We start from the raw sequence: 56581 nt of genomic DNA, 5'->3' as shown, positions 1-56581 counted from the left end.
GCGGGCGATCGCGGCGCGGCGGCGTTCGCCACCCGACGCGCTGGCCGCGCTGCGCGACATGTCGATGCCGAGCTGGTCGGCGATCGCCGCCACTTCATGCTCCTCGGGCGGATGGTCGCCGCCGGTCGCATAGTCCATCAGCGTCGAATAGCCGGTGAAGTCGGGTTCCTGTTCGAGGAGCACGACATGGGTGCCCGGGACGATCGTGCGTTTGCCCTTGTCGGGGTCGATCCGCCCGGCAAGCAGTTTGAGCAGGGTCGTCTTGCCCGCGCCGTTGCGGCCAATCAGCGCTAGCCGGTCGCGCGCGCCGATATAGATGTCGAGATCCTGGAACAGCCAGCCGCTGCCCTGGACCAGGCCGAGGCCTTCATAAGAGAGAATGGGTGCTGCCATGATGAACGGCTCGCTACTGGCGCGTTCAGCATGATGCAAGCGCGATGGCGGCAAAGGCCGGAACGGGTCCGCTCCGTCTGCGTTACGGGGGCGGACAGGAGCAGTGGCCGCACCCCGGCTTTCAGGAGATAGATATGAAAACCCATTTGTTCACCGCCATGGCGACGGGTCTGGCGCTGGTTGCGGCCAGTCCGGCCATCGCGCAGCAAGGAGGATCGACGGTGGCGGCAACGGCAGGTCAGGGACCCATTCTGAGCTTCAGCGTCAGCGAGGAAGTGCGTGCGCGCCCCGATCAGGCAACGATCGGTGCCGGCGTCACCGCCCTCGCCCCCACGGCCGTCGAGGCCATACGAACCAATGCCGCCGCGATGGACAAGCTGATCGCCGCAGCGAAAAAGAGGGGCATCAAGGCCGAAGACATCCAGACGAGCGGTATCAGCCTGTCTCCGCAATATGATTATAACAATCGCGGCGACGGTCAGCCGCCCCGGTTCCTGGGGTATCAGGTGACGAACAGCGTTCGCGCGACGACGCCCAACATCGAAGACATCGGGCCGCTGCTCGATGCGTTGGTCGCGGCCGGCGGTACGAACATTGACGGCCCCTGGTTTGCGATGAAGGATCCCGACGCCATGCTGGTCGGTGCGCGTGGGACCGCGATCAAGGCGGCCGAGGCAAAAGCGGCGGACTATGCGCGCCTGGCCGGATATCGCGGCGCCGAGTTGGTGTCGATCACCGAGGGCGGCAGCTTTGGCGGCCCTCAGCCGATGCCGTTCGGGCGCGCGATGGACGCCCTGGAAGCCAAGGCCTCGACACCGGTCGAGCCGGGCCGGGTCGCAAACACGCTGACGCTGAATTTTCAGTACCGTCTGCTACGCTGAACCGATCCGGATGGTCGTCCCGGCGCAAGCCGGGGCGGCCAACAGTCGCCTTGTCAATCGAGTTCGCCGGGGCCCCACGGCCAGGGCCGCTCGCGAAACCATTTGGTGATGATATATTTGCGTCCCTTGCGCACCTTCATTCCGTGATGAAGCGTGTCGGGGTTGGGGGCGCCGTCGGCTCCCACATTGTTCCACGCCAGCAGACGCCCGGTTTCCGGCTGGTGTAACTTTCCCGTTGCCAGGAAACGGGTCGCACCGCCCGCCGCAGGCTGGTTGAGATAGATCATCAACGTCCAGCTGCGTTGACCCGGAATCGCGCAATAGGTTTCCCAGTCGGAACCGCCGGGATCGAAATAGTCGGTGTGCGCCTTGAACTCCTGCCCGACATCATAGCGTTGCCCCTGTAACGGTTCACCATAGGCAAGCGGGATGCCCGTCAGATCGTGCAAGCGGATGTTGACGGAGCGGACCAACGGGTCGCGGTGATCCAGGTCGCAGGTCGTGCTCGTCCGAAAGGCGTTGTCGCCATTGGGATCGGCAATGGTCGATGGGTGGACGTCGCGGTCGATGCGCTCGATCAGAGCGGCGCATGTGTCCGTATCGAGAAAGTCCGGCAGCATGAATTGCTCCAGGCGCTGGGTGGGCGCGCGGCGGATGCTGGGAACGGTGGCGAGCCGTTCAGCGGTCCGATCGGCGGACGAACTTGCCATGTCGACAAAATGGTTTGCGGCCATGACGTGTCTCTACGCGGCGATGGACGCGCGAACAATGCTTGACGAACGCGGGCGTGCCGCCTATCGCCCGCGCGCTGTCGGCGGCAAGTCCGCGCAGCATGTGGCGATCGTAGCTCAGTTGGTTAGAGCACCGGTTTGTGGTACCGGGGGTCGCGGGTTCAAGTCCCGTCGATCGCCCCATTTCTTCGTTCAGGCCTGATGGAAATGCCTGTGTCGGAAACGGCGTGACTTGCGCTTGTTATTTCATTATTGCGCCTCCACGTAATTTTTTGACGTGAAGGGTAGATATATGTCCGCAGTCTGGGATTTTGCCGATTTCGACGATCATGAACATGTGCACATGTTCCGCGATCGGGCGAGCGGCCTAACTGCCGTCATCGCCGTTCACTCGACGCATCTTGGTCCCGGTGCGGGCGGTGTGCGTTACTGGCATTATCCGCAGCGCGAGGCCGCGATCACCGACGCGCTGCGCCTGTCACGCGGCATGAGCTACAAGAATGCCATGGCCGGCTTGCCCATGGGCGGCGGCAAGGGTGTGGTGCTGGCCGAGGAGGGCGCCGAAAAATCCCCCGAACTGCTCGCTGCATTCGGCCGCGCGGTAGAATCGCTGGGCGGTGCCTATGTCACGGCTGAAGACGTCGGCATGACCGACGCGGATATGGTCGCGATCGCCAAGGAAACGAAGCATGTCAGCGGCCTGCCGGTCGCCAGCGGCGCCGCGGGTGGCGATCCGGGGCCGTTCACGGCGCTGGGCGTTTATCTGGGCATCAAGGCCGCGATCAAGGAAGGCCTGGGCACGGACGATGCCAAGGGCGTTCGGGTCGCGATCCAAGGCGTGGGCAGTGTCGGCGGCGGTGTCGCGCGGCGGTTGGCCGCCGAAGGCGCGAAGCTGACCCTGGCCGACGTCAATCTGACTCGCGCGAAGGCGCTGGCCGAGGAACTGGGCGCCGATCTCGTCGACTCGGCGGCGATCATGGAATTGGAAGCTGACGTGTTGAGCCCCAACGCTCTGGGCGCAATTCTGACCGAAGCCAGCATCGAAAAGCTGAAAGTTCCGATCGTCGCGGGCGGTGCCAACAACCAGTTGGCGACTGCCGCCGACGGGCAGCGCATCCACGACCGCGGTATCGTCTATGCCCCCGATTATGTCATCAACGCGGGCGGCATTATCAATGTGGCGCTGGAGTATCTGGGGCAGGGTAGCCGTGAAGAGGTGGAAAGCCGCATTCACCTGATCCCCGGCCGCCTTTCCGAAATTTGGACCGAGAGCAAGCGTAGCAGCAACCCGGCATCGGCGGTTGCCGACCGGATGGCGCAAAAGCTGATCGGTCGCGGCTGATTTGCCATTCGGGGTGGTCCGGGCGGCGTGATGCCGACCCCTTGGGGCACCCCTTGTGCTGCGACCGTGCCGCCAAATGGCGGCGGGGGCTGGCAGAGTGAATAAATTCGGCTAGATCAGCCGGTAATGAAGCGGCATTTTTATTTCGTCTGCGGCTGTCTGTCGCTCGCGCTGGGCGGAATTGGGGCCGTTCTGCCGTTGCTGCCGACGGTCCCCTTTATCATCCTCGCCGCCTTTTGCTTTGCGCGGTCGTCGCCAAAGCTGGAAGCCTGGCTGGTCCATCACCCAAGTTTCGGCCCGCATATCGTTGCGTGGCGCGACAAGGGAGCGATCAGCCGCAAGGGCAAGGTCGCCGGACTACTGGGCTTTGCGTTCAGTATCCTGATCTCGCTGGTACTGGCGCCCTGGCCGTGGATGCTGGTGCCTGTCGTGGCTGCCGTCATCGGCGGAAGCTGGATATGGACGCGGCCGGAGGAGTGATCCCCCGGCCGCACCCATTTCCGATGCGGTTTGTGATCAGAAATTGACCGATACGCGCCCATAAACGAAGCGACCGCTGAAACCGAAGGGCGATTGCGACGAATAGGGCAGGAAGCTGTTGTTCAAGCCGAAGTTCACCCCATTGACGGTGCCGAAGGGCAAGCGATCCGGATATTCGTCGAGCAAATTGTTCGCCCCGGCCGCGATTTCAATGAGCTCTGTCGGTTTGAACCGCACCTCTAGGTCGACGACCCATTTGGGTGACAGGGTGATGTCACCGGGGGCGTCGCCCTTGGCGATCCGGATATCGTCGCGGATCGCCGGATTGTCGGTTGTCACAGCTTCTCCGTTTGCTGCCGTGGCGGTGACGCCGTCGGGCAGGAACACGCTGCCATAGCGATTGGCGTTGAGCGTCATGCCGAATGCGCCAATATCCCATGTCAGCCCGGCGTTGAACTTGTTGCTGGGCTGTCCGTCGGTCAGACGGAAGGATTCCTGCCGCGCGAACAGTCGCTGGGCTGTGAACGCCGAGAAGATACGCCGGTCGGTAATCTTGGTGTCGTTGATATTGTAGCCGAAGTTCAGCCGTAACGTGCCGAGGCCGAAGTCGGGTACGCGATAGCTGCCGACGACGTCGAGCCCCTGGGTGCGCGTGTCGATGCCATTGATGAAGAAGCGCGCCGACGTGCCCTGCACCTGTGCCGCTTGCAGGATCGCACGAACATCTGCGCCTTGCAGATTTTCCGTGAGCGTGATGCGGTCCTTGATCTTGATGCGGTAGTAATCGACCGTCAGGCTGAGGCCGTCGACCATGTTAAAGGTGATGCCTCCGCCGAAATTGAGCGATTTTTCAGGTTTGAGCGGTTGCGCGCCCAAAGCGACAGCAATCGGCGATCCGACCGGGAAGGTTCCGATTTCGATCAGTGTCCCGCCGACATTATTCGTCGATGTTGTCGAAAAATACTGCTGCGCCATCCCCGGCGCTCGAAAGCCGGTCGAGACCGAACCGCGCAGTGCGAAACCTTCGACCGGTTCGATGCGCGCGGCCAGCTTGCCGTTGATCGTGTCGCCAAAGTCCGAAAAATGCTCGTAGCGTCCCGCTGCCTGGACATTGATCATCTCGCTGAGGTCGGCATCGAGTTCGAGATAGCCGGCGAAGCTGTCGCGCGATTTGTCGATCGCGGTGGTGGGAGAAAAGCCGGGGAAAACCTGTGCTCCCGGTGCGGCATTGTTCGTAAAGGCGTAGGGGCCGGCGATATAGCTTGCGGGCTCGCCGGCGACGATCTTGTAGTTTTCGTTGCGCCATTCGCCGCCAAAGGCCAGCGAGGTATCGCCCATGCCAATGTCGATATCGCGTTGGACATCGATGTTGACCGAGGTTTGGCCGGACCGCAGGCCGCCCGCATCGAACTTGCGCGGACTGCCGAGACTACCGAGCGAGGTGTTGACGCTATTTTCGACGCCATAATCGAGCTGGTTCGAGCCATAATTGATCGACAGGTCGAGGTTCCAGCCCCCGGTTTCTCCACGGAGCCCTCCCGCCACGGCGATGTCGCGGATGGTACTGGTGATCAGCGGAAGGAAGCCGTCGGGATAGATGGGCTGGCCACCATTGTCCCAATCGGCGTTGCGCGAGTCGAGGGCGCGGCGGTAAAAGCCCGCGCCATTGGCATCGCGCACGCCGTAGCTGCCGAAGCTATAGAGTTCCCAGCTGGCACCGACATCCATTCCTGCGTTGTAGAAGAAGTTCAGGTCCTGCGATTCGCCGTCGCCGAACCGATGCGCATAGCGGTTGAACGTCGTTTCGCGCGGATCGCCGAGACCGGCATAGTTGCGGCGCAGATCGGGGCCCGAACGATTGGTCGGCGAGCGATCCTTATATTCTGCGGTCAAGTTCAAATAGCCGCTGTCGCCGACCGGCAGGCCGATGTTGGTCGCCATGGTCAGCGTGCTGCCGTCGCGGCGCTTGCGGTCCTTGCCGGTGAAGGTGATGACCGGATTTTCATTGCTGCTGGCGGTTAGCGTCGGCGCGACGCTGGCGACCTGGGCGACATCCTGCATCGTCGTGATATATTTGCCGTAGCTGACCTGCGCGCGGCCGCCTTCGCGCTTCTTGAGCTGGATGTTGATCACCCCGGCGATGGCGTCGGAGCCATATTGCGACGAAGCGCCGTCGCGCAGCACCTCGATCCGGTCGATGGCGATCGGCGGAATGGTGTTCATGTCGACACCCGCCGAGCCGCGGCCGATCGAACCATTGAGGTTGAGCAGCGACGACAGGTGCCGGCGCTTGCCATTGACGAGCACCAGCACCTGATCGGGCGCGAGGCCGCGCAGCGTGGCGGGACGGAGTGAGTCGGTGCCGTCGGTCAGGGACGGTTGCGGAAAATTGAACGAAGGAACGAGGTTGTTGAGCAGCCGGTTGGTTTCGGTGGTGCCGCTGTTCTGAAGCGAGTCCGCCGAAATGACGTCGATTGGAACCGCGCTGTCGGCAACGGTTCGATCTGAACGGCGCGTACCGGTGACGATGATCGTCGCGCTGTCGACATTTTCGTCGGCCCCTTCCTGCGCGGCGGCTGGGACGGCCCAGCCTGCCGATGCAAGCGATGTGGTGACGGCCAGCAAACCGATATGGCGTGATGCTCGCATATGATTTCTCCCTGTCTTCGCGATTGCGCCCACACAGAGCTTTCATGCGAAGGGTGGTCGAGGCCAGATCAAAGGATCGTTTGCCAGGCGAAATGTTACGTTTTCTGGCTCATTGTGGCAATTCAGTCACAATGACTTTCCTTGTGCAGTAATATAATTCCAATATCTATGAGGTATCGATACCATTGTTGCTGATGCCGCATTCGTGCAACGGGCTGGACCAGAGGCGCGGGCTCGCCTAAGGCTGCGCGCGCGATGCATGCCTATGCGAATCCGACACGTTTTCTCAACATTGCCCGCCCGCTGACGCCGTGGTTGCTGGGCCTTGGCCTGTTGTTGCTGGCGGGCGGGGCTTGGGCCGGACTGACGCTGGTTCCCGGCGACTATAAGCAAGGCGAAACCGCCCGCATTCTATACGTCCATGTTCCGGCGGCCTGGCTTGGGATGGGCGGTTGGACATCGCTCGCGGTGGCGGGGCTCGCCCAATTGGTCTGGCGCCATCCGTTGGCGGGGGTCGCGGCACGCGCGATCGCGGTGCCGGGAATGCTGTTTACCGCGCTGTGCCTCGCCACCGGTTCGATCTGGGGCAAGCCGACGTGGGGAACCTGGTGGGAATGGGATGGACGGATGACCTCCATGCTGGTCTTGCTGTTCCTCTATGCTGGATTTATCGCGCTCACCAATGGAGACGATGCGCAGCGACAGGGCGGATCGCTGTCGCGCGGTGCTGCCGTTTATGCACTGGTCGGCGCGATCAACATTCCGATCATCAACCGCAGCGTGGTCTGGTGGAACAGCTTGCACCAGGGGCCGAGCATCACCCTGCGCGGATCGTCAATCGATACGACCCTCCTTTGGCCGTTGGGATTGACGCTGCTCGGCTTTTCGATGTTGTTCGGTGCGATCGTTCTGATGCGAATGCGGCGGATCATCGCCGACAATCGGGTGACGGCACGGCTGCGCCGGCTGGCCGACGAGGAAGGAAGCGAATAGTGACGGGGGTCATAAGCGGGGGCGGCCAATGGGCCTATGTCGCGGCAGCCTATGGGTTGACCGCGCTGCTGACCGGTGCGGTGTTGTGGCATAGCTGGCGCGCGATGGTGAAGGCCGAGCGGCGCAGCGAAACTTTGCGCGGGAATCGCGGATGAAAGCGAAGCATCAAAGATTGATCCTGGCTCTGGTCGCGGTGGCGGGGATCGCCGGAGCGGGGGTGTTGGGGGCGAGCGCGCTGCGCGACGAGGCGGCCTATTTTCGGACACCGGCCGAGGTGAAGGCAGGCCAGGCGACAACCGGCGAAGCGATGCGGCTGGGCGGTATGGTCGCCGCGGGCAGCATCGAGAAATTGAGCGACGGCGTGACAATCCGTTTTGTCGCGACCGACGGCAAGGCATCGGTCCCGGTGGAGTTCACCGGGATCGTACCAGACCTGTTCGCCGAAAATTCGGGCATGGTCGCTGACGGCCGGATGCGCGGGGACGGCACCTTCGTCGCCGACCGCATCCTGGCCAAGCACGACGAACGCTATATGCCGCCGCAGATGGGCGACATGCCCCAAGGCGTCGTGAAGGCGGCCCCCAACACATGATCGCAGAACTGGGGCTCGCTCTCCTGTGGATCGCGGCGGCGCTGGCGTGCCTGTCGCTGGTCGCGGGGGTCATTTTCCTGCGCGGCGGACAACGGGATCTGGCAGCGCTGGTCCGTCCGGCGAGCGTCACGCAGGGCGTGCTGACCGCGACCGCCTTTGCCCTGTTGATCGCACTGTTCGTGCGATCCGACATGTCGGTCGAACTGGTGGCGCGCAACAGCCACAGTCTGAAGCCGATGTTGTTCAAGGTGGCGGGCGCGTGGGGCAACCACGAAGGCTCGATGCTGTTGTGGCTGACCATCCTGTCGCTGTCGGGGGCATTGATCGCGCTGTTCGAAAAGCGGCTGCGCGAAGACACGCTGATCGCGACGCTGGCCGCACAGGCGGCGCTCAGCCTTGGCTTTTTTGCCTTTCTGCTGTTCTCGTCAAACCCATTCAACCGCTTGCCGATAGCACCGCCCGATGGGCAGGGGCTCAACCCGTTGCTGCAAGACATCGGGCTCGCCTTTCACCCGCCAACGCTTTACGTCGGCTATGTCGGCCTGTCGGTTGCGTTCAGCTTTGCCGTCGGCGCGCTGATCACCCGCGAAATCGGTCCCGCCTTTGCCCGCGCGATGCGGCCGTGGGTGCTGGGAAGCTGGATCTTCCTGACGATCGGCATCACGGCGGGCAGCTATTGGGCCTATTATGAGCTGGGCTGGGGCGGCTGGTGGTTCTGGGACCCCGTCGAGAATGTGTCGCTTGTCCCCTGGCTCGCGGGTGCGGCACTGCTCCATTCGGTGGCGGTCACGGCGACGCGCAATGCGCTGCGGGCCTGGACGGTGATGCTGGCTGTCGTCGGCTTTTCGATGTCGATGGTCGGCACTTTCATCGTCCGGTCGGGTCTGCTGACCAGCGTTCACAGCTTTGCGGTCGACCCCGAGCGCGGAACATTCCTGCTCGTGCTGATGGCGATCTATATCGGCGGGGCGCTGACCCTGTTCGCCATTCGCGCCGGTGCAGTTGCCGAGGGGAAGAAATTTGCGCTGTTGAGCCGCGAAGGGTCGCTGGTCATCAACAATCTGTTGCTGACGACCATCCTCGCGCTCGTCCTGCTCGGTACCCTTTATCCGATCGTTGCCGAGGCGATGGGAGAAAAAATCTCGGTCGGGCCGCCATATTATAACCGCGTTGCGGGACCGCTCGCGTTGATCCTGTGTCTTGTCATGGTCGCGGGGCCGCTGTTGTCGTGGCGCAAGGATGACGGCCGCAAACTGTGGGCGCGATTGCCCCTGGCGCTCCTTGCCGGAGGGGGCGTGCTGTTCGGGCTCGTGCTGTTCGGCGGCAAGGTCGGGCTGTTGCCGCTGCTCGGCATGACCGTCGCTGGGGTCGTCGGGGTTGCAAGCCTGGCGCCGCTGTGGGGCCGCAATCTGCGCCGCACGCCGCTGCCGACGTGGGGCATGGTTATTGCCCATTTCGGCGTGGCCGTGACGCTGGCGGGGATGGGTGCGGAGAGCGCCTTCATCAAGGAAAGGCTCGTTGCCGCGGCTCCCGGTGAAGTCGTGAAGATCGCCGATTATAGCGTGAAGTTCGACGGCGTTCGGCCCGTGGCTGGCCCCAATTATACCGCACTGGAAGCGACGCTGACCGTCACGGCGGCGAGCGGCGCCAGTTTCACGATGAAGCCCGAATCGCGCATGTTCCCTGGGTTGATGGGCAGCGCGCCGACCGAAACCAACGAAGCGGCGCTGCTGACCCGGCCCGGCGGCCAGCTGTATGCGGTGATCGGCCAACCGGTGCCCGGCGCCGATGGCGCGGCGGATCGATATCAGCTGCGCTTGTGGTGGAAGCCGCTGGTGTGGTGGATATGGCTGGGCGGCGGTCTGATCGCGCTGGGCGCCGCGCTGGCGATGCTGGGCCGCGCGCAGTTGCTGACGATCTGGCGTGCGCGCCGCGCCCGCAAGGCAGAGGAGCGTTTCGCGCCATGAAAAATCGCTGGGTTCTTTTCGTGCCGCTGGCGATCATGGGGTTGCTGTTTGGCGCCTTCATCTATCGCCTGACGACCCCGGCCGAGACGCTGATCCAGTCGCAGTGGATCAACAAGCCGATGCCGCTGTTCGACCTGCCACCCGCCACCGAAGGGGTCGCGGGGCTGAAGAGCAGCCAGCTTGCCGACGGCAAGCCGCGGTTGGTCAATGTCTTTGCGAGCTGGTGCATTCCGTGCCGCGCCGAGGCGCCTCAGTTGGAAGCGTTGAAGGCAGCGGGGGTGCCGATCGACGGCATCGCGATCCGCGACCGGCCGGAGGATGTCGCCATGTTCCTTCGCGAATATGGCAACCCGTTCGATCGCATCGGCGCCGATATGCAAAGCAGCGTCCAGATCGCGCTGGGATCATCGGGGGTTCCCGAAACCTTTCTGATCGATGGCAAGGGCATCATCCGCGAACAGATTCAAGGGGTGATCCTGGCCGAGCAAGTGCCCGAAATCGTCGCGAAGCTGGAGGCGATGAAGTGAAGGCGCAGTTGCTGGTCCTGCCGCTTGTGGCGATATTTGCCGTGCCTTTGGCCGCGCAGGATCGTTTGCCGCCCGCGCCCTATGCCTATCAACAGCTTCGCGATCCGGCGAAAGAGGCCGAGGCGAAGGAGCTGATGGAAACATTGCGCTGCCTCGTCTGTCAGGGTCAGTCGATTGCGGACAGCGACGCGCCGCTGGCCGGTGACATGCGGCACGAGGTGCGCAGCAAGCTTGCCGCCGGCGAAAGCCCGGATGAAATCCGCAAATGGCTGGTCGCGCGTTACGGCAATTGGGTGACGTATGACCCGCCTTTTGACGCCGCGACGGCGCTTCTGTGGTTCGGGCCGTTGATCTTTCTGGCGGTAGGGGGCTGGCTCGCTTTCGGGCGCTTTCGGCGCGAACCGGATGCCGCGAACGACGCGGGCGAAGGAGGCGCGGCATGACCTGGCTGTGGGTGATGCTGGCTGCGTTGCTGACGATCGGCGGCCTGTTCTGGCTGGGCAGATTGCCTGCGGCGGCGCGTCCGCTTGCCGGGGCGGCGATCATGCTGGGCCTTGCGGGCTATGCCTTGCAGGGTAGCCCGTCTTTGCCCGGAAAACCCATCGCCGCGCCCGAAGAGCCGGAGGGTTTCGGCGAGGCGATTGCCGATCAGCGGCAGGGGATGGCCGAACGCTTCGGCCCGGCTGCGCAGTGGCTCGGCATGTCGGATGGCTTCATGCGCACCGGCAAGACCGAACTGGCGGCGCAGACGCTGGAGAAGGGACTCGAGAAATATCCCGATAATGTCGACCTGTGGGTCGGGCTTGGCAATGCACTGGTCGCGCATGGCGGCGGCGCAATGTCGCCCGCCGCGGCGCTGGCGTTCGACGAGGCAGCAAAGCGCGATCCGGCGCATCCCGCTCCGCCCTTTTTTGCGGGGCTCGCGCTGGCGCAGGGCGGCGATCTTAAAGGCGCGGAAGCCGTATGGAGCGAATTGCTGGCACGCTCACCCGCCGACGCCCCGTGGCGGGGCGATCTGGAAATGCGGCTGGCCCAGCTTCGGCAGGCCCTGGGGCCGCAGCTTTCTGCAGAGGCGCCAAAGGAGCCCTGAATTGGGTGCTGTTCCTCCGACACGGGCTGGTCTAAAGGCGCGCGATGACTGCTGAGTCGCAACAGGCGGCGGGCGACGTGACGAGCGTTGCCGCGGGGGCTGCCCAAACCGGCCATCATGGCCATGGCCACCATGGAGACGGCAAGCTGAAGCTTGCCGTGGGCGCCGTCGGTGTCGTGTTCGGCGACATCGGGACGAGCCCCCTTTATGCTTTCCGCGAGACATTCGCCGGGCATCATCCGATCGAACCCGACCGGCTTCACATCTATGGCGTGTTGAGCCTGGTTTTCTGGTCGATGATGCTGGTCGTCACCTTCAAATATGTGATGACGATCATGCGCGCCGACAACAAGGGGGAGGGCGGCAGCCTGGCGCTGCTCGCGCTGATCAACCGTCAGTCGGGCGAAGCGCGCTGGACCTGGCCGATCGTCCTTCTGGGCGTCTTTGCCACGGCACTTTTCTATGGCGACAGCATGATCACGCCGGCCATGTCGGTGCTGTCGGCGACCGAGGGGCTGAGCTACGTCAATGAAGGGTTTTCGCCCTATATCGTGCCGATAGCGCTGGCGATTCTGATCGGGCTGTTCGCGATCCAGTCGCGCGGGACGTCAAAGGTCGGCGCCCTGTTCGGGCCGATCATGCTTTGTTATTTCCTGATGCTCGCGACGCTCGGCATCATGCACATCAGCGACAATCCCTGGATCATCGTCGAGACGATCAATCCGGTGAATGCGCTTCGCTTCTTCTACATGGACGGCTTTACCGCCTTTATCGCGCTCGGCGCCGTGGTGCTTGCGGTCACGGGGGCCGAGGCCCTTTATGCCGATATGGGGCATTTCGGACGTGGGCCGATCGGGATCAGCTGGCTGGCCTTTGTCCTGCCTGCGCTGATGCTCAATTATATGGGGCAGGGCGCGATGGTGCTGGCGGCGGAAGCCGGACCGCGCGCCGATCTGATCGCCGATCCCTTTTTCCAGATGATGCCCGATGCGTGGCGCATTCCGGTCGTGATCCTGGCGCTGCTGGCGACGATCATCGCCAGCCAGGCGGTGATCTCCGGCGCCTTTTCGCTGACGCAGCAGGCGATTCAGCTGGGCTTCATTCCGCGTCTGCGCGTCGAGCACACCAGCGCGTCGGCGGCGGGTCAGATCTATATTCCCGTCGTCAACTGGTTCCTGATGACGATGGTGATCATCCTCGTCCTGTTCTTTGGTTCGTCGAGCAACCTGGCCGCCGCCTATGGCATTGCAGTGACGGGGGCGATGTTCATCGACACCTGTTTGATGAGCGTCGTGCTGTTTACGCTGTGGAAATGGCCGGCGTGGAAGGCTTTGCCGGTTCTGGCGGTCTTCTTCATCGTCGATATCGCCTATTTCGGCGCCAATCTGATCAAGGTGCCCGATGGCGGCTGGGTGCCGCTGGCGATCGGTCTGACGATCTTTACGATGCTGACCACCTGGTCGCGGGGCCGCAAGCTGATGCAGCAGGAAATGGCGGAAGGGGCGATGCCGATCCCGATCTTCGTCAATTCCGCGGCGAACAGTGCAACGCGGGTGCCCGGCACGGCGGTGTTCATGACGTCGAGCAGCGACGGCGTGCCCCATGCGCTGCTCCACAATCTGAAGCACAACAAGGTGCTGCACGAGCGCATCATCCTGCTGACCATCAAGGTCGCCGACGTCCCGTTCGTTCGCGAAGAAAACCATTGTGCGCTGGAGGATCTGGGCAAGGGTTTCCATCGGTTGGTGCTGCATTACGGCTTCATGCAGCCGGTGGACGTGCCCGCGGCGCTGCAGCGGGTGACGAGCTGTGGCGGCGAGTTCAAGATGCTGGAAACCAGTTTCTTCCTGTCGCGCCAGACACTGATCGCCGCGAAGAAGCCGCAGATGCCGATCTGGCGCGAGAAGCTGTTCGCCTGGATGCTGCGCAATTCGGAAAGCGCGATGGAGTATTTCCGTCTGCCGACCAACCGGGTGGTTGAACTGGGTAGCCAGGTCGCGATTTGATCGCGATCCGGCGGGTTCCGGGGAGCCGTGCTCCCCGGAACCCGCAGCGCGGCGTCAGGCGATATATTTCGCCTGGAGTGCCTGATAGGCATCGCGATATTCGCGGGTCAGCTGGGCGACGAAATCGGCGACCGGGCCGACCGAGCGCACCGATCCGATGCCCTGGCCCGAACCCCAGATGTCCTTCCACGCCTTGGCCTTGGTGTTGCCGCCCGAACCGAAGTTCATCGTTTTCAGATCGCCCTTGGGCAGATTGTCGGGGTCGAGCCCGGCGTTGACGATCGAGGCGCGCAGGTAATTGCCGCTGACCCCGGTGAACAGGTCCGAATAGACGATGTCGCCAGCGCGCCCTTCGACGATGCCGTCCTTGTAGCCGCGGTCGGCATTGGCTTCGTCGCAGGCGATGAAGGCGCTGCCGATATAGGCGAGGTCGGCGCCGCAGGCCTGGGCGGCGAGGATCGAGCGGCCGTGCGCGATGGCCCCCGACAGCGCGATCGGCCCGTCGAACCATTCGCGGATTTCCTGGACCAGCGCGAAGGGCGACTGGACCCCGGCGTGGCCGCCGGCCCCCGCCGCGACCGGGATCAGCCCGTCGGCGCCTTTTTCCACCGCCTTGCGCGCGAAACGGTCGTCGATGATGTCGTGGAAGGTGATGCCGCCCCAATTGTGCACGGCCTGGTTGAGTTCTTCCCGCGCGCCGAGCGAGGTGATGGTGATCGGCACCTTCCACTTTTCACAGGTCGCGATGTCCTGTTCGAGCCGGTCGTTCGAGCGGTGGACGATCTGATTGACGGCAAAGGGGGCCGCGGGCTTGTCCGGATTGGCGCGGTCCCACGCCGCCAGTTCCTCGGTAATCTGGTGCAGCCATTCGTCGAGCATCGACTGCGGCCGCGCGTTGAGCGCCGGAAAACTGCCGACGATCCCCGCCTTGCACTGCGCGATGACGAGTTCGGGGCCCGACACGATGAACAGGGGCGAGCCGATGACCGGCAGGCGCAGACGGTCGAAAATCGGGGGAAGGGCCATGAATCACTCTCCGGTTGCGGTTTGAAACTGACCTTAACGTAAGCGGAAGCTTGTGCAAGGCCGATCAGCCAAGGGCGGGCCCCTTCAGTTCGACGACATTGGCTTCGGGATCGCGAATGTAGATCGACGGACCGTCGCCATCGGCGCCGTAGCGGGTGCCCGCATCCTCGACCGCGACGCCGTGGCGGGCAAGATGGTCGCGGATTGCCGCGGCATCGAAGGGGGCGACCGAAAGCGCGAAATGATCGAGATTGCGCCCCTCGTTCCCCGGCGCCGCGCCGCCCGCCGCGCCGAGTTTGCCGTCGATCGTCACCAGGTCGATCAGCGACCGGCCAGCGCGAAGCTGAAACAGCCCGATATCGGTCTGTTCGCGCTCGAGCGTGCAGCCGAGGACGTCGCGGTAGAAGTCCAGCATCCGGCCAAGATCGACGACGCGCAGCACGACATGGTCGATAGCGCCGAGGGCGAAGGGGGGCGTGGTCATGATCGGATGCTCCTGGAACGAGGGGAGAGGGAGAGGGCTTTCCATCGCGGTAGATGCGGTGCCCCGGCCCCGCAAGTGCGGCCATGTCCGGGCGGCCATGGCGGCGCCGAAAGGGCCGGGGCGGCATGATCAGTCCCCCTGTTCCAAAAGCGGCGGCACGGGGCGCGGACGGCGGTCGGGGCCGACGGCAACGAAGATGAAGGTCGCCTGCGTCACCTGATGCGCCGCGTCCGAATGGCGGTCGCGCGCCCAGGTTTCGACCTCGACATGCATCGAGGTGCGGCCGACCCGGACGAGCCGGCCATAGACCGACAGTTCGTCGCCGACGAAGACCGGACGGTGGAAGGACATGCCCTCCACCGAGATCGTCACGGCGCGGCCGCGGGCATGGAGCGAGGCGACCGAGGAGGCGGCCAGATCCATCTGCGCCATCAGCCAGCCGCCGAAGATATCGCCATAGACATTGGCGTTGGCGGGCATGGCGGTGACGCGGACGGCGGGCTGGCCGAGCGGCTGGGCGGCGTTATCGGACATCACGGCCCCCCACGGCGCGCATGGCGTGGGCGGCGGCGACCATCGCCTCGAGCGCCGGGCGCACCTCGTCCCATTTGCGCGTCTTGAGCCCGCAATCGGGGTTCACCCAGATTTGCGATGCCGGAACATGGCGGCCCGCCAGCGTCAGCAGGTCGGTCATTTCTTGCGTCGCCGGAATGCGCGGCGAATGGATGTCATAGACGCCGGGGCCAACCTCGTTCGGATAGGCATAGGTGGCAAAGGCGTCGAGCAATTCCATCTGCGAGCGGGCGGTTTCGATCGAGATGACGTCGGCGTCCATGTCGCCGATCGCCCGGATGATGTCGTTGAATTCCGAATAGCACATATGGGTGTGGATCTGGGTGTCATCGCGCACCCCCGATGCCGCGATGCGGAAGCTTTCGACCGCCCAGTCGAGATAATGCTGCCATTCGCCGCGGCGCAGCGGCAGGCCTTCGCGCAGCGCCGCTTCGTCGATCTGGATGATCGCGGCGCCCGCCGCCTCGAGATCGAGCACCTCGTCGCGGATGGCGAGCGCGATCTGGCGGCAGCTGACGGCGCGCGGCTGGTCGTCGCGGACGAAGGACCAGTTGAGGATGGTGACGGGACCGGTGAGCATCCCCTTCATCGGCCGGTCGGTCTGGTCCTGGGCATAGCGCCACCAGCCGACGGTCATCGGTGCGGGGCGCGAGACATCGCCATAGAGGATCGGCGGGCGGACGCAGCGCGAGCCATAGCTTTGTACCCAGCCCGCGCGGGTGAAGGCAAAACCGGCGAGCTGTTCGCCGAAATATTGCACCATGTCGTTGCGTTCGAATTCGCCGTGGACAAGGACGTCGAGGCCGATGTCTTCCTGCCACTTGACCGCGGCGCGGGTTTCGACGCGCAAATAGCGGTCATAGGCGGCGGCGTCGATTTCGCCCCGGATATGCGCGGCGCGCGCCTTTCGCACCTCGGCCGTCTGGGGGAAGGAGCCGATCGTCGTGGTCGGATAGGCGGGCAGGCCAAGCCGCTGTTGCTGCGCGGTGCGGCGCTGGGCAAAGGGCGCGGCGCGGCGCGCAGCGCTTTCGTCGAGCGCGGCGAGGCGGGCGGACACCTGGCCGTCGTGGATGCGCGCCGAGGTCCGGCGCGCCACCGCCGCGATGCGCGAGGCGGAAAAGGCGGCGAAGCTTGCGTCTTCGCCTTCGTTCAGCGCCTTGGCGAGCGCCGCCAGCTCCTCCACCTTTTGCACCGCAAAGGCCAGCCACTGGGCGATTTCGGGGTCGAGCCCGGTTTCGAGCGCCAGGTCGACCGGGACGTGGAGCAGCGAGCAGGAGGGCGCGATGACCAGATCGCGCCGCGCCGCATGTTCCTTTAGCCGCCAGTAAAGGTCGGGCAGGTTGGCGCGCCAGATGTTGCGGCCGTCGATGACGCCGAGCGACAAGAGGACGTGCGGCTGGACCCGTTCGAGCACCGGTTCGAGCTGGTCGGGCGCGCGGACGAGATCGAGGTGGAGGCCGTGGACCGGCAGCGTGGCGACGAGGTCGAGATTGTCGCCGAGCCCGCCGAAATAGGTGGTGAGCATCAGCTTTGGCCCGCGGGTCGCGAGGCGGGCATAGGCGCGTTCAAAGGCGGTGCGCTGGGCATCGTCGAGGTCGAGGGCGAGGCAGGGTTCGTCGATCTGCACCCAATCAGCCCCCGCCTTTGCCAGCCGCGCCAGAATCTGGGCATAGACGTCGAGCAGGTCGGGGAGCAGCGCCAGCGGCTCGACCGCCTTGCCCTTGGCCAGCATCAGATAGCTGACCGGGCCGAGCAGCACCGGGCGGGTGGTATAGCCGAGCGCCTTTGCCTCTGCGAACTCGTCGAAAATCTTGGTCGAGGCGATGCGGAAACGCTGTCCGGCGGTCAGTTCGGGGACCATGAAATGATAGTTGGTGTCGAACCATTTGGTCATTTCCTGTGCGGTGGTGTCGTGGCTGTGGCCGCAGCCGGCATGGCCCGCGTCGCCGCCGCCGGGGTGCCCCTGGGTGCCGCGCGCCATGGCGAAATAGGTGCCGGCATCGACCGTTTCGCCGTCCCAGTCGTAGCGCGCCGGGACCGCGCCGATCAGCGCACTGGTGTCGAGCACATGGTCGTAGAGCGAGAAATCGTTCGACGGCAATATGTCGGCGCCCAGCGCCTTTTGCCGGGCCCAATGGGCGACCCGCAGCCCCGATGCGGCGGCATCGAGGTCGGCGAGGGTGGATTTGCCCGCCCAATAGCTTTCAAGCGCGAATTTCAGTTCGCGGCGAAGGCCGATGCGGGGGAAGCCGAGAGTGGCAACGTTGACAGTCATTTTCTGGCACCTTGCTTGGGACAAGGGCCCGGCAGACGAGCAGGCACGGTGATCCGCACCCCCAAGGCAAGGTCGGGCGCAGCCATGCATGCGGCCTGACCGGGCACCCCGCCGGAGGACGTATCTGACGAGGCAGGTCTCCTGGCTCGCGGATCAGGCGCGGCGATCTGGCCTTCCCGGTTCCTTGCCGAACCAGTGACACATGGCGATCGCCACTCTCCGCTTACAGTTGCGGGGGCAGCGCCGGCCTTGCCCCCCGAAAGGGGCGCACCGGCTTCCCATCTTCGCTTCGCGGCCGCCGAAACGACGCGAAGAACCTCGACGATCTTTAGGATAGGGGGCGCATTCTCCTTGTCAATATGGATATAAAGAATTCTTTATATCGCTTTTCCGGGCTGGGCGTGGCCTTCGGGTCGCGGGCGGTGAGCGGCCGCCAAGGGGCGGTTTTGAGTGCGCCGCGCGGCCCTATAGCGCGCGGCTGCGTGGATGGGGGCAGGGGGGATTGGCGGCGGGCGGGTTGGCGCAAGGGGGCGGTGCCGCCGCGTTGTCCGCCGCGTGGCCGGGCACGGCGGCATCCCCGGTGGTGCCCGCATCCCCGGCGGCCTCGGCCGCTTCGGTGTCGTTCGCGGGGGCGGGAAGGCCGAACCAGGCGCGGCGCGCGGCCTCTCCCGCAGTGCGCAGGGGCGCGCTTTCGCGCTCGCGCACCGTTTCCCAGGCGTCCTCCTCGGCCGGGTCGAGGGTGCGTTCATAGTCGGGATCGCCGAATTCGCCCTCTTCGTCGCCGATGAAATCGGCGGGCGGGGGAAAGTCGGTGCGCCATTCGTCGCGTTCGCCATCGTACCAGACGCTCATGGCGGCGGCCGCCCGTTCGGGGGAGGGGGCGGAGGCAGGCACGCCCTCGGCGGCGTTCGGGCCGTTGACGGCATCGTCAAAATCCGCGGAAATCTGCGCAACTTCATTCGCGATCGCGCTTTCGCGCCACAGCATCGCGATGGGGTTGGCGCGGTTGTCGCGCGCCGCGAGCCAGAGGGCGAGGGCGGCGGGCATTCCGGCGGCGGCGTCGCGCGCCGCGCCGGTCGCGGGCGTGAAGGCGCCGTCCTTTGTGTCGTCGTTTGCGTCTTCGTTCGCGCCATCGTTCGCGCTGTCGCTCATATGGCCGGTTTCGGGGGCTGCGTCCGGAGCGAAGGCCGCGCCGCCCTGGGCGGCCTCTGCGGCGTCGAAGAGCGACAGAAAGGCCGGCCAGTCGCCGGCGATCAACTGCGCGAGCCCGTCCTCGCCAACCAGGGCGCCCTTGCGGGGCGCGGGGGTGTCCGCCATCCGGTCGAGCCGCGCGAGCATCGCGAGGCCAAGCCGCGCGTCGAGGCGGCGGCGCTTGACGAAGCGGCGATCCTCGTCGCGATAGACGGTGGTGGTTTCGTCAAAACCGTTGATGGCGCGGTCGAGCAGTTCGTCGGCGATCCGCCCGCGCGCGATCAGCACCGCCGCGGCGCAGCCGAGCCGGAACGCCGCCCCCTCCGCCCGCTGCTTGAGCTGATAGACCGCCGACGACGACATGCCGACCCGCGCCGCCGAATTCCGGACCGACCCGGTGGCGGCAAAAGCCTCCAGAAACTGTCGCTGAAGCCGCGGCGTCCAATGATAGCTGCCCGGCGCCGGAATATGCGCGGGATCATACAGGCCATCGTCCATCGATTCGTCCTTTCGGTTAAGTTGAACCGATAGAATGAACCATATGGGTGAAATGTAGGAAAGGGGGTCGCCGCAGGGGGTGGTTCGCGGGCGGGGTGGGTCAGCTTTTCGGCGGCTGTTTGGCCGTGTCGTGGGCCGGCGTGGTGTCGGCCGCGCGTTCGGCGCGTGCGATTTCGGCGCGGGCGAGCTTGTCGGCCATGGCTTGCCAGGCGGCGGCCGCACGCATGTTGCGGTCGCGGACCTGGGTCAGGATCGCGGCGTCGGCGTCGCTCCGGCATTTTTCGGCCTGTGCGCGATAGAAGTCCAGATTGGCCGACATGCGTATCGTTCCTTGTTTGCGGTCAATCGACCATGTCGGCGACAAGACGCCGAAGTTCGCGACGCGACAGCGTCAGGCGGCGCCACGGACGCGAAGACGCCGCGATCGCCTTGCCGGCCTGCGAGAGCGCGGGCAGGGCGGGAAAGATCGAGTTATTATTCTGAAATATAGTCATTATCTTTATCTTGATGGAAAGTTTCATGGCGGGAGGCCGACGCACGAAGCGCCGGTCCCGTTGGTCGGGTCAGCGCCGCTTGCGCTGACCGGAAGTCGCCGGCCCGCCACCGCGTTCGCGATAGACAAGGCGGCCCTTGGTGAGGTCATATGGCGTCATTTCGACGCGGACCTCGTCGCCGACGACCGACCGGATGCGGAAACGCCGCATCCGGCCAGCGGTGTAGGCGATGATGCGATGACCGTTTTCGAGCCGGACGCCGAAGCGCCCGTCGGGCAGGACCTCGTCGATCCGCCCTTCGAAGGTCATCACTTCTTCCTTGGCCAAATATCAGGCCGACTGGAGATTGATTGCCGAGGTCTTGCCGTTCCGGCCGGTTTCGAGCTCGTACGAGACGCGCTGGTCCTTCTCGAGCGTGCCCATACCGGCGGCCTGAACCGCGGTGATGTGGACGAAGTTGTCGCCCGAGCCATCTTCATTCTCGATGAAGCCATAGCCCTTGTCCTGGCTGAAAAATTTGACGGTGCCGATGGGCATAGGAGTTTCCTTTCACGGAATAGGGTATCCCCCGGCAAACAGTGCCGGTGGAGCTGGTAGCGTGTGAAGGGAAGAATCTGCCTGCAAAAAATCAGAGGCATCAAATTTCCGTCGCAGGCGACGTGAGCATTTTTCCATATAGGGCAAAATGGCGGAAAGTCAATCAAATCGCCCGGGGGCGCCGATATTCTGCCGATAAACTGGCGTTATACGGCGATGTGTTCCGATATGGCGGCCCCGATTTTGCGGGCGTTCCGGCGTTCGATATGATTTCCGGCCATATGATTTCGGATGGCGGCGGATGGGCGCGCGATGAGGGTGCGATGGGGGGCGGTGATGGACGGGGCGATAGGGGGTCGGGGTGCGCCATCGCCCCTTCACCACGCGCCGCGCGTGCGATCCCCCTCCCCATCGCTACGCGACAGGGAGGATTGGCGTACTCAAATCCTTCCTGTGCCGAAGGCATGGGGAGGAGGACCACGAAATGGTGGAGGGGCTGACTTCTACGCGCCGTTGGCGGCCGACAGGATCGCCCGCACGCTCGCGGTCGCGACGTCGGTGTCGAGGCCGCAGCCGAACAGGCTTTTGCCGTCCGCCGTGCGGCATTCGACATAAGCGGCCGCCTGCGCGTCGCTGCCGTGGCCGATCGCGTGCTCCGAATAATCGACGATGTCCATCACCGGGCCGCCGCTTTCGCTCAAGGCCGCGATGACGCTCGACATCAGGCCGTTGCCGCGGCCGCTGACGCTGCGCGGCGTGCCGTCGATGGTGAGCTTGCCCGCGAAGATGCGGTCGGTGCCCGCCCCCGATCCTTTGGCGTGCGTTTCGGACCAGTCGACAAGCTGGAAACGCTTGGCTGCGGTGGCGAGATAGGCGCCCTCGAACGCCTGCCAGATATCCTCGGCGCCGAGCTCGCGGCTGGTTTCGTCGGCGAGCGCCTGGACGATGTGGCTGAAGCTTGCCTGCATCTTCTTGGGCAGTTTCAGCCCCTTGTCCTGTTCGAGCACCCAGGCGACGCCGCCCTTGCCCGACTGGCTGTTGACGCGGATCACCGCTTCATAGCTGCGCCCCAGATCGGCGGGGTCGATGGGCAGGTAGGGAACCTCCCAGCGTTCGTCATTCTGGCGTTCGCGCGCCGCGAAACCCTTTTTGATCGCGTCCTGATGGCTGCCCGAAAAGGCGGTATAGACGAGCTCGCCGCCATAGGGGTGGCGCGGGTGGACGGGGATGTTGTTGCAATATTCGACCGTCTGGATGACCTCGTCGATATTCGAGAAGTCGAGGCCGGGGTCGACCCCTTGCGTGTACATGTTGAGCGCGATGGTGACGAGGCAGGTGTTGCCGGTGCGCTCGCCATTGCCGAACAGGCAGCCCTCGACCCGGTCGGCGCCCGCGAGCAGGCCAAGCTCGGCCGCCGCGACGCCGGTGCCGCGGTCGTTGTGGGTGTGCAGGGATATGATCGCGGCGTCGCGGTTCGGCAAATGCCGCGCGAAATATTCGATCTGGTCGGCGTAGATGTTCGGCGTCGCCGCCTCGACCGTCGCGGGCAGGTTGAGGATGATCGGTTTGTCGGCGGTCGGCTGGAGAATGTCCATCACCGCGGCGCAGCATTCGATGCTGAAATCGAGTTCGGCGGTCGAAAAGGTTTCGGGGCTATATTCGAAACGCCAGTCGGTGCCGGGCAGGCGCGCGGCATTGTCGCGCAGCTGTTTGGCGCCGTCGATCGCGATCGCCTTGATCTCCGCCATTTCCATGCCGAAGACGATGCGGCGCCACGCCGGGCTGACCGCATTATAGAGGTGGACGATCGCGGTCCGCGCCCCTTCGAGGCTGTCGAAGCTGGTGCGGATGAGGTCGGCGCGCGCCTGGGTCAGCACCTGCGGCGTGACATCGTCGGGGATGCGGCCCGAACGCACGAGGTTCTGGATATAGTCGAAATCGGTGGCGCCCGACGCGGGAAAGCCGACCTCTATCTCCTTCAGCCCGCATTTGACGAGCAGGTCGAAGAAGCGGGTCTTTTTCTCCGCATCCATCGGGTCGATCAGCGCCTGATTGCCGTCGCGAAGGTCGGTCGAGAGCCAGATCGGCGCCTGGGTGATGGTGCGGCCGGGCCACGCGCGATTGTCGAGCGGGACCTGCGGAAAGGGTCGGTACTTGGCCGAGGGATTGCGGAGCATGGACATGGTTTCGGTTTCTTCTGCGCTAGGGAAATCGGGTGTTTTCTCGTCGGTCCCTTGGGCGAGTGGCCCGACGCGCATCGCGCAGGCCGAAAGTCACGCCCAAGGGCGTGTAAGTCGCAGAAGAAGAAGACCGCGCATGTGCATGGACGCGCTCATGACCAAAAATGTCGTGCTTGACAAGGGGCGGGCCACAAAAATGTCGCCGGATCGCGAAGCGGGTCGCGATCCGGCGCAGGGGCAGGGAGGGGAAAGGGGGCGGAAGAGGGTGGGGAGGGAAAGCGATGGCCGCGGGTCAGGCCGCCGCGCTTTGCGTATCGGTTTCGCCGGGGGTGTCGTCGCCCGCTTCCCCATCCTGTTCCCCGTCGTCGCCGTCTTCCTCGTCGCCGTCTTCCTCGTCCCAGGGTTCGAAGACCTCATCCTCGATCAGATTGTCGACGGCGTGGACGCGCACCCCGACCAGCCAATCGGCGAGGGGGCCTTCCCAGGCGGCCTCCACCTCGGTCAGCGCGGCCGTACCGGGATCGGCGGGGCGGTCGCCGACCAGATCGAAATCCTGCACACCGTCATCGGGCGCGGTGATATAGGCATGGGGTTCGAGCCGGATCCGGCTCCATCCCGCGGTGGGGGCGAGCCCCTCGACCTCGACGGTCAGCAGCGGGCTTTCATCGTCGCCGCCGACATAGGCATTCACCTCGACAATTTCGCGTACCAGTTCGCTCATCTCAGGCGCTCCTGCGAAGGGGCCGGGGGGTGGCCCCGCGCATCGGCGTAACCAGCGCATGTGACAGATTGAGGTGAGGTGCCGGGGTGGCGGACTTTTTTTGGGGGGGAGAGGGGGCGCCGGGTCAGCCCGCGACCCAGCCGACCGCCGGATCGTTGAAATCGACGATATCGGCCAGTTCCCAGACATTGGGATAGCCATAGCCGACGAGGTTGATGAAGGTCTGGATATTGAGCGACAGCCGCGCCAGCTTGATCGGCACCGGCGCCGCATCGTTCATGAAATTATTGTTGCAATAGATGAGGATGGGGCGGTTCGGATCGGCGCCGATCACCGCCGCGAGGCTGGCGGCGGTGAAGTCGGTGAGCGGCAGGTTGACCGCGCCCGCGATGTGGCCCGCGGCAAAGGCATCCTTTGACCGCGCATCGAGCACCAGCGCGCCGGGGCGGGCGGCCTCTGCCTTGAAACGGTCGAAGGGGATGAGGCGCGAGGCGCGATGCGGGGCGACATCGCCGGTCAGCGCGGCGAAGCCGGGATAGTCGATCTGCGGATTGGCCTGGGCAAGGGCCGGGGCGGGAACGGCAAGGAGCGCGAAAGCGATGAGCAACCTGCGGTGCATGAATATCCTCCCGTAAAGCGGAGCGAAATCTAGGCTGCGGTTGATGGACGGGAGATGAACCGCCCGCCCCCGTCCGTCCCGCACGGGCCCCTTTTTCGGTGCAGGCAGGCGCATGCGGGGGCAGGGAAGGAAGGGGGCGGGGAAGGGATTATTGCTTTTCGAAGGCGGCGTGGATTTCAAGCGCGACCGCGTCGCTGACGACCGGGATGCCATAGCTGATCCCGAAATCGCTGCGGCGGATCGTCGTTTCGGCCCGGAAACCGACCGTCGCCTTCTTGTTGAAGGGGTTGGTGCCCGCGCCGTGGAACGCGACGTCGAGCGTCACCGGCCGCGTCACCCCGTTGAGGGTGAGATTGCCCGTCACCTGCGCCTCGTCGCCGTCGTCGTCGAGGACCACGCGGGTCGACACGAAGCGCGCATCGGCGGCGGCGGGGCCGAAGAAATCGGGTTTTGCCCCGTCCTTTCCGGCACGCAGCAGATGCTCGGTCAGCCCGGCGCTGGCGGTCGTGACCCGCGCGACGGGTATGGCGACATCGACCTTTGCCGCGGCGGGATTGGCCGGGTCGATGACCAGCGTGCCGGTCACGTCGCCGAAAATGCCGGTATAGGGGCTGAAGCCGAAATGATCGACCGTCCACACGACCATCGTGTGGCCGGGGTCGGCGGCATAGGTTCCGGCGGCGACGCGCGCCTTGTCCGGGACGCCGGGAAGCTGCGGCGGTGCCTGGGCGATGACGCCGGGAACGGCGGCAATGGTGACGGCGGCGGCGGCCAGCGCAAAGGCGGCGAACGGAAGCGAGCGGCGCATGGGGGAATTCTCCTGTCTTGGAAGGCCGCGAAGCTAGGCAGCGCGCGCCGTGCGGTCAATTATCCGCCCGCGAAACGCAGCGTTTCCGGCCGCGCCGCGATCAGTCGATCCCGTCGCCGATCAGCGAGAAGGGCGCCCAGGCGCTGGGATGCGCCCAGCTGTTGAGGAAGGGATCGGACCGCGGATCGTCGCGCACCTCGCGCATCGCGCGTTGCAGCGCCTCGGCGCGCGACAGGCCGGGGTTTTCGCGCATCAATTCGAACAGGCGGACGGTGAGGACCGAGGCGACATCGTCGCGCACCGGCCAGTGCGAGGCGAGCAGGCTTTCGGCGCCCGCGAAGAAGAAGGACCGCGCCAGTCCCGACAGCCCCGGCGCCCCCTGGCTGCCGTCGCCCGCCGCGGTGTTGCACGCCGACAGGATCACCCAGCGCGCGCCGAGGTCGAGCCCGGTGATTTCGGACGCGGTGAGCAGCCCGTCGTCGGCCGCGGTGGCGGTGCGCGGCGGGGTAAAGACCAGCCCCGGTTCGGCGACGCTGCCGATCTCGCCCGCCACCAGCCCGTGGGTCGCGAGGAAAAGGACTGACAGGCCGGTCAGTTTTCCGCGCTTTACATTGGTTTCGGTCGCGCTGTCGGCGAGATAGAGGCGCGCCGCGTCGGTGCCGAGCAGCGCCTGCATCGCCTTCAGTTCCTTTTCGGTGCCGGGCAGGCGGGCGAGGCGGCGCAGCGCGGCGGGGTCGGCGAGCGGCGGACCGTCGCCCGCCGCGGGTTGCAGACCGGCGCTGATCGACAGGCCGACGCCGCTGCGCGTTCCGCGATTGCGCCCGCCGATGCCGCGCGGCGCCGAGGCACCGTCGAGCAGCGGATCGCCAAAGCCGACCATCGCGGTGCCCGCGCGCGCCTCGTTCCGGTCGCCGACCGCGCGCAGCAGTTGCAGCGACTGGAGCGAGGGAAGCTGGAGCAGCGCGACCTTGTCGGCGAACCAGGGCGTGGCGCGCAGCGCGGCGGGGTCGCCGTCGATGCCGGCCGGCGGCCGGGTGACGAGAATGCCGAGCGGGAGCGAGGACAGCGCGCCGCTGGACGCGGTGAACAGGTGGCGTTTGCCCGCCAGCCCGCCCTCGATCGGGGCGATGAGCTGTTCATAGAGGCGCCAGGCGGTGGCGCGATCGAAGGGGAAGTCGCCTTCGCCCTCCATCGACCAGCGTTCCTCCTCCTGCGCGGTGACGTCGATGCTGGCGCCGACGTCCCACAGCAGGCGGCGGACATGGCCCGCCAGCTCGCCCTCGGTCAGCGCGCTGCGGTGCCAGTCGATCCCGTCGCGCGTGACCAGCAGGCTGTGGGTGCCGAAGGCGGTCGGCACGATCATCAACAACGCCTCGTCCGGGGCGAGCAGCGCGCGCGCATCGGCGAGGCTGAGCGCCTGTGGCCGCACCAGTTCGAAATAGCCGGGGGCGGCGCGGGCGATCGCCTGGTCGATTTCCGTCCGGCGAAAGGCCAGGCGCTGCTGGGCGCCGAGGTTGAGGCGGATCAGCCGCTGGCGTTCCTGTTCGTCGGCGGCGGTGATGAAGCGGCTTTCCTGTTCGAGCCGCGCGGCGTCGGCATCGACCGCCTTGCGTTCGGTCAGCAGCGCCGAAACCCCCGCCTGCGCCAGCGTGCGTTCGGCCGCCGCCTTGGCGACCGCGCGGCTGGTGGTGCCCATCTGTGCCTCCTGCAACGCCAGGAAGGCTTCCTCTGCCGCCGCCGCGCCGCGCGCGTCCGCCGCCCACAGCGCATCGGCGAACAGGGTGAAATAGCCCGCATAGGGATGGCCGACGTTGAACAGGAAATTATCGTCGATCGCCATGTCATAGGCGGCCTCGTCCCCCAGCGAAAAGCCGAAGGAACGGCGCCACGCGCGCTTGCCGGTCGCGGCATGGCGCGCCGCCGCAAGTGCGGTGCCGATGTCGCCGCCGGTTTCGATCGTCAGCCGCGCCAGATCGGACTTGAGCTCGTTGAGCGTGCCGTGCGGGTCGTTGAGCGCGCCGAGCCCGCTGGCGAGCAGCGCGGCGCGCACCGGGTCGGCGTAAACCTCGCTCTGGTCGTTGGCGGGCGCGGCCAGCACCTCTGCCAGGATCGTCGCGGCGTCGGACTTGCGCCCCTGATCGGCCAGCCAGTCGGACAGATAGGACAGGGCATTCAGGGTGCGAAAATGATCGTCGCCAAAGCCGGTACGGAAAACCGCGAGCGAGCGGCGGAAATAATCCTCGGTCGCCGCCGGGTCGCCCGCGGCACGCAGGTCGAGCGCCACGGCGCGCAGCGCGTCGCCATATTCGGCGGAGGTTTCGCCATGCCATGCGCGCAGAAGATCGGCCTGTTCGCGGCGGATCGCGGCGCGGCCGTCGTGATCCGAATAGGAGCGCGCGTCATGGTCGCTTTCCAGCGCCGCGAGGCGCGCGGCGCGCGCGGCATCATCCTGTCCGGCGGCGACCAGTTCGGCGAGGCCGAGCGGTTCGAGCAGCGCGCGGGCGGGGCTGGCCTGTCCCGCCGCGATCGCGTCCTTCGCATATGCGGCGGCGATTTCGCCGACATCGCGGCGATAGTCGCGATCGTCCGATGCGGCATCGTCGGCGGCGCCGCGTGCATAGGCGGGATCGGCGGCAAGGACGGGCAGCCAGCGCGCGTCGAAGGCGCGCGCCGCGCCCGCGTCGCTTGCCGCCAGCGCGGCGCGGTAGCGGCCATAGTCGCGCAGCAACCAGTAATCGGCGCGGCAATCGTCCGCCGCGCAGCCCGGCAGTGCTTCGAGCCGGGGCAGCAGATTGTCGCGGAAAATCGCGCGCCCGCGTTCGCCGCGCCCGATGCGGACGAGGAAGCCCGCGAAATCATTCATGAAGTCGCGCCGGTTGAAGGCGGCGCGGTCGCAGCGCGTTCCCCATTCGGCGCCGCCGCACCCGTCCCAGCGCGGCTGGAAGCGTGCGATCACGGCTTCGAACGCCGCGACGGCATCGTCGGGACGGTCGAGATCGACGAGCAGCTGGCCATAGCCGACCAGATCGTCGCCCAGATCCTTTTCGTCGGTGGCGCAGCCCATGACCATGCGGCCGCCCGGCACCTGTTTGATCCGCCCGCAGCCATAGGCTTCCTCGGTCATCGCGGCGATATAGGCGCGGTACGGCGCCTCGGCACGGTCGCGAAAGCCGTTGATGATCAGCGTCGCGGCATAGTCGCGCTGGGCGCGGGCGGTGGCGATATGGTCGGGGCCGTGCAGCCGCGTCAATATGGCGATGGCGCGCTCCATCGCCTGCTGCGCCTCGGCCGAGCGGCGCGCGAAGTTGAGGTCGGTCGCGTGCAGCATCAACTGGGCGGCATAGGCATCGCTGTCGACGCCGTGATGGCGGGCGATCAGCGCGAGCAATTCGTCGCCAAGCGCGGCGCGCTGGTCGAGCGGAGCATTGAAAATCTGCTGTTTCTTGGCGGCGATGTCGGGCGGATCGGCCGCGATCTGGGCGAGCGCGGCACCCGGCAGGGCCAGCGCCGCGAGCACAAGCGGCGCGAGCCGCAGCATCCATCCCCCGATCATCGATCCTTCTCCCCCCAAGGCGCCTTGGTAACGGCTTGGCCGCGGCGCCGCAATTCATCGCGGACGCTTTGCGCGCGGCAGCGGCGGGGGAAGGGGGAAGGGGGAAGGGGGAAGGGGGAAGGGGGAAGAGAAGGGGGCGGGTGGAAGCGTCTTGCGTCGGGCGCGCCGTTCAGGGCGCGCGGCGTGCCTCGAACCATTGGCGCAGCGCGAGCGCCGCGCAGCCCGAAAAGCCATAGCTGCCGACCGGCGAGCAGCTGTCGGGGCGGGTCGCGCGCGCGATATTGTCATAGCCTTCGACCCGCGAGGCCCAGCTGCCGCCGCCGGCCGGTGCCTCCTCCTCCTCCTGTCCGCGCAGCGATTTGGGTACGCGATAGCGTTCGGATTCGGGCTGCTGTGCGCAGACGATGATTTCCTCGCCCTCGGCCTCGGGGCAGGGTTCGTTGCCGAAGGTCACGAGGATCGAGGTTTTCTGTGGCGGCTCGGCCGATTGGGCGAGGCTGGCATCGTCGTCGGCCGGGGCGGCGTGCACGGTCTGCGCCGTGGCGGACATGGGCGCCGCGAGCAGCAGCAGGGCGGAGAGCAGCGGGACGGGAGGGGTGTTCATGATGTGCGGCGTCCCTCGATCGATCCTCGGCCGCCATGGCTATGCCCCGGCAGATGAACCTTGGCCGAACGGGCGGGCGGGCGCGCGTCCTGTAACCGCATGGCGCCCGGCGGCGAATGGCAGTGGGACGCGGCGGCGGCATCGGGCCGCGCCGCCACCCGGAGACGAAGATGAAGAAGCAATATCTGTTCGCGCTGCTGGCATCGGCGGTGCTGCCGCTGTCCCTTGGCGCCTTTCTGCCGCAGGCCTATGCCGCGCCGGTCTATGTCGGGGTCGACGGCGGCGATGTCGCGGTGAGCGGTTATGACGCGGTCAGCTATTTCGAGGGCGACGGCGTGCCGGTGAAGGGCAAGGCCGACCATGTCGTGGCGCACGACGGCGCGGTCTATCATTTCGCGAGCGCCGAGAATGCGGCGCGCTTTGCCGCCGACCCCGCGGCGTTCATGCCGCAATATGGCGGGCATTGCGCATGGGCGATGGCGCGCGGCTATCTGGCGCCGGGCGACCCGACCCAATATGCGGTCGTCGACGGAAAATTATATCTGAACTTCAACGCCGAGGTGAAGGCGCGCTGGGACCAGGACCGCGCGGGCTTTATCGCCGCCGCCGAAAAGAACTGGGCCGAAATGCCCGCCGACGCCAAGTTCGGCGGGTGAGCGTGCCGCCCCTTCCCGCCGGGGAAGGGGCGCGCAGCCCTTATTCGAAAATGTCGGCGCTGCCCCCCTTGGGGTCCGGCCCGAAACGGTTCGGGCCGCGGGTGCCGTCGATGCACATGAACACCAGCAGGATGATCCCCCCGACATAGGGAATGAAGCTGAGGAGGTAGAACCAGCCCGATTTGTCCTGATCGTGCAGACGCCGAACGGCGACCGCGATCGAGGGAATGATGGTCGCCAGCGCGAAGATGCCCAGCGGGATCATCATCGCGGTGGACATGATGCCGCCGCTCCCGGCGTCGGCAAAGCCGCCGAACAGGCCGAACAACAGGAACAGGCCGAGCAAAAGCAGGATGCAGAACAGCGTATACATCCAATATTCCTTCCGGCGCGATCGACCGGAAAAGTCAGCGTAGCGCTAAAACGGCAGTATCATCCATTCCATGACGTCCCCTTTTCCCCAAAATGCGACGACGAATGCAGCCTCCTGCTGCTTCTGGTCGGCGCGGGCGAAGCTATCATCCTTTTCGGCGAACACAATGACTGGAATGCGCGCGCGATGGGCGCCTTTTCGGGATCAGCCCGCGATGTCGAGCGACGCCGCGATCGCGGTCCAGACCTGCGCCAGTTCGTCGGGGGTCGTGCAATAGGGCGGCATGACATAGACGCTGTTGCCGAGCGGGCGGAGCAGCACTCCCTGGTCGCGGTAGAAGGCGATCAGCCGCGGGGTGAGGGTGGAGAGATAGCCCGCGTCGGAGACCTTGATGTCGAACGCCGCGATGGTGCCGAGGCGGCGCGGATTTTCGACGCGCGGGTCGCTGGAGAGGATCGACAGATGTGCCGCCTGCGCCTCCGCCAGCGTGTCGATGCGGGCCTGCACCGGTTCGTCGCGCCAGATGGCGAGATTGGCATTGGCGGCGGCGCAGGCGATCGGGTTCGCGGTATAGCTTGACGAATGATAGAAGGTCCGCGCGCGGTCGGGCGAATAATGCGCCTGAAACACCGGTTCGCTGCACAGCGTCACCGCGAGCGGCAGGGCGCCGCCGGTCAGCCCCTTTGACAGGCAGACGATGTCGGGGATCACCCCGGCCTGGTCGCAGGCGAAGCGCGTGCCGGTGCGGCCCCAGCCGGTCATCACCTCGTCGGCGATGAACAGGACGCCGTGCGCCGCGCAGATGCGGCGCATTTCGGCGAGCACCCAGGCGGGATAGATCAGCATTCCGCCGGCGCCGAGGATCAAAGGTTCGACGATGAAGGCGGCGGGCGCATCGCCGGCATCGCGCGCCGCGCACGCGGCCTCGAGCGCGTCGAGCGTCGCCTGTTCCATCCCCTGGTGCGGAAAGGGGATGGTGCCGACGTCGAACAGCAAGGGTTGCCAGGCGCGGTTATAGACGCCGCGTTCGCCGACCGACATCGTGCCGATTGTGTCGCCGTGATAGCTGTGTTCGAGGACGAGGATGCGGTGCCGCGCCGCGCCGATGTTGAACCAGTAGCCGAGCGCCATTTTCAGCGCGACCTCTACGCTGGTGGAGCCCGAATCGGAGAAAAAGACGCGGGTGAGCGGATCGGGGGTGATGCGGACGAGTTCGGCGGCGAGCGTTTCGGCGGGCTCGTGCGTCCAGCCCGCGAAAATGAGCTGGTCGAGCCGTTCGCTCTGGGCGCGGATCGCCGCCATGATGCGCGGGTGCGCGTGGCCGTGGGTCGTCACCCACCAGCTCGAAATGGCGTCGATCCAGCTGTTGCCGTCGGCGTCATAGAGGCGGGCGCCCGCGGCGCGATCGATCAGCGGGATCGGCTCGCCCAGGCCATGCTGGGTGAAGGGGTGCCAGACGGGGGATGGGGGAGGAGGGGTCATATTATCCTGTCGTTCCCATGGGGGACGGGGGAAGCCGCAGGGATCAACGAAAGTCCGCCAGGTCAAAACCGGCGGCAAAGGCCTGTGCCAGCGTTTGCGGCGTCAGCGGATCGACGAGCGGCAGGCGGCCGAGGCGGCGGACGCCCGCGATCTGGGCGATCGTCGCTTCGCTGTCGGGCATCGCATCGCCGATGAACGCGACGCCGTGGATGGGGACGCCGCGCGACCGCAGCGCCTCTATCGTCAGCAGGCTGTGGTTGATCGTGCCGAGCGCGGTGCGCGCGCAGACGATCACCGGCAGCTGCCAGCGCGCGAACAGGTCGGCGTAGAGGATGGCGCGGGTGACGGGGACCAGCGCGCCGCCCGCCCCCTCGATCAGCAGGTCGCCCGGCGGCGGCACCAGCGCGTCGGCGTCGATCGTGACGCCGTCGATTTCGGCGGCGAGGTGCGGCGAGGCGGGGGTGACGAGGCGGTAAGCCTCTGGATGGATGGGCACCCCGGCGAGGCGGGCGACGGCCTGGCTGTCGCTTTCCTCCTCCAGCCCCGACTGGATCGGTTTCCAATAGGGGAGCGAGAGGGCGCCCGCGAGCGCCGCGGAAAAAATGGTCTTGCCGATGCCGGTGTCGGTGCCGGTGACGATGAATCTGCGGGTCATGCCCCCGCCATAGCGGCGGCGAGCGCATCGGTCATCGTGTCGATGTCGCTTTCGTCGACATTGAGCGTGATGGCGAGACGCAGCCGCGCCGTGCCCTGGGGCACGGTGGGCGGGCGGATGCCGCGAATGTCGAAGCCCGCTTCCTGCAGCGCGGCGGCAACGCGCATCGCGCGGGCATTGTCGCCGATGATCACCGGGACGATCTGTGACCCGCTGGAGGGAAGGCCGAGCCGGGCCAGCCGCTTTTCGCTGTGGCGGACGAGCGCGTGGAGGCGCGCGGCGCGTTCGGGCTGGTCGGCGACGATCTCGAGCGCCTGCCGGACAAGCCACGCCATCAGCGGCGAGGGCGCGGTCGAAAAGATGAAGGGGCGGCCGCGATTGACCAGAAAGTCACGGACGATCGCCGGGCCGCAGACCAGCGCGCCTTCACAGCCGAGCGCCTTGCCGCAGGTGTGAAGGGTGATGAGATTGTCGCGGTCGCCCAGATCATGCGCCAGCCCCTGGCCCGCGGGCCCGTAAACGCCCGTCGCATGCGCCTCGTCGACGATCAGGATCGCGTCGCGATGCCGTGCGACGGCGGCAAGATCGGCGAGCGGCGCGCGGTCGCCGTCCATCGAATAGAGGCTTTCGACCGCGATCCACGGCGTTCCGGTGCCGCCGCCGCGCCGCCAGCGGGCGATGAGGTCGTCGAAGCTCTGCGGATCATTGTGGCGCGCATCGATCCGTCCGGCGCGCCCCAGCCGCATCCCGTCATGGGCGCTGGCGTGGATCAGCTCGTCATGGACGACGAGGTCGCCGCGCTGTGGCAGGGCAGCGAAAAGCGCGGCATTGGCCGCAAAGCCGGTGGGAAAGAAGAGCGCCGATTCGGTGCCGTAATGGCGGGCGGCATAATCCTCGAGCGCTTCATGTTCGGCATGATTGCCGCGCAGCAGGCGCGAGCCGCCGGACCCCGCCGGTATGCCGAGCGCCGCGCCGCGCGCCAGCGCCTCTGCCAGCGCATAGGAGCCCGCGAGCGCGAGATAGTCGTTGGAGGCAAAATCGACCCCCGCGCGCGCGATGAGCGCGCGGCGGCGATCCTCTGCCGCGAGCGCGGCGAGATCGGCGCGATGGGCGGAGAAGAAGTTGCTGGCCATTGTGCCTTTCATCCGTCGCCGGAAACCAAATGAAACAATCCCCAGCGACCGGCCCCGAAGGGGAGCCGGTATCTGGAGATTGCCCGGGCGACATGCCGATCGGCATGTCTGCCATCCCCGCTGGCGCCGGGAGGATTATCCTCCCCATGATGTTAGCATGGGGAGGGGTGTTTCGTCAGTTCTTGGCCTTGTCGACCAGCTTGTTCTTGGCGATCCACGGCATCATCGCGCGCAGTTTTTCCCCGGTCTGTTCGATCGGGTGCGCAGCGGCGGCCTTGCGGCTGGCCTTGAGTTCGGGCTGGCCCGCCTGGTTGTCGAGCACGAAATCCTTGACGAAGCGGCCCGACTGGATGTCGGCGAGAACGCGCTTCATTTCCTGTTTCGTTTCGTCGGTAATGATGCGCGGGCCGGTCTTGATGTCGCCATATTCGGCGGTGTTCGAGATCGAATAGCGCATGTTCGCGATGCCGCCTTCATACAGGAGGTCGACGATCAGCTTGGTTTCGTGGAGGCATTCGAAATAGGCCATTTCGGGGGCGTAGCCCGCCTCTACCAGCGTTTCGAAACCCGCCTGGATGAGGTGGGTGATGCCGCCGCACAGCACCGCCTGTTCGCCGAACAGATCGGTTTCGCACTCTTCCTTGAAGGTGGTTTCGATGATGCCGCTGCGCCCGCCGCCGACGGCCGAGGCGTAGGAGAGGGCCAGCGCCTTGGCATAGCCATTGCCCGAAGCCGCCGCGCCCTGTGCTTCCTGTGCCACCGCGATCAGGCAGGGAACGCCGCCGCCCTTTTGATATTCGCTGCGCACCGTGTGGCCGGGGCCCTTGGGCGCGACCATGAAGACGTCGATGTCTGCACGCGCCTCGATCAGGCCGAAATGGATGTTGAGGCCGTGGGCGAAGGCGAGCGCCGCGCCGGGCTTCATGTTCGGGCCGATGTCGTCGGCGTAGATTTTTGCCTGATGCTCGTCGGGGGCGGCGATCATGATCACGTCGGCCCATTCGGCGGCTTCCTTGTTCGAAAGCACCTTGAAGCCCGCGTCTTCGGCCTTTTTGGCGGTCGCCGAACCGGGGCGGAGCGCGATCGCGACTTCTTTCACGCCGCTGTCGCGCATATTCTGCGCGTGCGCGTGGCCCTGGCTGCCATAACCGACGACGGCGACCTTCTTGCCCTTGATCAGATCCTGGTCGGCGTCGCGATCGTAATAAACCTGCATGTCATTCTTCCCTATTTCTCTTCTGCCGCCCCGGCGCTTGGTCGGGGGTGGCGATCATTGAAACCCGATGCGTGAATCCTAAAGCGCCTCTGCCCCGCGGGCGATGGCGACGACCCCGGTGCGGCCGACCTCGACCAGCCCGCATTCGCGCATCAGCGCGATGAAGCGGTCGACCTTGTCGCTCGATCCGGTGATTTCGAAGATGAAGCTGGTGAGCGTGGTATCGACCACCTTGGCCCGGAACACATCGGCCATGCGCAGCGCCTCGATCCGCTTGTCGCCGGTTCCCGCGACCTTCACCAGCGCGATCTCGCGTTCGACATGCGCGCCCTCGTCGATCAGGTCGGTGACCTTGTGGACGGGGACGAGGCGGTCGAGCTGCGCGATGATCTGGTCGATGATCGGCGGCGGGCCGTTGGTGACGATGGTGATGCGGCTGAGCGCATGGTCCGACGAGATGTCGGCCACGGTCAGGCTTTCGATATTATAGCCGCGCGCGGTGAACAGGCCGGTGATCTTGGCGAGCACGCCGGCTTCGTTGTCGACGGTGATGGCGAGCACATGGCGCTCGCCGGCTTCGGTCTTGATTTTCATGTGTTTACACCAGTGCCTTGGCTTCGTCGTCCATCGTGCCGGTGACGTCGCTCGGCTGGAGGAGCATTTCGGTATGCGCGGCGCCCGACGGGATCATCGGGAAGCAGTTCGCGAGCTGCGCGACGCGGCAATCGACGATCACCGGTCCCGGCGTGTCGATCATCTTGGCGATGCCGTCCTCGAGCTCGCCCAGCGTGTCGATGCGCAGGCCCGTCCAGCCATAGGCTTCGGCGAGCTTCACGAAATCGGGCAGACTGTCCGAATAGCTGTTCGAATAGCGGCTTTCATAGGTGAGTTCCTGCCACTGGCGGACCATCCCCATCCATTCATTGTTGAGGATGAAGATCTTCACCGGCAGGCGGTACTGGCTGACCGTGCCCATTTCCTGGATGTTCATCTGGAGCGAGGCTTCGCCCGCGATGCAGATGACGAGGCGATCGGGCTTTGCGATCTGGGCGCCGACGGCGGCGGGAAAGCCATAGCCCATGGTGCCGAGCCCGCCGCTGGTGAGCCAGCGGTTGGGCGCCGAAAAGCCGAAATGCTGCGCCGCCCACATCTGGTGCTGGCCAACCTCGGTGGTGATGATCGGGTCGCGGCCGCGCGTCGCGTCGAACAGCGCCTTGACCGCGCGCTGCGGCATGATGTCGGCGTCCGCTTCCTTCCTTTCGGGAAAGTCGAGGCAGCGCGTCGCGCGCCAGCCGTCGATCCGCCGCCACCATTCGCCAAGGTCGCGCGCCTTGTGGCCCTTGGCGGCCCAGGCGGCGATCAGCGCATCGAGCGCGCGGCCCGCATCGCCGACCACCGCGAGGTCGACGGGGACGATCTTGTTGATCGAGCTGCGGTCGATGTCGATGTGGATCTTTTTCGAATCCGGGGAAAAGGCGTCGAGGCGGCCGGTCACGCGATCGTCGAAGCGCGCGCCGACCGCGATGATCAGGTCGGCCCGGTTCATCGCCATGTTCGATTCATAGGTGCCGTGCATGCCGAGCATACCCAGCCACTTGGGATCGTCCGACGGAAAGGCGCCGAGCCCCATCAGCGTCGAGGTGACGGGCGCGCCGGTCAGGCTGACGAGCTGGCGCAGCGCGGCGCTGGCGTCGGGGCCCGCGTTGATCACGCCGCCGCCGGTATAGAAGATCGGGCGTTCGGCCGCCGCGATCATCGCAATCGCCTGTTCGATCGCCGCCGCATCGGGTTCGACCTGCGGGCGATAGCTTTGATGATCGATCTTTTCGGGCATCGAATAGGTGCCGGTCGCCACCTGAACATTCTTGGGAATGTCGATCACCACCGGGCCGGGGCGGCCGTGGGTCGCGATGAAGAACGCCTCGTGCAGGATCGGGCCGAGCCGGTCGGGGTCCATCACCAGATAATTATGCTTGGTACAGTGGCGCGTGATGCCCACCGTGTCGCATTCCTGGAAGGCGTCGGTGCCGATCAGGGTCGTCGGCACCTGGCCGGTCAGCACGACCATCGGGATCGAATCGAGCAGCGCGTCGGTGATGCCGGTGACGGCATTGGTCGCGCCGGGCCCCGAGGTGACGAGCACCACGCCGGGCTTTCCGGTCGTGCGCGCATAGCCCTCTGCCGCGTGGGTCGCCGCCTGTTCATGGCGGACAAGGACATGCTTGATCGTCGGATGATTGAAGAGCGCGTCGTAGATGGGAAGGACCGCGCCGCCCGGATAGCCGAACACCGTATCGACCCCAAGATCGACCAGCGCCTGAACCACCATGTCGGCACCACTCATTTCCGTCACGATCTCGCTCCTTTCTTCCCTGGTCCCGCGACGCGGGACGCACCTGTGGCGCACGGTTGTGCGCTGCAACAGTCGGCGGGCAATAGGTGTATGATTCTATCCTGTCAACACTCTATTGCGTAATAATATTGCAAGTTTACCGATAGAATCGGTGGATAATGACTCGGTGTGTCGCGGCCATTCGGCGGGCGGCTGGTGCCGGAACCAGGTGTACTGCCGCTTTGCATATTGCCGGGTCGCCGCCTGGGCCTGTTCGAGCGCCGCCTGGCGCGAATGGGCGCCGGCCAGATGCCCGCCGATCTGGGGCACGCCGATGGCGCGCATCACCGGCAGGTCGGGGTCGAGCCCGCGGGCGAGCAGCGCCTGTGCCTCTGTGAGCGCGCCGCCGTCGAACATCTGGACCAGCCGGGCGTCGCAGCGATCGCGCAGCCATTCGCGCGGCGGCAGCAGGATCAGCGGGGTCAGCGCGACATGATCCGCCACGCCGCCCTCGCGTGCCTGTTGCCAGTCGGCGAGCGGGCGGCCGGTCGATTGCACCACTTCGAGCGCGCGGGCGACGCGGGTGCGGTCGGCGGGGGCAAGGCGCGCGGCGGCGGCGGGGTCGAGGCGGGCGAGCGCGGCATGGGCTTCGGCGACGTCCATCGCGCGGATCGCGGCGCGGATATCGGGATCGATGTCGGGCACCGGCGCTATGCCGAACAACAAGGTGCGCAGGTACAGCCCGGTGCCGCCGACCAGGATCGGCACCTCCTCATCCTCCCACGCCCGGGCCATGGCGCGGCGCGCATCGCCCGCCCAGCGCGCGGCATTATAGGCCGCCGCGCCGTCGACATGGCCGAACAGGCTGTGCGGGACGCCCGCCATTTCCGCCGCCGTCGGGCGCGCGGACAGGATGGCGAGGTCGCGATATACCTGGCTGGCGTCGGCGTTGATGACCTGGGCGCGGCCCAGTTGCTGGGCCAGGGCGACGGCGAGCGCGCTTTTCCCGCTCGCGGTCGGTCCGGCGATCAGGGCGAGTGGGGGGCGGTCGCGGCAATAGGACAAGGAAGGCTTCATGGTGTCGGCCGCGGTGATAGCAGCGACCGACACCGTGCGCGAGATGGCGCGGTACGCGCGCCTGTGCCGCCGGTCAGCGGCGCGCTTCGGTCGCCATGCGCACCGCGAGCCCGGCGAGCACCGTGCCCATCACCCAGCGCTGGATCGTTGCAAAGGTCGGGCGCCGGACAAGGACATGCGCGATCGAGGCCGCGCCGACCACGATGACGAGGTTGACCGCGATGCTGACCACGATCTGCACCGATCCGAGGGCGAGCGCCTGGCGCAATATGCCGCCCCCGTCCGGCGTGATGAATTGCGGCAGCAGCGACAGATACATGACCGCGATCTTCGGATTGAGGAGGTTGGTCAGAAAGCCCATCAGGAACAGCCTGGCGGGCGGGTCGGCCACGAGCGCGCGCACTTCGAAAGGCGACCGGCCGCCGGGCCGCACGGCCTGCCACGCCAGCCAGAGCAGATAGAACGCGCCCGCGATGCGAATCGCGTCATAGGCAAAGGGCACCGCCATCACGAGCGCGGTGATGCCGAAGGCGGCGCAGAGCATGTAGAAGACGAAGCCGAGCGCGACCCCGGCGAGCGACACTATGCCCGCGGCGCGGCCCTGGCAGATGCTGCGCGAGATCAGATAGACCATATTGGGCCCGGGGGTCAGCACCATGCCGAGCGCGACAAGTGCGAAGGCGAGCAGATTGTCGGTATGCGGCATCCAATCCTCCTGATGCGATCCGTGCCCACGCGCGCGCGGCGCGGGGCATTGGTGCTTTCCGTTGCGCCCGATATTCGCGTCGGTCGCAGGGGGCGCGTCGGTCTGGTGCTGGCTGTCGGACTTTGATGCCGCGGCGGCAATGGGCGTGCTTCTTTGCGCCTGTGAACTTCCTCTTCCCCCATGCGCGGCGCGGCGCGAAAGGTGCGGCGGCAAGGGGGCGGGTTAGGGCGACATTCGTTCATTTTCGTTGGCGCGAAAGGCCAAAGCCCTCTTGCCGCTGGGCGTGGGGGCCGCGATAAGGAGGAGGAAGCCGGAATGCCCCGCAGGAAAGAGGAAATGCCATGTTCGTCGCGACGCTGATAGCAGCCGGAAAGCTGACCGACGAAGTGGTGCGCGAGGCCATCGACCGGCTGGATGCGACGGGACATGATGTCGGCGCGCCGCACTGGCTGGACGAACATGACGCCGCCGATATCGTTTTTTCGGGAAGCCTGGTGAGCGCGCGGGCCGAGCTCGCGAAAATGGACCATGGCGCGCTCGACGTCGTCGTCCAGCCGCTGGGCGACCGCACCAAGAAACTGATCATCGCCGACATGGATTCGACGATGATCACCGTCGAATGTATCGACGAACTGGCCGATTATGCCGGGTTGAAGCCCCAGATCGCGGCGATCACCGAACGCGCGATGAAGGGCGAGCTGGATTTCCGCGCCGCGCTGGCCGAGCGGGTCGGCCTGCTCGCCGGGATGGACGCCGCGGTGCTCGACGAATGCCGGCGCGAGCGGGTGCGGCTGACCCGCGGCGCGCGCACGCTGGTCCAGACGATGAAGGCGCATGGCGCCCATGCGGTGCTGGTATCGGGCGGCTTCATGCCCTTTGCCGGGCCGGTGGGCGAGGCGATCGGGTTCGACAAGATGATCGCCAACGAGCTGGAGATCGCGGACGGCAAGCTGACCGGCAAGGTGCTGGACCCGGTGGTCGATGCGGGCGCCAAGCTGGAGACGCTGAACGCCGAGGCGGCGGCGCACGGCCTGCCGCTCGCCGACACGCTGGCGGTCGGCGATGGCGCCAATGACATACCGATGATCACCGCCGCGGGGCTGGGGATCGGATATCGCCCGCACCCCGCCGCCGCCGACGCCGCCGACGCCGCGATCCGCCACCATGACCTGACCGCGCTGCTTTGGGCGCAGGGCTATTCGCGGCGCAACTGGGTGCTGGGATAGGACGCCGCGCCGTCATCGGCGGACGCGCGGTTCAGCGACGGCCCCATTCGCGTCGAATCATGCCCTTCCCCTGAAGGGGGGCTCTGTCAGCGAGGCTATCCGCGAGCGAGGCTATCCTCGGCAGGGATTGCAGGCTGCCGTGAGGCGCGCATGGCCGCAAAAAGAAAAAGGGGCCGCAAGCCGCGACCCCTTTTTTGTCTTTTCGATCTGGCGGCCGGTCAGCGCTGGCCGACCGGAACATAGGAACGCTGCGTCGGCCCGGTATAGAGCTGGCGCGGACGGCCGATCTTCTGCGCGGGGTCCGAGATCATTTCGTTCCACTGCGCGACCCAGCCGACGGTGCGGGCGAGGGCGAAGAGGGCGGTGAACATCGTCGTCGGGAAACCGATCGCCGACAGGATGACGCCCGAATAGAAATCGACGTTCGGGAACAGCTTTTTCTCGACGAAATAATCGTCGTTGAGCGCCATTTCCTCCAGCTGAAGCGCGACTTCGAAAACCGGATCGTTGACCTTCAGCGCCTCGAACACCTCGCGCACCGTTTTCTGCATCACGGTCGCGCGCGGGTCGTAATTTTTATAGACGCGGTGGCCAAAGCCCATCAGGCGGAACGGATCGTCCTTGTCCTTTGCCCGCGCGATATATTCGGGGATGCGTTCGGGGCGGCCGATTTCGCGCAGCATGTTGAGCGCGGCCTCGTTCGCGCCGCCATGCGCCGGGCCCCACAGACAGGCGATGCCCGCCGCGATGCACGCAAAGGGATTGGCGCCCGACGAACCGGCGAGGCGGACGGTCGAGGTCGAGGCATTTTGTTCGTGGTCGGCGTGGAGGATGAAGATGCGGTCGAGCGCGCGTTCGACGGCGGGAACGACTTCATATTCCTCGGCCGGAACGCCGAAGGTCATGCGCAGGAAATTGCCGGTGTAGCTGAGCTTGTTGTCGGGATAGACGAAGGGCTGGCCCACCGAATATTTGTAAGCCATCGCGGCGATCGTCGGCATTTTCGCGATCAGGCGGTGGCTGGCGACCATCCGCTGGTACGGATCGTGGATTTCGGTCGAGTCGTGATAAAAGGCGCTGAGCGCACCGACCACGCCGCACATGATCGCCATCGGGTGCGCGTCGCGGCGGAAACCGCGATAGAAGGTCGCGAGCTGTTCGTGCAGCATCGTGTGGCGGGTGATGGTGTTGTCGAATTTCGCGAGTTCGCCGGCGTTCGGCAGTTCGCCGTTGAGCAGCAGATAGGCGACTTCCATGAAGCTGGAATGTTCGGCCAGTTCGCCGATGGGGTAGCCGCGATGGAGCAGGACGCCTTCGTCGCCGTCGATATAGGTCAGCTTCGATTCGCAGCTGGCGGTCGAGGTGAAGCCGGGGTCATAGGTGAAGGCGCCGGTCTGGCCATAGAATTTGCGGATGTCGACGACGTCGGGGCCCACGGTTCCCGAAAGGACGGGGCTGTCGACGATCTTGTCCCCCAGGGTGATTTTTGCGGTCTTGTCGGTCATGGTTTTTCCCCTGTTATGACGTCGGGAGAGCGAAAACTGCTACGCCCCTGCCGGAAAATTGTGCGCTGCGTCAAGTCGCGCCAGGCTGATGTCGCGCCCCAAGAGCAGAAGCACGTCGAAAATTCCCGGGGAAACCGTTCGGCCGGTCAGCGCGGCGCGCAAAGGCTGCGCCAGCTTGCCGAGCCCCAGTTCGGCGGCTTCGGCCTCGGCGCGTACCGCCGCTTCCAGCTCTTCATTATTCCATTCGGCGAGCGCGCGCAGCCGCTGCGTCACCGCGGCGAGCAGGCCTTCGGGCGCGGCTTTTAGCACCTCTGCCGCCTTTTCGTCCACTGGCAGCGGGTCGGGCTGGAACAGGAAGGTCGCGCCGTCGGCGATTTCGTCGAGCGTCTTGGCGCGCGGCTTGAGCGCCGCCATCGCGCGGGTCAGCAGCGCGCGGTCGTCGGCGCCGAGCGCGCGCCCGACCAGCCGCTCGACGCGCGGCGCAACCAGATCGGCGAGCCGCGCATCGTCGGCTTCGCGCAGATAATGGCCGTTCAGATTTTCCAGCTTCTTGAAATCGAAGCGTGAGGGCGAGCGCCCGACATGGTCGAGGTCGAACCATTCGACCGCCTGTTCGCGGCTGATGATTTCGTCGTCGCCATGCCCCCAGCCGAGGCGGAGGAGGTAATTGTTCACCGCTTCGGGAAGATAGCCCATGGCGTCGCGATAGGCATCGACGCCGAGCGCCCCGTGGCGTTTCGACAGCTTTGCCCCGTCAGCGCCGTGGATCAGCGGCACATGCGCATAGACGGGTTCGCGCCAGTCGGCGTGATATCGGGCCATGGCGCGGATCAGCGCCAGCTGGCGGAAGGCGTTGTTCAGATGATCGTCGCCGCGGATGACGTGCGTTACGTCCATGTCATTATCGTCGACGACGACGCTGAGCATATAGGTCGGGGTGCCGTCGCTGCGCAGCAGGATGAAATCGTCCAGTTCGGCATTCTGGACGGTGACGTCGCCCTGAACGCGGTCGTGGATCGTCACCGCGCCGTCCTGCGGCGCGCGCAGGCGGATGACGTGCGGCGCGGCGGGGTCGCCGTCGCCCCGGTCGCGCCACGGGCTGCGCACGCGGAAGGGCAGGCGCTTTTCCTGCGCCTCTGCCCGCATCGCGGCGAGTTCGTCCTGGCTGAGGTAGCAGCGATAGGCCTCGCCCTTGTCCAGCAGGTCGCGCGCCACCTCTGCATGGCGGTCGGCGCGGGCGAACTGGAACACCGTGTCGCCGTCCCAGTCGAGATCGAGCCAGCGCATTCCGTCGAGAATCGCCGCGATCGCGTCGTCGGTCGATCGCGCGCGGTCGGTATCCTCGATCCGCAGCAGGAATTTGCCGCCGTGGTGGCGGGCGAACAGCCAGTTGAACAGCGCGGTGCGCGCGCCGCCGATATGCAGATAACCCGTTGGAGACGGGGCAAAGCGCGTCACCACGGCGGCACCGTGCGCCTCTGGCGTCGCTTCTGCCGGATTGGTTGGGATTTCGGTTGCCACCAAGGCCTCTTTCACTCAGTTTGCGGCGCGCCGGACGGGACGCCGGACGCGGGATCGGGGCAGCCCCTAGCATGGCGACAAGGCAGCTTCAAACGCCCATTCGCGAAGGCCCGGTGCGCACCGCGCAACGATGGTTCGGGGCGCTGGAGGCGCGGCTGGAGGCCGAGCGCGAACGCATCCCGCTGTGGCTGCCCGTCGCGCTGGGCGCCGGGATCGCGGCATGGTTCGCGTTGCCGATGCGAAGCCAGTGGATCGGGCTGCTCCTCGCGCTGGGCGCCGGGGTGGTTTTCGGGGGATTGATCGGATGGCACCGGCGCAGCGGGCGGGCGATCGCCGCCGCGTGCGCCGTCGCCGCCCTGGGGGTGATACTGATCTGGGGACGCGCGGCGTGGGTCGCGGCGCCGGTGCTGGCCCAGCCCGTCGTGACGGCCTTTTCGGCCGAGGTCGAACGGGTCGAGCCCTTGCCCGCGCGCGGCCAGATCCGCCTGATCCTGCGCCCCGCGTCGCGCCCCGACCTGCCGCCGCGAATCCGCGTGACGGCCCGGACCGCGCAGGCCGCAACCATCCGTCCCGGCGAACGCATCGGGCTGCGCGCCCGGTTGATGCCGCCGCCCACCGCGCGCCTGCCAGGAGGATATGATTTCGCGCGGCGCGCCTGGTTCGACGGGATCGGCGCGGTGGGAAGCGCGCTCGGCGCGATCGCGCGCGCGCCGGGCGCGGGCGACGGCGATGCGCCGCTGCGCGCCCGGCTGAGCGCGCATATCCAGGGCGAGGTGCCGGGATCGGCGGGGGGAATCGCCGCCGCGCTGGTGACGGGCGATCGCGGCGCGATCGCGGACGCCGACGAAGAGGCGATGCGGCGCAGCGGGCTGGCGCATCTGTTGTCGATCAGCGGGCTGCACGTCACCGCGGTCGTCGGTTTTGCCATGCTGTTTTCGATGCGGCTGCTGGCGCTCAGCCGGCGCCTTGCGCTCGGCGGGCTGGTGCTGCCGCTGGCGGCCGCGGTCGCGGCGCTGGCGGGCGGCGGCTATACATGGCTGGCGGGGGGCGAGGTGCCGACGCTGCGCTCGTTCATCGCCGCGCTGCTGGTGCTCGCCGCCTTTCTGATCGGGCGCGAGGCGCTGACCCTGCGGCTGGTCGCGGCGGGCGCGCTGATCGTGCTGTTGTGGCGGCCCGAGGCGCTGGTGGGGCCGAGCTTTCAACTGAGTTTCGCGGCGGTCACGGCGATCATCGCGCTTCACGAAAGCCCGCCGGTGCGGGCCTTCATGGCGCGGCGCGCCGAAGGGTGGGGCCGCCGCCTGGGTCGCGGGGTGGCGGGGCTGCTGCTGACCGGCGTGGTGGTCGAGGCCGCGCTGGCGCCCATCGCGCTGTTCCATTTCCACAAGGCCGGCCTGTACGGCGCGCTGGCCAATGTCGTCGCCATTCCGCTGACCACCTTTGTCATCATGCCCGCCGAGGCGCTGGCGCTGTTGTTCGACAGCGCGGGTCTGGGCGCGCCCTTTTGGTGGGTGGCGGGGACGGCGATCGAGTTGCTGATCGCGCTAGCCCACGGCGTCGCGGGGGCGCCGGGCGCGGTCGCCACCTGGCCCAGCTTTCCGCCATGGGGCTTTGCGCTCGCGGTTTCCGGCGGGCTGTGGCTGCTGTTGTGGCGCACGGGCTGGCGGCGGCTGGGCGCGGTTCCGCTCGCCGCCGGGATGGCGGTGTTGCTGGTCCAGCCCCGGCCCGACCTGTTGATCACCGGCGACGGGCGCCATGTCGCGGCGCGTGTCCCCGATGGCGGCTATGCCCTGCTGCGCGGGCGCGCGGGCGATTATGTTCGCGGCGCGATGGCCGAAACCGCCGGCGTCGATACGCCGCTGCGCGCGCTCGGCGACTTTGCGCATGTCGAATGCAACCGCGATTTCTGTCGATGGCGACAGGCGGTGGCAGGCGGCGGCGCCCGAACGATTCTGGCGGCGCATGGCGGCGACCGTGTCGAGGGGCGCGACATGGCGGCGGCCTGTGCGGCCGCCGACGTCGTGATCAGTCCGCGCTGGCTGCCGCGCGAATGCCGGGCGCGCTGGTTGACGATCGATCGCGACAGCCTGGCCGAAACGGGCGGCATCATCCTTTATCTAAAGGATAAACCCAGCATCGAAACGGTGCTGGGCGGTGCCGGGGATCACCCCTGGCGCACCGCCGAACAGGTCAGTGGTAACGACGAAGCAGTCCCGACAGACGCCCTTGCACGATGACGCGATCGGCGGGGTAGCGTTGCGGTTCATAGGCGGCGTTCGCGGGGTCGAGCCGGATCATCGCGCCTTCGCGGCGGAAATATTTGAGCGTCGCGTCCTGTCCATCGACCAGCGCGACGACGATATCGCCCTCGCGCGCGGTGCTCGCCTTTTGGATCAGGGCATAGTCGCCGTCGAAAATCCCCGCCTCGACCATCGAATCGCCCGATACTTCGAGCGCATAATGTTCGCCCGCGCCGAGCAGCGCGGCGGGGACCGCGAGCTGGTTATGATCCTCGAACGCCTCGATCGGTACGCCCGCCGCGATCTTTCCGTGCAACGGCACCTCGATGATATCGTTCGCGGCAATGGGGCGCATCGCCGGGGCGGGCTTGCGCAGCGGAACGATATTGTCGCGGCTGTCCGGCAGGGACGGCGCCGCGGGCCGGGCGCCGTCGGGCAGTTTCAAAACCTCGAGTGCGCGGGCGCGATTGGGCAGGCGGCGCAGAAAACCGCGTTCCTCCAGCGCGCTGATCAACCGGTGAATCCCCGATTTCGATTTGAGGCCAAGCGCTTCCTTCATTTCCTCGAACGACGGGGAAATTCCGCTCGCGTCGAGCTTTTGCTGGATGAAGTGGAGCAGTTCATGCTGCTTGGCGGTCAACATCGGTCATTCTCCAAGAGGCCGGTATCGGACATAAGGAGAACGATAGTGGAACAGAGCGGAACTTGTCAAGCAATGTCGATAAAATCGGCAAGCGCGCCGGCGGGGCTGGCGGCGGCGCCCGTTTCCTGGACGACCAGCGCGTTGGCGGCGGCGAGCGGCGCGGTGCGGCCGCTGTCCTGTCCGGTAAAGGGGGTCAGCCGCTCTCCGTCGAACAGCGCGCGCAGATAGGCGCGCCGCGTGCCGCCCGCGGCGAGGGGGACGGCGAGCGGCGCGCGGCGCAGCGGCGGCAGCGGCGCCCGCGCGCCCGCGAGATGGCGGACGAGCGGCAACAGGAACAGCGTCGCGGTGACGAAGGCGGAGGCGGGATTGCCGGGCAACCCGAGCAGCAGCGTTTCGCCGATCCGCCCGGCGATCAGCGGCTTGCCCGGCCGCATCGCGACGCGCCAGAAATCGACCGTCCCGCCCGCGTCGGCCAGCGCCGCGCGGACATGGTCATGATCGCCGACCGACGCGCCGCCGATCGTCACGATGACGTCATGACTGCGCGCCAGTTCGCTGATATCACGGGACAATATGGCGCGTCCGTCGCGCACGCGGCGCGGCGGCGCAACCTCGGCGGGAAGCGCCGCGAGCATCGCCGCGAGCATGGCGCCATTGCTGTCGGGGATTTGTCCGGGGGCGAGCGGGGCGCCCGGCGCCACCAGTTCATCGCCGGTCGACAATATGGCAATATGCGGGCGCCCGCCGACCGCGATTTCGGCATGGCCGCCCATGATCGCCGCCGCAATCCCTCCGGGGGTCAGCCGCTCGCCCGCCGCGACAAGGCACGCGCCCGCCGCGAAATCGGACGCGCGGGGCCGGACATGGCGCCCGCGAAACGGCGGCGCCTCGCCAGTCAGCGCCAGAATGGCCCCGTCGGCGGCGACATCTTCCTGCGCGATCACCGTGTCGGCGCCAACGGGCAGCATCGCGCCGGTAAAGATACGCATTGCCTCGCCCGGTGCCAGGGCGCGATCGGGGGCGGTGCCCGCCGCGACCTCGCCGACGATGCTCCACGGCCCCACCGGATCGTCGAAGGCGATCGCATAGCCGTCCATCGCCGCGAGCGGCGCGGCGGGCTGGTCGCGCCGGGCCAAGATATCGTGCGAACTATAGCGCCCAAGCGCCTTGCCATAGTCGATTTTTTCAAAGGCGAGCGATGGGCGCAGCGCCAGCAGCCGGGCCTGCGCCGTTTCGACCGGAAGCAGGCCGGTCACGCCGCGCGCCAGTCGCCCGAGCGGCCGCCGCTTTTTTCGAGGAGGCGGATATCGCCGACGACCATCGCGCGGTCGAGCGCCTTGGCCATGTCATAGAGGGTGAGGAGTGCGACCGACGCGGCGGTCAGCGCCTCCATCTCCACCCCCGTCGGGCCGGTGGTCGCGGCGGTGGCGGTGACGCCGATCCCGTCGTCGAGCCATTCGAAATCGACCCCGACCCGGGTGAGCGCAAGCGGATGGCAGAGCGGGATGAGGTCGGCGGTGCGCTTGGCGCCCATGATCCCGGCGAGGCGCGCGGTCGACAGCACATCGCCCTTGGGCGCGTTGCCGCCGCGGATGGCGTCGAGGGCGGCGGGGGACATGGTGATGCGCCCACCGGCGACCGCGCGGCGCTGTGTCGCGGGTTTGGCGCCGACGTCGACCATATGCGCGGCGCCGGTTTCGTCGAGGTGAGTCGGTTTCAAGGTCATGCGCGGCGAAGGAAGCAATGCGGGGCGCGAAAGGCAAGAGGGATGGTGAAACGGGGCGGACGGGATGCAAGCGGTTGCGGACGTTTCGTATTATGATAGCAAACCATATATGGCAGGGCGCTCAATCCCATTCTTGGCTGCGATTGCGATACTCGGCAATTCGTCCGGGATTTCGGCACAGGAAAGCGATCAAGCGCCAAGCGAGGAGTTCTTCGTGACCGGTGCCTGGTCTGATCGATCCGAGTGCAACCAGAACGTCCCCGGGCGGTCTCCTTTGAAGCTCTGGTGGCTGACTATCAGGCCCTGCGCGGCGAATGTGTTCGCGTGATGGGATACTGGAAGGGCCGCGCATTATTCGGTTCGGCGTCTTCCAGCCTGCGCAGGTCAGTTATGACCCATGATCGCCGCAGCAAGCGCGTTGGCATCTATGCGCGATGGGAAACGGTGGGTGAACCGCCCGAAAAACCAAGGCGGACAATCTTTGTTGGACGAGTGGGCGATTGCGAAACTTTATCGTCCGGCGCGGCTATGGTAATGGGATATTGCCATGATACCGGCGGTCCCATTCTCTTGGTTTCGGAGACTGTCCCGCGCTGAACGAGAAGCGCCAGTCTTTCACCGCCAGACAGTCCCTGCGCCCGTCTTGCCGGGACGGCGGGCGCAGGGAATTCGAAGCCGCCGTCTCCGCCTCCTCAACCCGTTTGCATCGAGCGAAGTCGAGATGCTCCTCGGGCCAGGCGCCGCATCGATGGGTGTCTCGACTTCGCTCGACACGAACGGAAAAGGAGGTGCGTCGGCTATAGACCGGTTGCGACCGAATTCAGGCATCCACTAAGATTTTGCGCGCGCCCAAAGACGACGCTAACGGCATGCCCTGCTTATCGAACATCGGGGGAGCGATAACGGGGAATGTTGGGCGATTATGCACTTTGCGACACCAAGGGGATGTATGGCCCCCAACCAGCAAAAGCTGGTTTTTGAAACCTAGGACTTATCCCGCTTTTGCGGCGGGTAAGAGCTTAGCCGCTTAGCTGGCTGCTCTTCGTCGTCCTGAGGGGCCGCGACGCCAAGAGCTTTGCTCATGATCGCGTCAAACTCCGCTTCCTTCATCTTCATTTGGTCGGCGGGTTCGGTCTTCGTCTTGGGCATACGATACACGTCCTTCCGGTGGTTGATGTCGAGAATCAGCACCTCGTCGGGATTCGATCGCACGACATAGAGGATGCGATAGTCGCCCGAACGCTCACGATACACTGGATCGCCGTCGTCCGTAACCACATCGTGCAGCTTCTTGGAGCCTTGCGGATGCGGGTTAGTGTGAAGCGCCTTCGCCCTCTTTATGACCTGCTTCCGAATTTTCGGTTGCAGCGTCGCCAAGAAATCTAGCGCGCGAGAAGTGAAGGCGAAGCCGACATACGACATCGGCTAGTCTTCCATCATAGCCGCAAGCCGCGCCTCCAGTTCCGCCCCCGAAACTGCCCTCACTGCCCCGCTTCCCAATTCCGCCAGCCGCACGCGTGCCGTTTGGCTGTCGAGTGCGTCTTCTGCATCCTCGATCATCCTGTCTTCGACACGCGCCGCCCGTGCTAGGTAGTCGTCGACACGCGCCAGAAGCTCGTCGGTATGCGGCAAGGGGAAGTCTGCAATGCGGTCCGGTGTCGCCTTCCGTCCGTAGCTGAACCGCCAGCGCTCATTCCGGATCGCGGCGGCGGCTACATACATCATCGAATGCGGGACGCCCTCTTTCGGAAGTAGCAGCATACAATCGTCAGAGACGCCGCACGGCCATTCCTGTACGTGCGCATATGCGATTGATCCGTTGCCCGGCACGGTCACAAATGGCGGCTTCAAAATGTGCTCGAAGTCAAAAAGGCCGTAGCAGCCATTATCGAATTTGGACGACGATATGACCAGCGAGCGGCCCGGCAACAGGCCGTCTTTGCTGTGTAGCTCCTTTTGGCCGTAATAGATGTCGAAGTAGTCGGCGACCGTTCCCTGCTTCACAGATTCAAACTGCCACGGCCTCTTGCGCATGGCTCGCACGTCTAGCGGGTTATCGATGTAGAGCTGGACCAGATCGGCGGCATGGAAGGCGACAAACGAGGTGCGAGCTCGAATGACCTCTTGCGTAGCGTCGTCACTTTCCTCGCCGGTCATCTCCTTGGCGGGAATGTAGGCCCCCGGCCCGAAGCTCGCGTCTTCATCTAGTTGCGACCAACCGCAGATTCCAGGCTCACTTGTTCCAGCCTGAAAATGCGCCAGCATCGTAGGCAGTTCCGAACCTTCGCAAGCCACGCGAACCCCCTTGCGGAGGCGGTAGCCGTCGTTCTCAATGCGGGCGAAGAAGGCTCGCTTGCCCTTGGGGTGGGGGATGCCCTTCCGAAGGTAAACGATGACGGTGTAGGGCTGCGCGTAGGGCTGGAAAAGTTCATCGGGCAGCTTGATAGCTGCCTCAAGCGTGTTGTGCTTCAAGAGCGATTTGCGCCAGTCCGCCTTGTTGCTCTTTACCAGCAGTGAAAGCGGGATCACCGCCGCCAGTCTCGACCCCTGCGCGAGACCTTCGAGCGCCCGCTCGACAAAGGCTTCGGTGGGCGTATCGGTCTTCTTGTGCGGGTAAGGCGGGTTCATCAGCACAACGCTTGCTGTGCCCTTCGGAAACTCCGGCGCATTGAACGCGTCGCCGCGATGCACGCTCGATGAGCCGTCGCCTCGCAAGATCATGTTGGCAACACAAAGCGCCGCCGTGATCGGTTCATCATCGAAACCGATAAGCCGAGTGCTTACGAGCTTCACCATTTCGGAGCGCGAGATTTGATTTTCCCGCGCCACTCGTTCCATCGCGGCGATCAGGAATCCGCCAGTTCCGCACGTCGGGTCAAGCACAACATCGTCAATCGAAACTTCGAGCAAGTCCGCGCAGAAATTGGCAATGTGGCGGGGCGTGAAATACTGCCCAATGGTGTTACCGCCAGCGTAGCGGAAGAAGGTCTCGTAGAGCTGGCCAAGGTAATCGTGTTCGGCGTTGAGCGCCGGGACGTTCAGCCGTTCCAGAATGTTGATGATGCGTCGAGCTTTGACCGCGAGCTTTTCGTTCGCTTCGTCGACGTGAAGGCTCTTGGCGATCTCCCTTTTTCCGGCGCGCCAGAATGCTTGCTCGCACGCTCGGTTGATGTCCGCGAGGATATTCTCGGGGTCTTTGCGAAGGTTCGGAGAGTGCCAGAGCGCTAACATACTCGCCCCAACGACGGCGGGGCGGAGGCGGTCGTTAACATTCGACTCGCGCAACAGGCGGTTGATCTCGTCGGCGAACGTCGCGAGGACTTCGGGACTAGGAATTGTGGGGCGTAGTTCCGGCGATGAAGCCGGAATACGCAAGCGGTCAGCATCCTTACGGTGCGGGATCCAGCTTATTGGGTTGCCTTCATAAGTGATCGGTTGCCAGAGAGAGCCGTTCCACTTGTGAACGCGGACAAGGTAGTCCTCTTCGGCAGTTCCTGCGACCGCGACCGCAAGCGGCGAATAGCCGGCTTCCACGAGCGCAGCGCCATACACGAGCGTCGACTCCCGCACCGCCTTATCGAGATCGGCAGCAGATGCTTTGGCCTCGATGACCAACAACGGCTGAAGCGTCTGGCGGTCGACCAGTACGGCTTCCGGCAAGCCGCGGCCGATCATCGTCACCTTGCTTTTGTTCAGGAACACATCGCACAGATGCGAGTGATCCTTATATTCGTGCTGGCGGAGCATTTCGCCGCTAGGCGGACGCCGAGTATCCCAACCCTGAACGTGAAGCAGTTCGGTTAGAAGAAGCTCGGCTCGGACCTCAGAAACGCGAGCGCGGGCCATTAGCCCGACACCTTGGGTTTATACATCAGGCGCTTCCCCTCTATGCGCCGGATTCCTTCGGCGGTGCGCTCACCGTCCGACGACTTCCGCGTGTTGTATTTGAAATCCAGTTCGGCGGTGTAAAGGTGCAGGTGCTGGCGGCTCACATGATGGTGCGTACCGTCGAGGCTGCGCTTGCTGTTGCCGAAGAAGCCCTCAACCGTGTTGGTGGTGACAGTGCGGCCCGAGCGGTAGTCGTAATAGCCGTACTCTTCCGCCGAATGGTTCACGCGAGCGTGCGATGCGAAGCGCTTGCCGGGCTTCGTGTACAGCGGAGACTCATCAGTGTTGAGATGGGCGTCCTCCGTGACGTGACGGCGCAGAAGCGTATCGATCGTCTTGCTGGTGACGCGTTCCGCAACCGTCGAGCGGACATCGCCGCCGCGTTCCACGAGCGAAACAACGGCGACCTTGTTGCCAGTGTAACCACGGCCTTTGCCCTTGGCCTTGCCGCCAATGTACGTTTCGTCAGCTTCGACCTCACCGCCGAGCAGGCCGTCAGGGCTGGCGTCCTTGAGGGCGTAGCGGATGCGCGCGCACAGGAAGTGCGCGGTCCGGTACGAGCCAAGCTCAAGCTGGCGCTGAAGTTGCAGCGCTGAAATCTGCGTTTTGCTGGCGCACATCATGTAGAAAGCGATCAGCCACTTATGCAGCGGAATGTGCGAGGACTCCATGACCGTCCCAACCGTCACGCTGAAACGGTCGTCGCAGGTGCCGCACTTATACAGCCCCTCGCGAATGCGCGCCTTTTTGTTGGGGGTAAGCGCGTAATGCTTTTCGCCGCTGCCACAATGAGGGCAGACCGGGCCGTTCGGCCAACGCATCCGCTCGAAATAGGCGCGCGCCGCTTCCTCCGTGGAGAACCGGCGCATAATTTCCATAAGAGTCAGATCGTTGGACATGACTCCGAATAGCGAAACCGACTGGTGTCGTCAAGTGCATAATCGCCGATTTATGTTATAAAGATGACGACGACCAAAAAAAGAGGCTATAATGCATAAGAATCTGATAGGCATGTTATTTCTTATTGCAGTCCCTGCATTTATAACATTCGGCCTCGGAAGAATTTGGATATACTTATCTTATATGCCAGTGATTGTTTTCGGTGTGCTGGCGTTTTTCCTAGTAGGAATCTCGTTTCGCTCCGGATCACAATCTGGGATAAATAGCGTATGGCAAGCCCCCCTAATTCTCTTTCTATCTTGCTTACTTGGTGCGGCGTTGGCCTCAAGGGCCGTCTTCTAACGGCGTCTATCACATCTCGTTTGCCGATAAGCGGCCGGACGACTTCCCATCCCAAAGCGGGCGTTTGCTCCGGATGCGGGTGGCGTGCGCGTGGGGCCGGGGGCGGAGGAGCGTGTTTCGCGCCTTCAAGGCGCCGCCCCGTCGTCAGCCTTTGAGCAGCGTCTTGGTCGCCGCAGTCACATCCGTCTGGCGCATCAGGCTTTCGCCGACGAGGAATGTCTGGACGCCGCTGGCCGCGAGGCGGCGGCAGTCGGCGTGGGTCGCGATGCCGCTTTCGCCGACGAGCAAGGTGCCCGGCGGCACCCGCTTTGCCAGGCGTTCGGTGACGGCGAGGTCGGTTTCGAAGGTCTTGAGGTCGCGGTTGTTCACCCCGATCAGCGGCGAGGTGAGCGCCGCCAGCGCGCGGTCGAGTTCGGCCTCGTCATGCACCTCGACCAGCACGTCCATGCCGCGTTCGATCGCCGCCGCCTCGATCTCGCGCATCGCGCCGTCGTCGAGCGCCGCGACGATGATCAGGATCGCGTCGGCGCCGATGCTGCGCGCTTCGGCGACCTGCCACGGGTCGATCATGAAATCCTTGCGCAGCACCGGCAGGTCGCAGGCGGCGCGCGCGGCGACCAGATAATCCTCATGCCCCTGGAACCACGGCGCGTCGGTCAGCACCGACAGACAGGCCGCGCCGCCGGCGGCATAGGCGCGGGCGTGGTCGGCGGGGTTGAAATCGGCGCGGATCAAGCCCTTGGACGGCGAAGCTTTCTTGATCTCGGCGATCAGGGCAAAGTCGCCCGCGGCGATTTTGGCACGCAGCGCCGCGGTGAAACCGCGCACCGGACCGGCATCGACGCGGTCGAGATCGGCGAGCGAACGCAGCGCCCGGCGCGCCGCGACCTCTTCGGCCTTGGTGGCGAGAATCTGGGTCAGTTTGTTCAAGGCGCATATCCCAATGGTTCGTCATGCCGGGGACCGCAGGTCCGCAGCCGTCCGGCGCCTGGCAAGGCCGCCCCGAATGGCGCCGTTTCGCTCGCCATGACGATGATCGCAAGTCGGTTCATCGATAGGCGATCCAGCAGTTGAGCAGCGCGTTCGCCAGCCCCTTGTCGATCGCCTCGGCCGCTTCCTCGACGCCTTCGGCGACGGTTTCGACGACGCCCGCGACGATCAGCGCCATCGCGGCATTGTAAAGCACCGCGTCGCGATAGGCGCCGGGTTCGCCCTGAAGCAGCGCGCGCAGCGCCGCGGCGTTGAAGGCCGCATCGCCGCCCCGGATCGCCGCGATCGGATGGCTTGGCAAGCCGCCGTCGGCGGCGACGCTGCGCTGCATCCGCACACCTTCGCGCGTCACCACCGCGACCTCGTTGCCGCCCGCGAGCGAGAGTTCGTCGATCCCTTCGTCGCCCGAAATGACGCGCGAATGGTCGGTGCCGAGCCGGTGCAGCGCCTCGGCATAGACGGGGACATAGGCAGGGCGCGCGATGCCGATCAGCTGGCGCTGGACCCGCGCCGGATTGGCGAGCGGTCCCATCAGGTTGAAGATGGTGCGCCGCCCGAGCGCCCGGCGGATCGGCATGATGCGCTTCATCGCCGGATGCCGCGTTCCCGCGAACAAAAAGCAGATGCCGAGATCGGCGAGCTGTTCCTGCGCCATGCGGTCGGCGCGGTCCATGTCGAGGCCGAGCGCTTCCAGCGTGTCGGCGGCGCCCGATTTCGACGATGCAGCGCGGTTGCCATGCTTGGCGACCGGCACCTCGCACGCCGCGACGACGATCGATACGGCGGTCGAGACGTTGAGCGTGTGGTGGCCGTCGCCGCCGGTGCCGCAGACGTCGATGGCGCCCGCCGGCGCGTCGATCGGGATCAGCCGGTCGCGCATCGCCTGCGCCGCAGCGGCGATTTCGACCATGGTTTCGCCGCGATCCGACAGCGCGGCGAGGAAGGTCGCGACCTCTTCGTCGCTGCCGCCGCCGTCGAGCATCGTGGCAAAGGCCGCGGCAGCCTCGTCATCGGCGAGAAGGTTCGTGGGATCGGGAAAGGGGCCGAAACGGCTCATGCCCCGGGCCGCCCGGCGACCGGCAGCCCGGCGCTGCGCAGGAAATTGGCCAGCATGTCGTGGCCATGTTCGGTGGCGATGCTTTCGGGGTGGAACTGGACGCTGTGGATCGGCAGATCGACGTGGCGGAACCCCATCACCGCGCCGTCGTCGCTGGTCGCGTTGATCGCGAGGCATGCGGGAATGTCGACGACTTCGAGGCTGTGATAGCGCGTCGCGGTGAGCGGCGAGGGCAGGCCGGCGAACAGGCCGCTGCCGTCGTGGCACACCGGCGATGTCTTGCCGTGCATCAGGTGCCCGCGCTGGACGATGCCGCCGAAATGCTGGCCGATCGCCTGATGCCCCAGGCACACGCCGAGCAGCGGGCGCGCGGCGTCGGCGCAGGCGGCGACGAGGTCGAGGCTGATGCCCGCTTCATTGGGCGTGCACGGGCCGGGCGAGATGAGGATCGCGTCGGCGCAGCTCGCCAGCGCTTCGGCGGCGGTCAGCGCGTCGTTGCGTTCGACGCGCACCTCTGCGCCCAGCTCGATCAGATAATGAACGAGGTTGAAGGTGAAGCTGTCGTAATTGTCGATGACGAGGATCATGGCGACCTACTGCCCATATCCGGGGGTGACGGCAAGGCGGACCGCCTCGCGCGCGGCGGCGAAGAGGGCGCCCGCCTTGGCTTCGCATTCGCGCTGTTCATAGGCGGCGTTGCTGTCGGCGACGATGCCCGCGCCCGCCTGGACGTGCATTTCGCCATCCTTGACGATCGCGGTGCGCAGCACGATGCAGCTGTCCATATTGCCGTCGGGGGCGAAATAGCCGACGCCGCCCGCATAAGGTCCGCGCGCATCGGCCTCCAGCTCGGCGATGATCTGGCAGGCGCGCACCTTGGGCGCGCCGCTGACCGTCCCGGCGGGGAAGCCCGCGAACAGCGCGTCGATCGCGTCCTTGTCGGGCGCGATGCGGCCGATGACGTTCGAGACGATGTGCATGACGTGGCTGTAATATTCGACCGTATAGCTGTCGGTGACGGTCACGCTGCCGCCCGCCGCGGCGCGGCCGACGTCGTTGCGGCCAAGGTCGAGCAGCATCAGATGTTCGGCGCGTTCCTTGGGATCGGCGAGCAGCGATTCGCGGTTCTCGGCATCCTCGGCGCTGGTGCGGCCGCGCGGGCGGGTGCCGGCGATCGGCCGGATGGTGATTTCGCCGTCGCGCACCCGGACGAGGATTTCGGGCGACGAGCCGATGAGGGCAAAGCCCGGCAGGTCGAGGAAATAGAGGAAGGGCGACGGGTTGATCCGCCGCAGCGCGCGGTAAAGGTCGAAGGGCGGCAGGTCGAAGGGCGCCGAAAAGCGCTGCGACAGCACGACCTGAAAGACATCGCCCGCCGCGATATATTCCTTTGCCGCCGCAACCATGCCCGCATAGGTTTCGGGGCTGGTCGCCGGGGTCGAGACGATATCCTCCGGCAGGCATTGGGTGACGGCGCGTTCGCCGTGCACGCTGGCGCTGGAGAGCCGCGCGGCGATGCTATCGAGGCGGTCCTGCGCGGTTTCGATCATCCGGTCGATCGGGGCCGCCGGGTCGGGCCAGATCGGCGCGATCAGGAAGAGTTCGTCGGCCAGCCGGTCAAAGACGAGCAGGATCGTCGGCCGCACGAACACCATGTCGGGCAGCGCGAGTCCCGCGCCGGGCGCACGCGGGATGCGTTCGA

At 65.9% G+C, this 56581-nt stretch carries 53 protein-coding genes, 1 tRNA gene and 1 riboswitch (2 of these 55 running past the window's edge); of the genes, 15 read left to right on the top strand and 39 right to left on the bottom strand.

The features are described 5' to 3' along the window. On the bottom strand, positions 1-393 hold the start of the coding sequence (locus U0S50_RS05485; protein WP_322307751.1) for an ABC-F family ATP-binding cassette domain-containing protein. Its footprint begins 1389 nt before the window's first position; 393 of the gene's 1782 nt are visible here — the first part of the coding sequence; the start codon lies at positions 391-393; the stop codon falls past the left edge of the window. Positions 394-527: 134 nt separating this feature from the next. Here U0S50_RS05485 and U0S50_RS05480 point away from each other — a divergent pair, with 134 nt between their 5' ends. Continuing rightward, positions 528-1274 carry an SIMPL domain-containing protein gene (locus U0S50_RS05480; RefSeq protein WP_322307750.1) on the top strand — a complete coding sequence of 249 codons (747 nt, stop codon included), beginning with the start codon at positions 528-530 and terminating at the stop codon, positions 1272-1274. Positions 1275-1327: 53 nt separating this feature from the next. Here the strand turns inward: U0S50_RS05480 and U0S50_RS05475 are convergent, their stop codons facing one another. Then, a complete protein-coding gene (locus U0S50_RS05475) occupies positions 1328-2008 on the bottom strand; it encodes a 2OG-Fe(II) oxygenase (RefSeq protein WP_322307749.1) in 681 nt (226 codons plus the stop codon). 103 nt (positions 2009-2111) lie between these two features. Between U0S50_RS05475 and U0S50_RS05470 the strand changes: the two genes are divergently transcribed. The 3 genes from U0S50_RS05470 to U0S50_RS05460 all read left to right on the top strand — a co-directional run bounded on the left by U0S50_RS05470 (position 2112) and on the right by U0S50_RS05460 (position 3827). Next, a tRNA-His gene (locus U0S50_RS05470) sits at positions 2112-2188 on the top strand. A gap of 109 nt (positions 2189-2297) precedes the next feature. Further along, positions 2298-3347 carry a Glu/Leu/Phe/Val family dehydrogenase gene (locus U0S50_RS05465; RefSeq protein WP_322307748.1) on the top strand — a complete coding sequence of 350 codons (1050 nt, stop codon included), beginning with the start codon at positions 2298-2300 and terminating at the stop codon, positions 3345-3347. Between the two features lie 126 nt (positions 3348-3473). Next, the gene (locus U0S50_RS05460; protein ID WP_322307747.1) at positions 3474-3827 is read left to right on the top strand and encodes a YbaN family protein; all 354 of its coding nucleotides are present in this window, start codon (positions 3474-3476) and stop codon (positions 3825-3827) included. Positions 3828-3863: 36 nt separating this feature from the next. Here U0S50_RS05460 and U0S50_RS05455 read toward each other — a convergent pair whose 3' ends face one another. After that, a complete protein-coding gene (locus tag U0S50_RS05455) occupies positions 3864-6476 on the bottom strand; it encodes a TonB-dependent receptor (RefSeq protein WP_322307746.1) in 2613 nt (870 codons plus the stop codon). A 255-nt stretch (positions 6477-6731) separates the two neighbouring features. Here U0S50_RS05455 and ccmC point away from each other — a divergent pair, with 255 nt between their 5' ends. From ccmC to U0S50_RS05415, 8 genes are read left to right on the top strand one after another with little or no spacing between them, the layout of a single operon-like run. Continuing rightward, the gene (gene ccmC, locus U0S50_RS05450) at positions 6732-7469 is read left to right on the top strand and encodes a heme ABC transporter permease CcmC (RefSeq protein ID WP_322307745.1); all 738 of its coding nucleotides are present in this window, start codon (positions 6732-6734) and stop codon (positions 7467-7469) included. After that, positions 7469-7624, top strand: a complete 156-nt coding sequence (locus tag U0S50_RS05445) for a hypothetical protein (protein ID WP_322307744.1) — start codon at positions 7469-7471, stop codon at positions 7622-7624. Before ccmC ends, U0S50_RS05445 begins: the two co-directional genes overlap by 1 nt. Beyond that, positions 7621-8061: a cytochrome c maturation protein CcmE gene (gene ccmE / locus U0S50_RS05440; protein ID WP_322307743.1), complete on the top strand. Its 441-nt coding sequence runs from the start codon at positions 7621-7623 to the stop codon at positions 8059-8061. Before U0S50_RS05445 ends, ccmE begins: the two co-directional genes overlap by 4 nt. After that, on the top strand, positions 8058-10028 hold the full coding sequence (locus U0S50_RS05435) for a heme lyase CcmF/NrfE family subunit (protein WP_322307742.1): 1971 nt from the start codon (positions 8058-8060) through the stop codon (positions 10026-10028). The genes ccmE and U0S50_RS05435 overlap by 4 nt, the downstream gene beginning before the upstream one ends. Then, a complete protein-coding gene (locus tag U0S50_RS05430; RefSeq protein WP_322307741.1) occupies positions 10025-10555 on the top strand; it encodes a DsbE family thiol:disulfide interchange protein in 531 nt (176 codons plus the stop codon). The genes U0S50_RS05435 and U0S50_RS05430 overlap by 4 nt, the downstream gene beginning before the upstream one ends. Then, positions 10552-10998: a cytochrome c-type biogenesis protein gene (locus tag U0S50_RS05425; RefSeq protein ID WP_322307740.1), complete on the top strand. Its 447-nt coding sequence runs from the start codon at positions 10552-10554 to the stop codon at positions 10996-10998. Before U0S50_RS05430 ends, U0S50_RS05425 begins: the two co-directional genes overlap by 4 nt. Next, positions 10995-11645 (top strand): tetratricopeptide repeat protein, encoded by a 651-nt coding sequence (locus tag U0S50_RS05420; protein ID WP_322307739.1) that lies wholly within the window; start codon positions 10995-10997, stop codon positions 11643-11645. The genes U0S50_RS05425 and U0S50_RS05420 overlap by 4 nt, the downstream gene beginning before the upstream one ends. Before the next feature lie 44 nt (positions 11646-11689). After that, on the top strand, positions 11690-13651 hold the full coding sequence (locus tag U0S50_RS05415; RefSeq protein ID WP_322307738.1) for a potassium transporter Kup: 1962 nt from the start codon (positions 11690-11692) through the stop codon (positions 13649-13651). A gap of 54 nt (positions 13652-13705) precedes the next feature. Here U0S50_RS05415 and U0S50_RS05410 read toward each other — a convergent pair whose 3' ends face one another. From U0S50_RS05410 to U0S50_RS05340, 15 genes are all read right to left on the bottom strand, one after another. Next, a complete protein-coding gene (locus U0S50_RS05410; protein ID WP_322307737.1) occupies positions 13706-14677 on the bottom strand; it encodes a nitronate monooxygenase family protein in 972 nt (323 codons plus the stop codon). Positions 14678-14741: 64 nt separating this feature from the next. Further along, positions 14742-15161, bottom strand: a complete 420-nt coding sequence (locus U0S50_RS05405; RefSeq protein WP_322307736.1) for a VOC family protein — start codon at positions 15159-15161, stop codon at positions 14742-14744. Positions 15162-15290: 129 nt separating this feature from the next. Then, positions 15291-15695: an acyl-CoA thioesterase gene (locus U0S50_RS05400; RefSeq protein ID WP_322307735.1), complete on the bottom strand. Its 405-nt coding sequence runs from the start codon at positions 15693-15695 to the stop codon at positions 15291-15293. Beyond that, complete coding sequence (gene metE / locus U0S50_RS05395) at positions 15685-18009, bottom strand: 5-methyltetrahydropteroyltriglutamate--homocysteine S-methyltransferase (protein ID WP_322307734.1); 2325 nt, start codon at positions 18007-18009, stop codon at positions 15685-15687. Before metE ends, U0S50_RS05400 begins: the two co-directional genes overlap by 11 nt. A gap of 113 nt (positions 18010-18122) precedes the next feature. Then, positions 18123-18345: riboswitch (cobalamin riboswitch) on the bottom strand. Positions 18346-18474: 129 nt separating this feature from the next. After that, on the bottom strand, positions 18475-19698 hold the full coding sequence (locus tag U0S50_RS05390) for a hypothetical protein (RefSeq protein ID WP_322307733.1): 1224 nt from the start codon (positions 19696-19698) through the stop codon (positions 18475-18477). Positions 19699-19798: 100 nt separating this feature from the next. After that, positions 19799-20017 (bottom strand): hypothetical protein, encoded by a 219-nt coding sequence (locus tag U0S50_RS05385; RefSeq protein ID WP_322307732.1) that lies wholly within the window; start codon positions 20015-20017, stop codon positions 19799-19801. Between the two features lie 22 nt (positions 20018-20039). Further along, entirely contained in the window at positions 20040-20192 is a 153-nt protein-coding gene (locus U0S50_RS05380) for a hypothetical protein (protein WP_322307731.1), read from the bottom strand. Between the two features lie 69 nt (positions 20193-20261). Then, positions 20262-20519, bottom strand: a complete 258-nt coding sequence (infA, locus tag U0S50_RS05375) for a translation initiation factor IF-1 (RefSeq protein WP_322307730.1) — start codon at positions 20517-20519, stop codon at positions 20262-20264. A 3-nt stretch (positions 20520-20522) separates the two neighbouring features. Then, positions 20523-20729, bottom strand: coding sequence for a cold-shock protein (locus tag U0S50_RS05370; protein WP_322307729.1), 207 nt, complete (start codon positions 20727-20729; stop codon positions 20523-20525). A gap of 503 nt (positions 20730-21232) precedes the next feature. Next, entirely contained in the window at positions 21233-22912 is a 1680-nt protein-coding gene (gene leuA, locus U0S50_RS05365) for a 2-isopropylmalate synthase (RefSeq protein ID WP_322307728.1), read from the bottom strand. A 289-nt stretch (positions 22913-23201) separates the two neighbouring features. Then, the gene (locus U0S50_RS05360; RefSeq protein ID WP_322307727.1) at positions 23202-23630 is read right to left on the bottom strand and encodes a hypothetical protein; all 429 of its coding nucleotides are present in this window, start codon (positions 23628-23630) and stop codon (positions 23202-23204) included. Positions 23631-23754: 124 nt separating this feature from the next. Continuing rightward, entirely contained in the window at positions 23755-24249 is a 495-nt protein-coding gene (locus U0S50_RS05355) for a rhodanese-like domain-containing protein (RefSeq protein WP_322307726.1), read from the bottom strand. Between the two features lie 148 nt (positions 24250-24397). After that, complete coding sequence (locus tag U0S50_RS05350; protein ID WP_322307725.1) at positions 24398-25057, bottom strand: YceI family protein; 660 nt, start codon at positions 25055-25057, stop codon at positions 24398-24400. Positions 25058-25157: 100 nt separating this feature from the next. Further along, positions 25158-28610 (bottom strand): CHAT domain-containing tetratricopeptide repeat protein, encoded by a 3453-nt coding sequence (locus U0S50_RS05345; protein ID WP_322307724.1) that lies wholly within the window; start codon positions 28608-28610, stop codon positions 25158-25160. 169 nt (positions 28611-28779) lie between these two features. Continuing rightward, complete coding sequence (locus U0S50_RS05340; RefSeq protein ID WP_322307723.1) at positions 28780-29214, bottom strand: hypothetical protein; 435 nt, start codon at positions 29212-29214, stop codon at positions 28780-28782. 170 nt (positions 29215-29384) lie between these two features. Between U0S50_RS05340 and U0S50_RS05335 the strand changes: the two genes are divergently transcribed. Next, the gene (locus U0S50_RS05335; RefSeq protein WP_322307722.1) at positions 29385-29870 is read left to right on the top strand and encodes a YHS domain-containing (seleno)protein; all 486 of its coding nucleotides are present in this window, start codon (positions 29385-29387) and stop codon (positions 29868-29870) included. A gap of 40 nt (positions 29871-29910) precedes the next feature. Here U0S50_RS05335 and U0S50_RS05330 read toward each other — a convergent pair whose 3' ends face one another. The 9 genes from U0S50_RS05330 to U0S50_RS05290 all read right to left on the bottom strand — a co-directional run bounded on the left by U0S50_RS05330 (position 29911) and on the right by U0S50_RS05290 (position 38844). Beyond that, complete coding sequence (locus U0S50_RS05330) at positions 29911-30243, bottom strand: DUF805 domain-containing protein (RefSeq protein WP_322307721.1); 333 nt, start codon at positions 30241-30243, stop codon at positions 29911-29913. Positions 30244-30447: 204 nt separating this feature from the next. Beyond that, positions 30448-31725: an adenosylmethionine--8-amino-7-oxononanoate transaminase gene (locus U0S50_RS05325; RefSeq protein WP_322307720.1), complete on the bottom strand. Its 1278-nt coding sequence runs from the start codon at positions 31723-31725 to the stop codon at positions 30448-30450. Positions 31726-31768: 43 nt separating this feature from the next. Beyond that, positions 31769-32380: a dethiobiotin synthase gene (bioD, locus tag U0S50_RS05320; RefSeq protein ID WP_322307719.1), complete on the bottom strand. Its 612-nt coding sequence runs from the start codon at positions 32378-32380 to the stop codon at positions 31769-31771. Then, positions 32377-33513, bottom strand: coding sequence for an 8-amino-7-oxononanoate synthase (locus U0S50_RS05315; protein WP_322307718.1), 1137 nt, complete (start codon positions 33511-33513; stop codon positions 32377-32379). Before U0S50_RS05315 ends, bioD begins: the two co-directional genes overlap by 4 nt. A 175-nt stretch (positions 33514-33688) precedes the next feature. Next, positions 33689-34729 carry a ketol-acid reductoisomerase gene (gene ilvC, locus U0S50_RS05310; RefSeq protein WP_322307717.1) on the bottom strand — a complete coding sequence of 347 codons (1041 nt, stop codon included), beginning with the start codon at positions 34727-34729 and terminating at the stop codon, positions 33689-33691. A 78-nt stretch (positions 34730-34807) separates the two neighbouring features. Continuing rightward, positions 34808-35323, bottom strand: a complete 516-nt coding sequence (ilvN, locus tag U0S50_RS05305; RefSeq protein WP_322307716.1) for an acetolactate synthase small subunit — start codon at positions 35321-35323, stop codon at positions 34808-34810. Between the two features lie 4 nt (positions 35324-35327). Further along, the gene (gene ilvB / locus U0S50_RS05300) at positions 35328-37082 is read right to left on the bottom strand and encodes a biosynthetic-type acetolactate synthase large subunit (RefSeq protein ID WP_322307715.1); all 1755 of its coding nucleotides are present in this window, start codon (positions 37080-37082) and stop codon (positions 35328-35330) included. 96 nt (positions 37083-37178) lie between these two features. Continuing rightward, entirely contained in the window at positions 37179-38138 is a 960-nt protein-coding gene (gene miaA / locus U0S50_RS05295) for a tRNA (adenosine(37)-N6)-dimethylallyltransferase MiaA (protein WP_322307714.1), read from the bottom strand. A gap of 73 nt (positions 38139-38211) precedes the next feature. After that, the gene (locus U0S50_RS05290) at positions 38212-38844 is read right to left on the bottom strand and encodes a LysE family translocator (RefSeq protein ID WP_322307713.1); all 633 of its coding nucleotides are present in this window, start codon (positions 38842-38844) and stop codon (positions 38212-38214) included. Between the two features lie 341 nt (positions 38845-39185). On the opposite strand from U0S50_RS05290, the gene serB reads away from it, so the two are divergent. Continuing rightward, positions 39186-40070: a phosphoserine phosphatase SerB gene (serB, locus tag U0S50_RS05285; protein ID WP_322307712.1), complete on the top strand. Its 885-nt coding sequence runs from the start codon at positions 39186-39188 to the stop codon at positions 40068-40070. Between the two features lie 218 nt (positions 40071-40288). On the opposite strand, the gene U0S50_RS05280 is transcribed toward serB, so the two are convergent. Both U0S50_RS05280 and gltX read right to left on the bottom strand, forming a co-directional pair. Then, positions 40289-41575, bottom strand: a complete 1287-nt coding sequence (locus U0S50_RS05280) for a citrate synthase (protein WP_322307711.1) — start codon at positions 41573-41575, stop codon at positions 40289-40291. Positions 41576-41614: 39 nt separating this feature from the next. Continuing rightward, positions 41615-43096: a glutamate--tRNA ligase gene (gltX, locus tag U0S50_RS05275; RefSeq protein ID WP_322307710.1), complete on the bottom strand. Its 1482-nt coding sequence runs from the start codon at positions 43094-43096 to the stop codon at positions 41615-41617. 71 nt (positions 43097-43167) lie between these two features. Between gltX and U0S50_RS05270 the strand changes: the two genes are divergently transcribed. Beyond that, positions 43168-45330, top strand: a complete 2163-nt coding sequence (locus U0S50_RS05270; RefSeq protein ID WP_322307709.1) for a ComEC/Rec2 family competence protein — start codon at positions 43168-43170, stop codon at positions 45328-45330. Here the strand turns inward: U0S50_RS05270 and lexA are convergent. The 10 genes from lexA to U0S50_RS05220 all read right to left on the bottom strand — a co-directional run. Continuing rightward, on the bottom strand, positions 45284-45976 hold the full coding sequence (gene lexA, locus U0S50_RS05265) for a transcriptional repressor LexA (protein WP_322307708.1): 693 nt from the start codon (positions 45974-45976) through the stop codon (positions 45284-45286). The genes U0S50_RS05270 and lexA overlap by 47 nt on opposite strands. A gap of 65 nt (positions 45977-46041) precedes the next feature. Continuing rightward, positions 46042-47232, bottom strand: a complete 1191-nt coding sequence (locus tag U0S50_RS05260) for a molybdopterin molybdotransferase MoeA (RefSeq protein WP_322307707.1) — start codon at positions 47230-47232, stop codon at positions 46042-46044. Then, entirely contained in the window at positions 47229-47702 is a 474-nt protein-coding gene (gene moaC, locus U0S50_RS05255; protein WP_322307706.1) for a cyclic pyranopterin monophosphate synthase MoaC, read from the bottom strand. Before moaC ends, U0S50_RS05260 begins: the two co-directional genes overlap by 4 nt. Positions 47703-48686: 984 nt before the next feature. Further along, a complete protein-coding gene (locus U0S50_RS05250) occupies positions 48687-49124 on the bottom strand; it encodes a type II toxin-antitoxin system RelE/ParE family toxin (protein WP_322307705.1) in 438 nt (145 codons plus the stop codon). 3 nt (positions 49125-49127) lie between these two features. After that, the gene (locus U0S50_RS05245; RefSeq protein WP_322307704.1) at positions 49128-51449 is read right to left on the bottom strand and encodes an N-6 DNA methylase; all 2322 of its coding nucleotides are present in this window, start codon (positions 51447-51449) and stop codon (positions 49128-49130) included. Positions 51450-51547: 98 nt separating this feature from the next. Further along, positions 51548-52459, bottom strand: a complete 912-nt coding sequence (locus U0S50_RS05240) for an IS1595 family transposase (protein ID WP_322307852.1) — start codon at positions 52457-52459, stop codon at positions 51548-51550. Between the two features lie 517 nt (positions 52460-52976). Then, positions 52977-53762 carry an indole-3-glycerol phosphate synthase TrpC gene (gene trpC / locus U0S50_RS05235; protein WP_322307703.1) on the bottom strand — a complete coding sequence of 262 codons (786 nt, stop codon included), beginning with the start codon at positions 53760-53762 and terminating at the stop codon, positions 52977-52979. 118 nt (positions 53763-53880) lie between these two features. Continuing rightward, positions 53881-54879 carry an anthranilate phosphoribosyltransferase gene (gene trpD, locus U0S50_RS05230; protein WP_322307702.1) on the bottom strand — a complete coding sequence of 333 codons (999 nt, stop codon included), beginning with the start codon at positions 54877-54879 and terminating at the stop codon, positions 53881-53883. Further along, the gene (locus U0S50_RS05225; protein WP_322307701.1) at positions 54876-55466 is read right to left on the bottom strand and encodes an aminodeoxychorismate/anthranilate synthase component II; all 591 of its coding nucleotides are present in this window, start codon (positions 55464-55466) and stop codon (positions 54876-54878) included. Before U0S50_RS05225 ends, trpD begins: the two co-directional genes overlap by 4 nt. Before the next feature lie 6 nt (positions 55467-55472). Beyond that, a protein-coding gene (locus tag U0S50_RS05220) for an anthranilate synthase component I family protein (protein WP_322307700.1) crosses the window boundary here: on the bottom strand, positions 55473-56581 show its 3' portion. The gene runs 409 nt beyond the window's last position; 1109 of the gene's 1518 nt are visible here — the last part of the coding sequence; the start codon falls outside the window, past its right edge; the stop codon is at positions 55473-55475.

The organism is Sphingopyxis sp., assembly GCF_034380315.1.
Taxonomy (GTDB): Bacteria; Pseudomonadota; Alphaproteobacteria; order Sphingomonadales; family Sphingomonadaceae; genus Sphingopyxis.
This window is presented reverse-complemented; position numbering and strand designations above follow the sequence as displayed.

Bases quoted from the DNA above. Each gene is read 5' to 3' on its own strand.
- U0S50_RS05480 (WP_322307750.1), top strand. From the start codon at position 528: ATGAAAACCCATTTGTTCACCGCCATGGCGACGGGTCTGGCGCTGGTT.
- U0S50_RS05475 (WP_322307749.1), bottom strand. From the start codon at position 2,008: ATGGCCGCAAACCATTTTGTCGACATGGCAAGTTCGTCCGCCGATCGG.
- U0S50_RS05465 (WP_322307748.1), top strand. From the start codon at position 2,298: ATGTCCGCAGTCTGGGATTTTGCCGATTTCGACGATCATGAACATGTG.
- U0S50_RS05460 (WP_322307747.1), top strand. From the start codon at position 3,474: ATGAAGCGGCATTTTTATTTCGTCTGCGGCTGTCTGTCGCTCGCGCTG.
- U0S50_RS05455 (WP_322307746.1), bottom strand. From the start codon at position 6,476: ATGCGAGCATCACGCCATATCGGTTTGCTGGCCGTCACCACATCGCTT.
- ccmC (WP_322307745.1), top strand. From the start codon at position 6,732: ATGCATGCCTATGCGAATCCGACACGTTTTCTCAACATTGCCCGCCCG.
- ccmE (WP_322307743.1), top strand. From the start codon at position 7,621: ATGAAAGCGAAGCATCAAAGATTGATCCTGGCTCTGGTCGCGGTGGCG.
- U0S50_RS05435 (WP_322307742.1), top strand. From the start codon at position 8,058: ATGATCGCAGAACTGGGGCTCGCTCTCCTGTGGATCGCGGCGGCGCTG.
- U0S50_RS05430 (WP_322307741.1), top strand. From the start codon at position 10,025: ATGAAAAATCGCTGGGTTCTTTTCGTGCCGCTGGCGATCATGGGGTTG.
- U0S50_RS05420 (WP_322307739.1), top strand. From the start codon at position 10,995: ATGACCTGGCTGTGGGTGATGCTGGCTGCGTTGCTGACGATCGGCGGC.
- U0S50_RS05415 (WP_322307738.1), top strand. From the start codon at position 11,690: ATGACTGCTGAGTCGCAACAGGCGGCGGGCGACGTGACGAGCGTTGCC.
- U0S50_RS05410 (WP_322307737.1), bottom strand. From the start codon at position 14,677: ATGGCCCTTCCCCCGATTTTCGACCGTCTGCGCCTGCCGGTCATCGGC.
- U0S50_RS05405 (WP_322307736.1), bottom strand. From the start codon at position 15,161: ATGACCACGCCCCCCTTCGCCCTCGGCGCTATCGACCATGTCGTGCTG.
- U0S50_RS05400 (WP_322307735.1), bottom strand. From the start codon at position 15,695: ATGTCCGATAACGCCGCCCAGCCGCTCGGCCAGCCCGCCGTCCGCGTC.
- metE (WP_322307734.1), bottom strand. From the start codon at position 18,009: ATGACTGTCAACGTTGCCACTCTCGGCTTCCCCCGCATCGGCCTTCGC.
- U0S50_RS05390 (WP_322307733.1), bottom strand. From the start codon at position 19,698: ATGGACGATGGCCTGTATGATCCCGCGCATATTCCGGCGCCGGGCAGC.
- U0S50_RS05385 (WP_322307732.1), bottom strand. From the start codon at position 20,017: ATGTCGGCCAATCTGGACTTCTATCGCGCACAGGCCGAAAAATGCCGG.
- U0S50_RS05380 (WP_322307731.1), bottom strand. From the start codon at position 20,192: ATGACTATATTTCAGAATAATAACTCGATCTTTCCCGCCCTGCCCGCG.
- U0S50_RS05370 (WP_322307729.1), bottom strand. From the start codon at position 20,729: ATGCCCATCGGCACCGTCAAATTTTTCAGCCAGGACAAGGGCTATGGC.
- leuA (WP_322307728.1), bottom strand. From the start codon at position 22,912: ATGTCCATGCTCCGCAATCCCTCGGCCAAGTACCGACCCTTTCCGCAG.
- U0S50_RS05360 (WP_322307727.1), bottom strand. From the start codon at position 23,630: ATGAGCGAACTGGTACGCGAAATTGTCGAGGTGAATGCCTATGTCGGC.
- U0S50_RS05355 (WP_322307726.1), bottom strand. From the start codon at position 24,249: ATGCACCGCAGGTTGCTCATCGCTTTCGCGCTCCTTGCCGTTCCCGCC.
- U0S50_RS05350 (WP_322307725.1), bottom strand. From the start codon at position 25,057: ATGCGCCGCTCGCTTCCGTTCGCCGCCTTTGCGCTGGCCGCCGCCGCC.
- U0S50_RS05345 (WP_322307724.1), bottom strand. From the start codon at position 28,610: ATGATCGGGGGATGGATGCTGCGGCTCGCGCCGCTTGTGCTCGCGGCG.
- U0S50_RS05340 (WP_322307723.1), bottom strand. From the start codon at position 29,214: ATGAACACCCCTCCCGTCCCGCTGCTCTCCGCCCTGCTGCTGCTCGCG.
- U0S50_RS05335 (WP_322307722.1), top strand. From the start codon at position 29,385: ATGAAGAAGCAATATCTGTTCGCGCTGCTGGCATCGGCGGTGCTGCCG.
- U0S50_RS05330 (WP_322307721.1), bottom strand. From the start codon at position 30,243: ATGTATACGCTGTTCTGCATCCTGCTTTTGCTCGGCCTGTTCCTGTTG.
- U0S50_RS05325 (WP_322307720.1), bottom strand. From the start codon at position 31,725: ATGACCCCTCCTCCCCCATCCCCCGTCTGGCACCCCTTCACCCAGCAT.
- bioD (WP_322307719.1), bottom strand. From the start codon at position 32,380: ATGACCCGCAGATTCATCGTCACCGGCACCGACACCGGCATCGGCAAG.
- U0S50_RS05315 (WP_322307718.1), bottom strand. From the start codon at position 33,513: ATGGCCAGCAACTTCTTCTCCGCCCATCGCGCCGATCTCGCCGCGCTC.
- ilvC (WP_322307717.1), bottom strand. From the start codon at position 34,729: ATGCAGGTTTATTACGATCGCGACGCCGACCAGGATCTGATCAAGGGC.
- ilvN (WP_322307716.1), bottom strand. From the start codon at position 35,323: ATGAAAATCAAGACCGAAGCCGGCGAGCGCCATGTGCTCGCCATCACC.
- miaA (WP_322307714.1), bottom strand. From the start codon at position 38,138: ATGAAGCCTTCCTTGTCCTATTGCCGCGACCGCCCCCCACTCGCCCTG.
- U0S50_RS05290 (WP_322307713.1), bottom strand. From the start codon at position 38,844: ATGCCGCATACCGACAATCTGCTCGCCTTCGCACTTGTCGCGCTCGGC.
- serB (WP_322307712.1), top strand. From the start codon at position 39,186: ATGTTCGTCGCGACGCTGATAGCAGCCGGAAAGCTGACCGACGAAGTG.
- U0S50_RS05280 (WP_322307711.1), bottom strand. From the start codon at position 41,575: ATGACCGACAAGACCGCAAAAATCACCCTGGGGGACAAGATCGTCGAC.
- U0S50_RS05270 (WP_322307709.1), top strand. From the start codon at position 43,168: ATGGCGACAAGGCAGCTTCAAACGCCCATTCGCGAAGGCCCGGTGCGC.
- lexA (WP_322307708.1), bottom strand. From the start codon at position 45,976: ATGTTGACCGCCAAGCAGCATGAACTGCTCCACTTCATCCAGCAAAAG.
- moaC (WP_322307706.1), bottom strand. From the start codon at position 47,702: ATGACCTTGAAACCGACTCACCTCGACGAAACCGGCGCCGCGCATATG.
- U0S50_RS05250 (WP_322307705.1), bottom strand. From the start codon at position 49,124: ATGTCGTATGTCGGCTTCGCCTTCACTTCTCGCGCGCTAGATTTCTTG.
- U0S50_RS05245 (WP_322307704.1), bottom strand. From the start codon at position 51,449: ATGCTCCGCCAGCACGAATATAAGGATCACTCGCATCTGTGCGATGTG.
- U0S50_RS05240 (WP_322307852.1), bottom strand. From the start codon at position 52,459: ATGCGCCGGTTCTCCACGGAGGAAGCGGCGCGCGCCTATTTCGAGCGG.
- trpD (WP_322307702.1), bottom strand. From the start codon at position 54,879: ATGAGCCGTTTCGGCCCCTTTCCCGATCCCACGAACCTTCTCGCCGAT.
- U0S50_RS05225 (WP_322307701.1), bottom strand. From the start codon at position 55,466: ATGATCCTCGTCATCGACAATTACGACAGCTTCACCTTCAACCTCGTT.